The sequence below is a fragment of the Nocardiopsis halophila DSM 44494 genome, from assembly GCF_000341245.1.
GTDB lineage: Bacteria > Actinomycetota > Actinomycetes > Streptosporangiales > Streptosporangiaceae > Nocardiopsis_A > Nocardiopsis_A halophila.
Genome location: NZ_ANAD01000152.1, coordinates 1 through 57,671, shown reverse-complemented (window position 1 = coordinate 57,671; position 57,671 = coordinate 1). Strand labels below are relative to the sequence as shown.

The 57,671-nt window shown below is 73.4% G+C and carries 48 protein-coding genes and 1 pseudogene (1 of these 49 running past the window's edge); 31 read left to right on the top strand and 18 right to left on the bottom strand.

Features of this window, described 5'->3' with window-relative positions:
- Positions 1-245: the beginning of a DUF6114 domain-containing protein gene (locus D450_RS0117920; protein ID WP_017540035.1), read on the bottom strand. It extends 1,129 nt beyond the left edge of the window; 245 of the gene's 1,374 nt are visible here — the first part of the coding sequence; the start codon lies at positions 243-245; the stop codon falls past the left edge of the window.
- A gap of 3 nt (positions 246-248) precedes the next feature.
- Positions 249-914 (bottom strand): DUF6230 family protein, encoded by a 666-nt coding sequence (locus D450_RS0117915; protein ID WP_017540034.1) that lies wholly within the window; start codon positions 912-914, stop codon positions 249-251.
- A gap of 224 nt (positions 915-1,138) precedes the next feature.
- Between D450_RS0117915 and D450_RS0117910 the strand changes: the two genes are divergently transcribed.
- Positions 1,139-2,962 carry a GMC oxidoreductase gene (locus tag D450_RS0117910; RefSeq protein ID WP_017540033.1) on the top strand — a complete coding sequence of 608 codons (1,824 nt, stop codon included), beginning with the start codon at positions 1,139-1,141 and terminating at the stop codon, positions 2,960-2,962.
- 115 nt (positions 2,963-3,077) lie between these two features.
- On the top strand, positions 3,078-4,079 hold the full coding sequence (locus D450_RS0117905) for an alpha/beta fold hydrolase (RefSeq protein WP_017540032.1): 1,002 nt from the start codon (positions 3,078-3,080) through the stop codon (positions 4,077-4,079).
- A 430-nt stretch (positions 4,080-4,509) separates the two neighbouring features.
- Here D450_RS0117905 and D450_RS0117900 read toward each other — a convergent pair whose 3' ends face one another.
- A complete protein-coding gene (locus D450_RS0117900) occupies positions 4,510-5,271 on the bottom strand; it encodes a MerR family transcriptional regulator (protein ID WP_017540031.1) in 762 nt (253 codons plus the stop codon).
- Positions 5,272-5,374: 103 nt separating this feature from the next.
- On the opposite strand from D450_RS0117900, the gene D450_RS0117895 reads away from it, so the two are divergent.
- The 4 genes from D450_RS0117895 to D450_RS0117880 all read left to right on the top strand — a co-directional run bounded on the left by D450_RS0117895 (position 5,375) and on the right by D450_RS0117880 (position 9,251).
- A complete protein-coding gene (locus tag D450_RS0117895; protein WP_017540030.1) occupies positions 5,375-6,214 on the top strand; it encodes an SDR family NAD(P)-dependent oxidoreductase in 840 nt (279 codons plus the stop codon).
- 51 nt (positions 6,215-6,265) lie between these two features.
- On the top strand, positions 6,266-7,207 hold the full coding sequence (locus tag D450_RS0117890) for an AurF N-oxygenase family protein (RefSeq protein WP_017540029.1): 942 nt from the start codon (positions 6,266-6,268) through the stop codon (positions 7,205-7,207).
- A 110-nt stretch (positions 7,208-7,317) separates the two neighbouring features.
- Positions 7,318-8,931: a flavin-containing monooxygenase gene (locus tag D450_RS0117885; protein WP_017540028.1), complete on the top strand. Its 1,614-nt coding sequence runs from the start codon at positions 7,318-7,320 to the stop codon at positions 8,929-8,931.
- Positions 8,928-9,251, top strand: a complete 324-nt coding sequence (locus D450_RS0117880; RefSeq protein WP_017540027.1) for a DUF4873 domain-containing protein — start codon at positions 8,928-8,930, stop codon at positions 9,249-9,251. Before D450_RS0117885 ends, D450_RS0117880 begins: the two co-directional genes overlap by 4 nt.
- Before the next feature lie 151 nt (positions 9,252-9,402).
- On the opposite strand, the gene D450_RS0117875 is transcribed toward D450_RS0117880, so the two are convergent.
- Positions 9,403-10,524, bottom strand: coding sequence for an adenosine deaminase (locus D450_RS0117875; RefSeq protein ID WP_026124224.1), 1,122 nt, complete (start codon positions 10,522-10,524; stop codon positions 9,403-9,405).
- A 236-nt stretch (positions 10,525-10,760) separates the two neighbouring features.
- Between D450_RS0117875 and D450_RS0117870 the strand changes: the two genes are divergently transcribed.
- Positions 10,761-12,104, top strand: a complete 1,344-nt coding sequence (locus D450_RS0117870; protein WP_026128620.1) for a four-carbon acid sugar kinase family protein — start codon at positions 10,761-10,763, stop codon at positions 12,102-12,104.
- Between the two features lie 34 nt (positions 12,105-12,138).
- Here the strand turns inward: D450_RS0117870 and D450_RS0117865 are convergent, their stop codons facing one another.
- The gene (locus D450_RS0117865) at positions 12,139-13,410 is read right to left on the bottom strand and encodes an MFS transporter (protein WP_017540024.1); all 1,272 of its coding nucleotides are present in this window, start codon (positions 13,408-13,410) and stop codon (positions 12,139-12,141) included.
- A 194-nt stretch (positions 13,411-13,604) separates the two neighbouring features.
- On the opposite strand from D450_RS0117865, the gene D450_RS0117860 reads away from it, so the two are divergent.
- Positions 13,605-14,414: an ArsR/SmtB family transcription factor gene (locus tag D450_RS0117860; protein WP_017540023.1), complete on the top strand. Its 810-nt coding sequence runs from the start codon at positions 13,605-13,607 to the stop codon at positions 14,412-14,414.
- Positions 14,415-14,691: 277 nt separating this feature from the next.
- On the opposite strand, the gene D450_RS0117855 is transcribed toward D450_RS0117860, so the two are convergent.
- Positions 14,692-15,771, bottom strand: a complete 1,080-nt coding sequence (locus D450_RS0117855; protein WP_026124221.1) for a Gfo/Idh/MocA family oxidoreductase — start codon at positions 15,769-15,771, stop codon at positions 14,692-14,694.
- Between the two features lie 264 nt (positions 15,772-16,035).
- Between D450_RS0117855 and D450_RS0117850 the strand changes: the two genes are divergently transcribed.
- Both D450_RS0117850 and D450_RS0117845 read left to right on the top strand, forming a co-directional pair.
- Positions 16,036-16,356 (top strand): hypothetical protein, encoded by a 321-nt coding sequence (locus D450_RS0117850; RefSeq protein ID WP_239647308.1) that lies wholly within the window; start codon positions 16,036-16,038, stop codon positions 16,354-16,356.
- Positions 16,353-16,664, top strand: a complete 312-nt coding sequence (locus tag D450_RS0117845; protein WP_017540020.1) for a hypothetical protein — start codon at positions 16,353-16,355, stop codon at positions 16,662-16,664. The genes D450_RS0117850 and D450_RS0117845 overlap by 4 nt, the downstream gene beginning before the upstream one ends.
- A gap of 70 nt (positions 16,665-16,734) precedes the next feature.
- Here D450_RS0117845 and lon read toward each other — a convergent pair whose 3' ends face one another.
- Complete coding sequence (gene lon, locus D450_RS0117840; protein WP_017540019.1) at positions 16,735-19,152, bottom strand: endopeptidase La; 2,418 nt, start codon at positions 19,150-19,152, stop codon at positions 16,735-16,737.
- 380 nt (positions 19,153-19,532) lie between these two features.
- On the opposite strand from lon, the gene D450_RS0117835 reads away from it, so the two are divergent.
- The 3 genes and pseudogenes from D450_RS0117835 (at position 19,533) to D450_RS0117825 (ending at position 22,824) form a co-directional block, all read left to right on the top strand.
- Positions 19,533-20,933, top strand: coding sequence for an ABC transporter substrate-binding protein (locus D450_RS0117835; protein ID WP_017540018.1), 1,401 nt, complete (start codon positions 19,533-19,535; stop codon positions 20,931-20,933).
- Positions 20,934-20,949: 16 nt separating this feature from the next.
- Positions 20,950-21,904, top strand: a pseudogene (locus D450_RS30505) (carbohydrate ABC transporter permease).
- Positions 21,901-22,824: a carbohydrate ABC transporter permease gene (locus tag D450_RS0117825; protein ID WP_017540015.1), complete on the top strand. Its 924-nt coding sequence runs from the start codon at positions 21,901-21,903 to the stop codon at positions 22,822-22,824. Before D450_RS30505 ends, D450_RS0117825 begins: the two are co-directional and overlap by 4 nt.
- Before the next feature lie 197 nt (positions 22,825-23,021).
- Here D450_RS0117825 and D450_RS0117820 read toward each other — a convergent pair whose 3' ends face one another.
- Positions 23,022-23,714, bottom strand: coding sequence for a response regulator transcription factor (locus tag D450_RS0117820; protein ID WP_152520863.1), 693 nt, complete (start codon positions 23,712-23,714; stop codon positions 23,022-23,024).
- On the bottom strand, positions 23,711-25,042 hold the full coding sequence (locus D450_RS0117815) for a sensor histidine kinase (RefSeq protein ID WP_017540013.1): 1,332 nt from the start codon (positions 25,040-25,042) through the stop codon (positions 23,711-23,713). The genes D450_RS0117820 and D450_RS0117815 overlap by 4 nt, the downstream gene beginning before the upstream one ends.
- Before the next feature lie 137 nt (positions 25,043-25,179).
- Here D450_RS0117815 and D450_RS0117810 point away from each other — a divergent pair, with 137 nt between their 5' ends.
- The 4 genes from D450_RS0117810 (at position 25,180) to D450_RS0117795 (ending at position 27,497) form a co-directional block, all read left to right on the top strand.
- A complete protein-coding gene (locus D450_RS0117810) occupies positions 25,180-25,500 on the top strand; it encodes an SHOCT domain-containing protein (protein WP_017540012.1) in 321 nt (106 codons plus the stop codon).
- Complete coding sequence (locus D450_RS0117805; protein WP_017540011.1) at positions 25,497-26,033, top strand: hypothetical protein; 537 nt, start codon at positions 25,497-25,499, stop codon at positions 26,031-26,033. The genes D450_RS0117810 and D450_RS0117805 overlap by 4 nt, the downstream gene beginning before the upstream one ends.
- 343 nt (positions 26,034-26,376) lie before the next feature.
- Entirely contained in the window at positions 26,377-26,919 is a 543-nt protein-coding gene (locus D450_RS0117800; protein ID WP_017540010.1) for a sigma-70 family RNA polymerase sigma factor, read from the top strand.
- Positions 26,920-26,960: 41 nt separating this feature from the next.
- Positions 26,961-27,497 (top strand): hypothetical protein, encoded by a 537-nt coding sequence (locus D450_RS0117795; RefSeq protein ID WP_017540009.1) that lies wholly within the window; start codon positions 26,961-26,963, stop codon positions 27,495-27,497.
- Between the two features lie 153 nt (positions 27,498-27,650).
- Here the strand turns inward: D450_RS0117795 and D450_RS31885 are convergent, their stop codons facing one another.
- Positions 27,651-28,250, bottom strand: a complete 600-nt coding sequence (locus D450_RS31885) for a hypothetical protein (protein ID WP_017540008.1) — start codon at positions 28,248-28,250, stop codon at positions 27,651-27,653.
- 3,877 nt (positions 28,251-32,127) lie between these two features.
- Here D450_RS31885 and D450_RS0117775 point away from each other — a divergent pair.
- The 9 genes from D450_RS0117775 (at position 32,128) to D450_RS0117735 (ending at position 45,038) form a co-directional block, all read left to right on the top strand.
- The gene (locus D450_RS0117775) at positions 32,128-35,217 is read left to right on the top strand and encodes an RHS repeat domain-containing protein (RefSeq protein ID WP_017540006.1); all 3,090 of its coding nucleotides are present in this window, start codon (positions 32,128-32,130) and stop codon (positions 35,215-35,217) included.
- 103 nt (positions 35,218-35,320) lie between these two features.
- Positions 35,321-35,839 (top strand): hypothetical protein, encoded by a 519-nt coding sequence (locus D450_RS0117770; RefSeq protein ID WP_017540005.1) that lies wholly within the window; start codon positions 35,321-35,323, stop codon positions 35,837-35,839.
- A gap of 50 nt (positions 35,840-35,889) precedes the next feature.
- Positions 35,890-36,189: a hypothetical protein gene (locus D450_RS0117765; RefSeq protein ID WP_017540004.1), complete on the top strand. Its 300-nt coding sequence runs from the start codon at positions 35,890-35,892 to the stop codon at positions 36,187-36,189.
- Between the two features lie 46 nt (positions 36,190-36,235).
- On the top strand, positions 36,236-36,901 hold the full coding sequence (locus D450_RS0117760; protein ID WP_017540003.1) for a hypothetical protein: 666 nt from the start codon (positions 36,236-36,238) through the stop codon (positions 36,899-36,901).
- A gap of 155 nt (positions 36,902-37,056) precedes the next feature.
- Positions 37,057-38,175 carry a M48 family metalloprotease gene (locus D450_RS0117755; protein ID WP_017540002.1) on the top strand — a complete coding sequence of 373 codons (1,119 nt, stop codon included), beginning with the start codon at positions 37,057-37,059 and terminating at the stop codon, positions 38,173-38,175.
- A gap of 58 nt (positions 38,176-38,233) precedes the next feature.
- Positions 38,234-38,857 (top strand): hypothetical protein, encoded by a 624-nt coding sequence (locus D450_RS0117750; protein ID WP_017540001.1) that lies wholly within the window; start codon positions 38,234-38,236, stop codon positions 38,855-38,857.
- A 229-nt stretch (positions 38,858-39,086) separates the two neighbouring features.
- The gene (locus D450_RS0117745) at positions 39,087-39,857 is read left to right on the top strand and encodes a hypothetical protein (RefSeq protein WP_017540000.1); all 771 of its coding nucleotides are present in this window, start codon (positions 39,087-39,089) and stop codon (positions 39,855-39,857) included.
- A 215-nt stretch (positions 39,858-40,072) separates the two neighbouring features.
- The gene (locus D450_RS0117740) at positions 40,073-40,366 is read left to right on the top strand and encodes a WXG100 family type VII secretion target (RefSeq protein ID WP_017539999.1); all 294 of its coding nucleotides are present in this window, start codon (positions 40,073-40,075) and stop codon (positions 40,364-40,366) included.
- A 151-nt stretch (positions 40,367-40,517) separates the two neighbouring features.
- Entirely contained in the window at positions 40,518-45,038 is a 4,521-nt protein-coding gene (locus tag D450_RS0117735; protein ID WP_017539998.1) for an FtsK/SpoIIIE domain-containing protein, read from the top strand.
- A gap of 571 nt (positions 45,039-45,609) precedes the next feature.
- On the opposite strand, the gene D450_RS0117730 is transcribed toward D450_RS0117735, so the two are convergent.
- The 5 genes from D450_RS0117730 to D450_RS0117710 are packed head-to-tail and all read right to left on the bottom strand — an operon-like array spanning position 45,610 to position 50,527.
- Complete coding sequence (locus D450_RS0117730; protein WP_017539997.1) at positions 45,610-46,476, bottom strand: fructosamine kinase family protein; 867 nt, start codon at positions 46,474-46,476, stop codon at positions 45,610-45,612.
- Between the two features lie 8 nt (positions 46,477-46,484).
- Complete coding sequence (locus tag D450_RS0117725) at positions 46,485-47,009, bottom strand: low molecular weight protein-tyrosine-phosphatase (protein ID WP_017539996.1); 525 nt, start codon at positions 47,007-47,009, stop codon at positions 46,485-46,487.
- A gap of 19 nt (positions 47,010-47,028) precedes the next feature.
- Entirely contained in the window at positions 47,029-47,475 is a 447-nt protein-coding gene (locus tag D450_RS0117720) for a response regulator (protein ID WP_026124219.1), read from the bottom strand.
- A 5-nt stretch (positions 47,476-47,480) separates the two neighbouring features.
- Positions 47,481-49,319: a sensor histidine kinase gene (locus D450_RS0117715; RefSeq protein ID WP_017539994.1), complete on the bottom strand. Its 1,839-nt coding sequence runs from the start codon at positions 49,317-49,319 to the stop codon at positions 47,481-47,483.
- The gene (locus D450_RS0117710) at positions 49,316-50,527 is read right to left on the bottom strand and encodes a PP2C family protein-serine/threonine phosphatase (protein ID WP_394296669.1); all 1,212 of its coding nucleotides are present in this window, start codon (positions 50,525-50,527) and stop codon (positions 49,316-49,318) included. Before D450_RS0117710 ends, D450_RS0117715 begins: the two co-directional genes overlap by 4 nt.
- Before the next feature lie 396 nt (positions 50,528-50,923).
- Here D450_RS0117710 and D450_RS0117705 point away from each other — a divergent pair, with 396 nt between their 5' ends.
- From D450_RS0117705 to D450_RS0117695, 3 genes are all read left to right on the top strand, one after another.
- The gene (locus tag D450_RS0117705; RefSeq protein WP_017539992.1) at positions 50,924-51,577 is read left to right on the top strand and encodes a biliverdin-producing heme oxygenase; all 654 of its coding nucleotides are present in this window, start codon (positions 50,924-50,926) and stop codon (positions 51,575-51,577) included.
- Positions 51,578-51,928: 351 nt separating this feature from the next.
- The gene (locus D450_RS0117700; protein ID WP_017539991.1) at positions 51,929-52,615 is read left to right on the top strand and encodes a TetR/AcrR family transcriptional regulator; all 687 of its coding nucleotides are present in this window, start codon (positions 51,929-51,931) and stop codon (positions 52,613-52,615) included.
- Between the two features lie 106 nt (positions 52,616-52,721).
- On the top strand, positions 52,722-52,910 hold the full coding sequence (locus D450_RS0117695) for a hypothetical protein (RefSeq protein ID WP_017539990.1): 189 nt from the start codon (positions 52,722-52,724) through the stop codon (positions 52,908-52,910).
- A gap of 333 nt (positions 52,911-53,243) precedes the next feature.
- On the opposite strand, the gene D450_RS0117690 is transcribed toward D450_RS0117695, so the two are convergent.
- Positions 53,244-54,164, bottom strand: a complete 921-nt coding sequence (locus tag D450_RS0117690; protein WP_017539989.1) for a 3'-5' exonuclease — start codon at positions 54,162-54,164, stop codon at positions 53,244-53,246.
- Between the two features lie 167 nt (positions 54,165-54,331).
- Here D450_RS0117690 and D450_RS0117685 point away from each other — a divergent pair, with 167 nt between their 5' ends.
- Both D450_RS0117685 and D450_RS0117680 read left to right on the top strand, forming a co-directional pair.
- Positions 54,332-55,300, top strand: a complete 969-nt coding sequence (locus tag D450_RS0117685; RefSeq protein WP_017539988.1) for an asparaginase — start codon at positions 54,332-54,334, stop codon at positions 55,298-55,300.
- A 109-nt stretch (positions 55,301-55,409) separates the two neighbouring features.
- Entirely contained in the window at positions 55,410-56,621 is a 1,212-nt protein-coding gene (locus tag D450_RS0117680) for an NAD(P)/FAD-dependent oxidoreductase (protein WP_017539987.1), read from the top strand.
- Positions 56,622-56,702: 81 nt separating this feature from the next.
- On the opposite strand, the gene D450_RS0117675 is transcribed toward D450_RS0117680, so the two are convergent.
- Together D450_RS0117675 and pip are read right to left on the bottom strand one after the other, a co-directional pair.
- Positions 56,703-56,894, bottom strand: coding sequence for a ferredoxin (locus D450_RS0117675; RefSeq protein ID WP_017539986.1), 192 nt, complete (start codon positions 56,892-56,894; stop codon positions 56,703-56,705).
- 81 nt (positions 56,895-56,975) lie between these two features.
- Positions 56,976-57,671 (bottom strand): prolyl aminopeptidase (gene pip / locus D450_RS0117670; RefSeq protein WP_017539985.1); only part of this gene is annotated, 696 nt, incomplete at its 5' end.

Below are 57,671 nucleotides of genomic sequence, written 5' to 3'. Positions count from 1 at the left end.
ACCCAGGCGAGCACGCCCAGTGCCATCAGCAGGAGCCCGATGAGGTAGACCGAGATCCCGGCGATGCCGGCGTAGATCACCAGGTTCAGCGGCATCACCAGGGTCTGCGCCGCCGGGGCGACCATCATCTCCACTCCGGCGACGATCACCAGCAGCCCGCCCCAGAAGGGGCGGGTGCGGCGCCAGTCGCGGAAGGCGTGGAGGGCGCGGACCGCTCCGCGCCCGTTACCGGTGGTCGGGGGCATGGCCTAGTAGCACTCGTGTTCGCCGGGCTTGAGGGACAGCTTCAGGCCGGAGAGCTTCAGGCTACCGGCGTTGACCGCCCAGGACGTGATCTTCGGGTCCTGCACCGAGATCGTGTCGGACTGCAGGCCGAAGCCGCCGGCGGGTCCGGCGCCGCCCTCGGCCTTGTCCAGCGTGCTGGCGTCCCGCCCGATCTCGATGTTGGAGAAGGTCGCGTTGCCCTGCAGCTGCTCGACGTCCATGACCAGGTTGCTGCCCTCCACCGGGGTCTCCGCGCCGGCGCCGATCACCAGGGTCGCGGTGCCGATCGGCAGGTCGATCAGGGAGGACATGCACAGGTCCTTGAGTTCGGCCGTGTCGACGGTGCTCAGCCCGACGGGCCGGGCGCTGTCGTCGACCGAGGTGGCGACGTCGCCGTACTGGGTGAAGCCCTCGCCCTCCAGGGAGGCGGCGGACATCTTGAAGCTGTCGCCGGAGACCGCGAAGGAGGCGGCGAGCAGCCCCTGGGTCGTCATCATCCCCAGGATCGCGGCGGCGCCGAGGCCGGGCACGAGCGCCAGGGCGAAGCGGCGCCAGCGGGTGCCGCCGGAGGGGGCGGGCGCCGCGTCGCCGGCGGCGCCGTCGGCGGGGGTGGGCTCCTGGAGGGTGTCGTCGGTCGGGTGATCGGCCATGGGGTGACTCCTGCGTGCCGGGTCCGCAGCTCGGCGGACGGGCGGGGGGTGGGGGATCTTGCGCCGGCCACCGCCTCGCGTGTTACATGGACCACGCCTTACTCGGGGGTAGTGACGAACATTACAATAGCGAATGTCACATTTCCAAGTGCTCGATTCGCCGCACGGACGCAACGAATCCGTCACGACAGCGGTGGGTCCCCCCGACGAAGGAAAGGTGCCCCGTGGCTTCCGAAAGCGCCGACAGCACCGCGACCGCCCCTGCGCCCGCCGCCTCCGAACGCCGCTACGACGTGCTCGTCATCGGATCGGGCTTCGGCGGCGCGGTCAGCGCCCTGCGCCTCACCGAGAAGGGCTACCGCGTGGGGGTCCTGGAGGCCGGCCGCCGCTACACCTCCGAGACCCTGCCCACCGGCTCCTGGGACCTGAAGAACTTCCTCTGGGCGCCCTGGCTGGGAATGTACGGAATCCAGCGCATCCACGTGCTGCGCGACGTGATGATCCTGGCCGGCGCCGGTGTCGGCGGCGGATCGCTCAACTACGCCAACACCCTCTACGAGCCGCTCGACGACTTCTACGACGACCCGCAGTGGCGCGGCATCACCGACTGGCGCAGCGAGCTGGCCCCCTACTACGACCAGGCCAAGCGGATGCTGGGCGTGCGCACCAACCCCACCATGACCCCCTCGGACGTGCACCTGAAGGAGGTCGCCGAGGACATGGGGGTGGGCGGGAGCTTCCACCTGGCGCCCGTGGGCGTCTTCTTCGGCGACGGCCGCGACGCCGACGGCGCGGCCTGCGGCGCCCCCGGCGAGCGGGTGAAGGACCCCTACTTCGGCGGGGCGGGCCCCGAGCGCCGCGCCTGCACCGAGTGCGGCGAGTGCATGACCGGCTGCCGCCACGGCGCCAAGAACATGCTCACCGAGAACTACCTGTACTTCGCCGAGAAGGGCGGCGCCGCCATCCACCCGATGACCACCGTGGAGCGGGTGCGCGAGCTGCCCGGCGGCGGCTACGCCGTGGACACCCTCACCACCGGGGCCGGACGCAGACGCGCCAACGCCCGCACCTTCACCGCCGACCAGGTCGTGGTCGCCGCCGGCACCTGGGGCACGCAGAACCTGCTGCACCGCATGCGCGACTCCGGCCTGCTCCCCCGCCTCTCCTCCCGCCTGGGCACGCTGACCCGCACCAACTCCGAGTCCCTCGGCGGCGCCATGACCGCCGACATGGACCACCCCGAGGACTTCTCCCAGGGCGTGGCCATCACCTCCTCCATGCACCCCGACCCCCGCACCCACGTGGAGCCGGTCCGCTACGGCAAGGGCTCCAACGCCATGGGGATGCTCGCGACCATCCAGGTCCCCGGAGGGGGCCGGGTGCCCCGCTGGCTGCGGTTCCTGGGCCTGGCCGCGCGCCACCCCTACGTCTTCGCCCGCAGCCTGTCGGTGCGCCGCTTCAGCGAGCGCGCCATCATCGGCCTGGTCATGCAGTCCCTGGACAACTCCCTGACCACCTACACCCGGCGCGGCGCCTCCGGACGCACGGTGCTCAGCTCCCGCCAGGGCCACGGCGACCCCAACCCGACCTGGATCCCGCAGGGGCAGGAGGTGCTCTCCCGGCTCGCCGAGAAGATCGACGGCTTCCCCGGCGGCACCGTCGGCGAGGTGTTCAACATCCCGCTCACCGCGCACTTCCTCGGCGGCTGCCCGATCGGCGACTCCCCCGACAGCGGCGTGGTCGACCCCTACCACCGCCTCTACGGCCACCCCGGCGTGCACGTGGTCGACGGCTCGGCGGTCTCGGCCAACCTCGGCGTGAACCCCTCCCTGACCATCACGGCCCAGGCCGAGCGGGCCATGTCCTTCTGGCCGAACAAGGGCGAGGAGGACCCCCGCCCCGCCCCCGGCCAGGGCTACCGCACCGTGGCCCCGGTGCACCCGCACTCCCCCGCCGTGCCGCCGGGCGCCTTCGCCGAGCTGCGCTTCTCCCGCCCGCTTCCGATCACCCCGGTCCCTTCGGGGAAGGCCGCCGCATCCGGGGAATGATCCCCCACGGCCCGCTCCTGCTCACCGGTAGGAGGACGCGAGGAGCGGCACGTCCCCGTCCCCGGCCCTGCCCGCGCCCCGACCGCGGAAGCGGCCCGCACCCCCGAGGACCCGCATGACCCCACTGCGCCACGCGGCCGACCTGACCCGGACCCTGACCACCCCCGACGGGGCCGAGCTGCGGATGCGCATCCGCGGCCCGGCCCGGGCCGCGTGCACCGTGGTGCTCACCCACGGCCTGGGCCTGACCTGCGACACCTGGGCCCCGCACGCGACCCGGCTGGCCTCGGGGAGCGGCGGGCGGCTGCGCGTGGTCCGCTGGGACCTGCGCGGCCACGGCGGCTCCGGCCGCGGCACGGCGCGGTGGGGCCTGCGGCTGCTCGCCGACGACCTGGCCCGGGTGGTCGGCGCCTGCGCCGCGGACGGCCCGGTGGTGCTCGGCGGGCACTCGCTGGGCGCGATGGCCGCGGTCCGGCTGGCCGCCGACCGGCCCGAGCTGTTCGACGGGGCGACCAGGACGGCAGGGACGGCAGGGCCTGAGGGGGCGGACGGAAGGGACGGGACGGTCGCCGGCGTGCTGCTGGCCGCCGGTTCCGCGGCGGGACCGGGCACGGCGGCGCCCCGGTCCCGGCCCCGCGACCGCCTGGGCGGCGCCGCCCAGGCGGCGGGGGTGCGCCTGGCTCGGTCGGCCCCCCGGGCGGCCGACGGGCTGCGCCGCCTGCTCCCGCCCGGGCTGCCCGCCTTCCGGGCCGCCGTGCGCCGGGCGGGGTTCGGACGCAGGGGCGGCACACCGGAGCTGGCGCCGCAGGTGGCGCTGTGCGCGCAGCAGCTGCAATCGACCCCGGCGGACGTGCTGGCCGCGGGCCGGGAGGCGATCGCCGCGCACGACGTGCGGGGCCGGCTGGCGGCCCTGGAGCGGGTGCCGGTGGTGCTGCTGTCCGGGGAGCGCGACCGGCTGGTCGGGGAGCGCCACCGGCGGGCGCTCGCCCGTGAGCTGCCCGGAGCCGAGGAGGACGTCGTTCCCGGGGCCGGCCACATGGTCCCGGCCGAGGAGCCCGAGCGGGTCTGCGCCCACCTGGCGCGCCTGGCCGGAGTCGGGCTGGGGCCCGAGGGGTGAGCGCCCCGCCCCGCGTTCCGGGGCGCGGCGGGCGGAGGAGCGCCCATACGGCGCAGACGACGCAGACGACGCAGGCGGAGAGGAAGTTCCGGCGACTGTCCGGAAACGGCCCCGCACGTGCGGACGGGTCAGGACAATGGAGTCCCAGGCCGCCGACATGCCGGAGAAACAGGAGGCGACCGCCTTGAGGGGCGATCAGCGCGCTCTGGGCCGCGCGGGCGGGGCTCCCCGGGCGGACCGCCGCTCCGGCGGCGGTCGGGCCGCGCCACCGCCCCCGGCGCCCCCGGGCGCGCCCCCGCAGGTCCTGCGCGCACCCCCGGGACCGGGTCCCGTACCGGCCCGTCCCTGCGGGGCGCGCACGGGAGGGGAGGACGGGCGGCCGACGGGGCGCACGGCCCTGCGGTCGGCCGTGCCGCGCCCCGCCGGCGGCTCAGGCGGGCTTGGGCTCCTTGCCGCTGGAGATGTGCTCCAGCACGTCGGAGAAGTGCTCTCCGATCACCTCTTGGATGTGGCGGGCCATGGACCGGGCCAGCATGGCGTCCACGGCGGTCTCCGCCAGGGGCCGCAGGCGGCGCACCAGGTCGGCCGCCTGGGCGATGTCCTCGCCCTGCAGGAGGCCCTCGGGCGCGTGCTCGGTCAGGATGTGGTCGGCGATCTCGCGGACCAGCTCCTCGGAGGCCTCGTCGATGTGCCCGCTCAGCCGCTCGGCCACGTCGAGCACGCGCGAGACCGGCATGCCGGCCGCGGCCAGCTCGGCCCCGGCGTGCAGCAGCCGCGGGCTGGGCGCCCGGAACCGCTCCCCGTCCGGCTCCAGGAGGCCCATGGCCAGGGCGCGCTCGATGTTCTCGTCGGTGACGTCCCCCCGGAAGAGCTCGACCAGTTCGTCGAAGGTCAGGTGCGCGGGGATCTCGTCGGACCAGGGGTCCCCGACCGCCGACTCGAAGCCGAGCACGTCGTTCAGGTCCCCGCCCCGCTCCCAGACCGAGACCAGCTCGCTGATGTTGGCGAAGGTGTACCCCCGCCGGAGCAGCTGCGCGATCAGGCGCAGGCGGGCCAGGTGGGCCTCGGTGTAGATGCCCACCCTGCCCTCTCTGCGGGGCGGGGAGAGCAGGCCCCTGTCCTGGTACACCCGCACGTTCCGCACGGTGGTGTCGGCGAGGCGCGCCAGCTCGTCGATCCGGTATTCGGCCATGCCTCCACCCTAGGGAAATTCGGCCGCCCGCACGACTACTCCCTCTTGCACTGTGACAATGCTCGTTGTAACGTTCCGGCAAGACATGTGGAGGAGATCACATATGCCCCGATCCCCCCTGGGCGCCCTGAACGGCCGGCGCGTGCTGGTCACCGGAGCCTCCGGCGCCTTCGGCTCGGCGTCCCTGCAGGTGCTGCGGCACCTGGGCGCTGAAGCGGTCGGCCTGGACCGCAAGCCCGACGACGCCGGCCGGGTGCTCGCCTGCGACGTGACCGACGAGGACGCGGTCCGCCGCGCCGTCGGCGCCGCGACCGAGCGGCTGGGCGGGCTCGACCGGCTGATCCACTTCGCCGGGGTGGGCCCGGCCGTGGACCTGGGCGCCATGCCCGACCAGTGCGTGCGCGAGGCCCTGGAGGTCAACCTGCTGGGCACCTGGCGGGTCACCGCCGCGGCGCTGCCCGCGCTGCTGGCCGACCGCGGACGGGTGGTCGTCACCGCCTCGCTGCTGGCCGGGCTCCCGCTGCCCTTCGCCGGGGCCTACACGGTCTCCAAGCGCGCCGTCACCGCCTACGCCGACGCGCTCCGCGCCGAGTACGGCACGCACATCGGGGTCACCACCGTGCACCCCGGCTACGTCGACACCCCCATCCACGACGACTCCCGCGCCGCGGGGGTGTCGCTGGACGGACTGGTGCCCGCCGAGCGCCTGCGCGACACGGTGCTCGCGGTGCTGCGCGCGGCGGCCGCGCCCCGCCCCGCCCGCGACGTCGCCTCGACCGCGCTGGGCAGCGCCGCCCTGCGCCTCACCCGGCACGCCCCCGGACTGGTCGACCGGGTGGCCGCCGTCGAGATCGCCGACCTGGTCCGCGAGGGCCGGCTGGCGGGCGGGGAGATCGCCCGCGGCCTGCACGAGCGGCACGGCGTCCCGATGCCCCCGGGCTAGAACACCCCCTGGCCGCCCGGCCTTCCGCCCGCACCCCGAAGGAGAACCGCCATGACCGTGCAGGCCGATCCGAAACCGACCGTCACCGACCGCGAGGACATCGCCAAGCGGCTGCTGCGCTCCTCGGCCAAGGCCTCCTACGACCCGCTCGTGGAGATCGACTGGGACGCGCCGGTGGACAAGGACCGCTACGCCATCGCCCCGCACCGGGTCTCGCTCTACGGCACCGAGCTGTGGGACCGCCTCTCCGAGGACCAGCGCAAGGAGCTGAGCCGGCACGAGGTCGCCAGCATCGCCTCCATCGGGCTGTGGTTCGAGACGATCCTCATGCAGATGCTGATCCGGCACGCCTACGACCGCGACCCCACCACCAACCACGTCCAGTACGCCTACACCGAGATCGCCGACGAGTGCCGCCACTCGGTCATGTTCGCCAAGATGACCCAGAAGCTGGCGGGCCGCCACTACCGGCCGGACTTCATCACCCACAACCTGGGCCGGGTGTTCAAGGCGATCTCCAACGGCCCGCTCACCTTCGCCGGTGCGCTGTTCGTCGAGGAGATCCTCGACCAGCTGCAGCGCGAGGGCATGGTGGACGAGACGCTGGACCCGCTGGTGCAGGCGGTCTCCCGGATCCACGTGGTGGAGGAGGCGCGGCACATGCGCTACGCCCGTGAGGAGCTGATCCGGGACTGGGACAGCCACGGCGCGGTCGCCAAGGCCTACAGCCGCTTCGTGCTGGGCCTGGTCGTCTACTTCTCCGCGACCCGGCTGATCAGCCCCGAGGTGTACCGGTCCGTGGGGCTCGACCCCAAGGAGGCGGCCCGCGCGGCCCGGCGCAACCCCCACCACATCGACACCAAGACCTGGGCGGCGCGCAAGGTGGTCGCCACCTTCGACAAGGCCGGCCTGCTCGCCGGGCCCGCCAAGTACGTCTGGCGCCGCGCCGGGCTGCTGGGACGCAAGGGCGCCCCCGCCGCCGTGGCGGCCTGACGCCCCCTGGAGCCGCCGGCCCGCGTGCCTTTCGCGCCTGAGCCCGCGGGCCGGCTTCCCCTCTCCCCTCCCTCCCCAGCACCCCGCAGCGCCGAAGGGATTTCTACGACGTGACCGAGAACGAGACCACGGCGTCCCATTTCCGGGTGGCCGTCATCGGCTCCGGGTTCTCCGGGATCGGTATGGCCGCCCGCCTCAAGCGCGCCGGCCTCAAGAGCCTGGTCCTGCTGGAACGCGCCCACGACGTCGGCGGGACGTGGCGGGACAACACCTTCCCCGGCGCCGCCTGCGACGTCCCCTCCCACCTGTACTCGCTGTCCTTCCGGCTCAACCCGGGCTGGTCGCGCACCTTCTCCGGGCAGGAGGAGATCCACGCCTACCTGCGGCAGGTCGCCGAGGAGGAGGACGTCTACCGCCACGTGCGCTTCGGGCACAGCGTCTCCGGCGCCTACTGGGAGCCCGAGGCCAACCGGTGGCGGATCGAGTGCGAGGGGCGGCCCACCGTCACCGCGCAGTTCGTGATCAGCGCCTGCGGGGCCCTGGCCGACCCCTCGGTCCCCGACATCCCCGGGCTGTCCGACTTCACGGGCACCGTGTTCCACTCGGCCCGCTGGGACCACTCCCAGGACCTGACGGGGCGCAACGTCGCCGTCATCGGCACCGGGGCCTCCGCGATCCAGTTCGTCCCGCAGATCCAGCCGAAGGTGGGGCGGCTGGACCTGTACCAGCGGACGCCCCCGTGGGTCATCCCCAAGCACGACCGGAACGTGACCCGACTGGAGAAGTGGCTCTTCCACAACGTGCCGGGGGCCCAGCAGGTGTTCCGCAAGAACATCTACTGGGGGCGGGAGTCCTACGTCCTCGGGTTCGTGAAGTACCCGGCGCTCATGAAGGGCGTGGCGGCGCTGGCCAAGAGCCACCTGCGGCGCCAGGTCACCGACCCCGAGCTGCGCGAGAAGCTCGTCCCGGACTTCGTCCCCGGGTGCAAGCGCCTGCTGCTGTCCAACGACTACTACCCCTCGCTGGACCAGCCCAACGTCGACGTCATCACCGACGGGGTCGAGAAGGTCCGCGAGAAGTCGATCGTGGCGGCCGACGGCACCGAGCGCGAGGTCGACACCATCATCTTCGGCACCGGGTTCCACGTGACCGACATGCCGGCCGCCAAGATGGTGCACGACGCCGAGGGGCTCAGTATCTGGGACCGCTGGGGGGAGGACCTCGAGGCCCTCAAGGGCACCACGGTCTCCGGCTACCCCAACCTCTTCGTGCTGGCCGGGCCCAACACCGGCCCGGGGCACACCTCGCACGTGTTCTTCCTGGAAGCGCAGATGCGGTACGTGATGTCGGCCCTGCGCTTCGCCGCGCGCAACGGCGTGGACCGGCTGGACGCCCTGCCCGAGGCGCAGAAGCGGTACGCGTCGCGGATGCAGCACAAGACCCGCAACTCGGTGTGGGTCACCGGCGGGTGCGACAGCTGGTACCTCAACTCCAAGGGCCGCAACGTCACCCTGTGGCCCGGGTTCAGCTTCGAGTACGCGCTGCAGACCCTGCGCTTCGACCCGCACAACTACCGGATCCGCAAGGAGGCCCCGCGCCGGGTGCGCGGCGGTCCGGCCGCGGGTGCGGCCGGCCCCGCTGCGGACCGGACCACTCAGGACGCGGGCGCACCGCAGGCGCCGGGAACCCCGCGCGCGGCCGAGCCCGAGGAGGTGGGCGCATGAGCGGCATGGGCGACGACGAAGAGGAGTACAGCGGTCCGGTGACCCTGCTCTTCGACGGCCGGCCGGTCGAGGCCGAGGCCTTCATCGCCGGCCACTTCGACCCGCTCACCGGCTCCTACGCCTGGGTGGGCCGGGTGTCCCCGCACGAGGACGTCGCCGCCGAGTACGCGGCCGGCAACACCTCGGTGCTGGTGCGCACCCCGGACGGGCACGAGGGGGCGGGAAGGCTCACCGAGCGGAACGTCTGGGGAGGCCACCGCCTCCAGGGCAAGGGCACCCCGCCGTTCGCGGTCCCGGTGGTCGATCCGGCGGACGACTAGGGTCCGCCCCACGGTCACTCCCCGGTGGCGCGGGGAGGCAGCGGGCGCCGGGCGGGTGGAGTGAAACGAAGGGGACCGTTCACCCGCCCGGCCGCCCGGTACACCCGGCTCTCCGGGGCCCGGGCCGCGCCCGGAGCCGCGGCCGCGCCCCTCACCAGGGGTCCTCCTGGCGGAAGAACGCGGCGCCCGCCGTCTCGGCGCGCAGCCGCGCGAAGCCCGGCTTGATCACCCGGTCGATCAGCTCCAGCCGCTCGTCGTGCGGGATGAAGGCCGACTTCATGGCGTTGACCGTGAACCAGCGCAGGGTCTCGGTCCCGTAGCCGAACTGCTCGCTCAGCCGGGCGAACTCCTCGGTCATCGAGGTGCCGTGCAGCAGCCGGTTGTCGGTGTTGACGGTGACCCGGAACCGCAGTCGCCGCAGCACCTCCACCGGGTGCTCGGCCAGCGAGGGCACGGCGCCGGTGTTGACGTTGGCGGTCGGGCACAGCTCCAGCGGGATGCGCTTGTCCCGCACGTAGGCGGCCAGCCGCCCCAGCTTGGCGGTGCCGTCCTCGGCCACCGCCGCGTCGTCGATGATGCGCACGCCCTGGCCCAGGCGGTCGGCGCCGCACCACTGGATGGCCTCCCAGATGGAGGAGAGGCCGAACCCCTCGCCCGCGTGCAGGGTGAGGTTGAAGTTCTCGCGGCGGATGTGGTCGCAGGCGCCCAGGTGCCGGGTCGGCGGGTAGCCCGCCTCGGGGCCGGCGATGTCGAAGCCGACCACCCCGGCGTCCCGGTAGCGCACCGCGAGCTCGGCGATCTCCTGGGAGTCGGCGGCCTGGCGCAGCGCGGTCAGCAGCAGGCGGACCCGGATCTCCTGCCCGAACAGGCGGGCCTTGGCCTGGCCGACGCGCAGCCCCTCCAGCACCGCGTCCACCACCTGCTCGCGGGTGAGCCCGGCCCGGGTGTGCTGCTCGGGGGCGATCTTGACCTCGGCGTAGACCACGCCGTCGGCGGCCAGGTCCTGCGCGCACTCGGTCCCGGCGCGCACCAGCGCGGGGGCGGTCTGCAGCAGGTCCAGGACCGGGTCCAGGCGGGCCAGCAGCTCCTCCTGGGAGCCGTGCGCGGCCGAGAACCACTCCTGCAGGCGGTCGGGGTCGGTGGCGGGCAGGCCCGGGTGGCCGCTCTCGGCGGCCAGGTCGACCAGGGTGCCGGGGCGCAGGCCGCCGTCCAGGTGGTCGTGCAGGAGCACCTTGGGCATGCGCCGGATGGTGTCGCGTGCGAGTCGAGTCATCGTCCTCCTTGGTGAAGCGTGCGGGAAAACCTCAGGTCACGTGCTTAAATTGCCCGAGAGTCTAGACCACCCGCGGCCGCGGACCCCCCTCCGGCGGCTGTGAGACGCCTCTCCCCCGCTCTTCTACCCGCGATCGGGGCGGCACCGTGCATGCCCGGCGGATGAGAGATTTGACGGGGGAGGAACCGGGGCGGCGCGGGGCCGCCCGGCCCAGAGCGCGCAAGGGAGCGTCCACCGTGGCTCGCATACTCGTCGTGGCCGACGACCTCACCGGGGCCAACGCCACCGGGGCCCGCTTCGCGCGGACCGGGATGCGGGCGGCCACGGTGACCCCGGAGCAGGTGGCCGCGGTGGCCGGCGAGTACGACGTGGTCGTGGCCAACCTGGACAGCCGCCACCTGACGCCGCAGCAGGCCGCCGACCTGGTGGCCGACGTGGTGGAGGCGGTCTGGCCGGTGGACCTGGTGGTCAAGCGGGTGGACAGCACGCTGCGCGGGAACGTGGGCGCTGAGGTGGAGGCGGCCTGGCGGGCGGTGCGCGAGCGGGTCCCCGAGCGCCAGGCGGTGCGGGCCCTGGCGGTGCCCGCCTTCCCCGCCACCGGCCGGGTGACCGTGGACGGGGTACAGCTGCTGGACGGGGTGCCGCTGGAGGCCAGCGAGGTCGCCGCGGACCCGTTCTGCCCGATGGACACCGGCCTGGTCGCACGGATCCTGGCCCGCCAGACCGACCTGGCGGTGCGGCACGTCCCGGCCCGCCAGGTCACCCGGGAGCTGCTGATGGCCGAGCTCACCGCCGGGGACGAGCCGATCGTGCTGTGCGACGCCGCCGACGAGGGGCGGATCGAGGACATCGCCGAGGCGGCCGCCGAGGCGCGGCGCACCGAGGGCGTGGTGTGGGTGTCGGTCGACCCGGGGCCGGCGGGGGCGGCGCTGGGGTACGCGATGCGGCTGCGCGGCCGGGCCGGGGCCCCGGGGCCGCTGCTGGCGGTGGTCGGCAGCGCCACCGAGCTGACCCGGCGGCAGCTGGAGACGGTCGCCCGCACCGGGCCGGTGCGGTTCGTGGACGTGGACCCGCTGCGGCTGGCCGACCCCGGCGACGCCCACGCCGAGGAGTTCGCCGAAGAGCTGCAGGAGCGGCTGTCCGGGGCGGTGTTCCCGGAGTTCGTGGTGGTGCGGACGCTCGCCCCGCCGGAGGGGGCGCCGGGCGCGGGTACGGCGCTGCGGGCGCTTCCCGGCCTGCTGGCCGGGGCGGTGGCCGCGGTGGTGCGCGGGGTGGAGGCCGCCTCGGGGGCGCACGCGCTGCCGACCGGGCTGTATCTGACCGGGGGCGACCTGGCGGCGAGCCTGCTGGACGAGCTGGGCGTGCGCTCGTTCGCGGTGGCCGGGGAGGTGGTGCCCCTGGCGGTGCACGGCGTTCTCGGGGGCGGCCTGCTGGACGGGGTGCCCGCGGTCACCAAGGGCGGCCTGGTGGGGGACGCGACGACGGCGGTGGAGTGCTTCGGCCGCCTGCGCCGGGCGGCCCAGGCGCGGCTGCACCAGGTCAACGCCGAGGTCCCCGAGCACGTTCTGCCCAAGGCCTGAGGCGCCCAAGGCCTGAGGCGCTCCGGACCGGGCGTCAGCCGGTTCCGTGCGCCTCACCCGGCGCCCCGCCCCGCTCCGGGGGCGCGGCCTTCGGCCCGGCCCTGAGCCCGAGGCCGCTCACCAGGGCCAGAGCGCACAGCGCGACCACGTACCCCACCACCGCGCCCCACCCCCAGGTGTCGTAGACCAGACCGCCGAGCCACCCGAAGGCGCTGGAGCCCAGGTAGTAGGCCAGGGTGTACAGGGCGGCGGCCTGGGCGCGCGCGAAGCGGCGGGCGCGGTGGCCCACCCAGGCCGAGGCGGTGGTGTGGGCCGCGAAGAAGAAGAACGTGAGCACCAGCAGGCCGGCGGCGACCGCGGAGAACGCTGGCAGCCGGAGCAGGGCGGCGCCGGCGGCCATCAGCGCCACGCACACGAGCAGCACCGGGTGGCGGCCGAACCGCTCGACGGCCCGCCCCACCGCCGCCGAGCCGACCGTCCCGGCCAGGTAGGCCGCGAAGAGGAAGGCCACCAGGGTCTGGGACAGGCCGAAGGGGGCGTCCATCATGCGGAAGCCCAGGTAGTTGTAGACGGTGACGAAGGCGCCCATGAGCAGCAGGGCGTGCGCGTAGAGGGCGAGCAGGCCGGGGTCGGCGACGGCGCCGCCGAGCCGGCGCAGCAGCCCGCCGCCGTCCGGGGGCCCGCCCCTGGCGCGCGGGCGCGGGACGAACCCCCGGGCGGGCGGGACGGCGATGAGGAAGGCCGCCAGGGCGGCGAGCGCGAGCAGCGAGTCGGCGCCCACGCCCCAGCGCCAGCCGCCGAGGTCGGCGACGGCGCCGGCGACCAGGCGGCCGGACATGCCGCCCACGGTGTTGCCGGCGATGTAGATCCCGGCGGCGCGGGACAGGTGCGCCGGGGCGATCTCTTCGGCGAGGTAGGCCATGGCGACGGCGGGCACGCCGCCGAGGAAGGCGCCCTGCAGGGCGCGCAGGGCCAACAGGGACCAGATCTCGGGGGCGAAGGGGGCGGCCAGGCCCAGCACGGTGGAGACGGCCAGGGCGGTCGACATGGTCCCGACCCGTCCGAACCGGTCGGCGACGCCGCTCCACACCAGCACGCACGCGGCGAGGCCGGCGGTGGCGAAGGAGACCGAGAGCGCGACGGTGGACGCGGCGGCGGAGAAGTCGTCGGCCATCCCGGGAAGGACCGCCTGCACGGCGTAGAGCTGCGCGAACGTGGCGATGCCCGCGGCGGTCATCGCCACCGTGACCCGCCGGTACCCGGCACTGCCCGCCCGGTGCCCCAGGGTGTCCCGCCCGGCGGCCACTGATTCGTCCACTCATCCGACGTTAGACCGCGACCCCCTCCCCGGCCCACCCCGCCGGGGTCGGCCGGGAGGTATCTCACATCCGCTCACGCGGATTCACACGCCCGCCCGGCGGCGCCCGCCGTTGACANAGCCAGCCGATCGGCTGCCTAATTTAAGAGGCAGCCAAAAGGCTGCCTATCGGGAGAGCGGGGATGGACGAGGTATTCAAGGCCCTGGCCGACCACGGCCGCCGCACGCTGCTGGACAGCCTCAACGCCCGCAACGGGCAGACCCTGCGCGAACTGTGCTCGGAGCTGGACATGGCGCGCCAGTCGGTGAGCAAGCACCTGGCCGTACTGGAGGCGGCCGGCCTGGTCACCACCGCCCGGCGCGGCCGGGAGAAGCTGCACTACCTCGACGCCGGGCCGATCAACGCCATCGCCGAACGCTGGATCAGCCGCTACGACCGCGAGCGCGCACGCGCGCTCGCCGACCTGAAGCACGCCCTGGAGGACGCCGCCATGGACAGCACCGCGTTCGTCTACACCGCCTACATCAAGACCACGCCGGAGCGGCTCTGGCAGGCCCTGACCGACCCGGCCTTCACCCGCCGCTACTGGGGCCTGGAGTTCTCCACCGAGTGGTCCGCCGGATCGGCCATGGCCTGGGAGCAGCAGGGCGCGAAGATCGTCCACCCCGAACAGGTCGTCCTCGAATCCGAGCCCTACCGGCGGCTGTCCTACACCTGGCACACCTTCACCCCGGAATGGGCCGAGGCGGTCGGGATCGACGAGGACACCCGGGCCGCCCTGGCCGCCGAGCCCCGGTCGAAGGTCGCGTTCGAGATCGAGCCCGCCGGGGAGACGGTCAAGCTGACCGTCGTCCACGACGGCTTCGCGCCCGACAGCACCCTCCGCGGGATGATCCAGGAGGGCTGGCCCGGCGTCGTCTCCGGCCTGAAGACCCTGCTGGAGACCGGAGAGGCCCTCCCGACCCCCGAACCCGAGGGCCAGAGCGGGTGACCGCTGCTCCCCGGCCCGTGCGCACCGGCAGAGTCCGGAGCGCACGGGCCGCCGGGACGCCGGCCGCCCGTGCCCCCGGGGTCCTGTGGCCGCGCGTCCGCCGGAAAGGGCCGGCACACGCGGCGCCGCGATCCGGCACGACCTGACGCTCGGTGCCCCGCTCAAGCGGTCATCAGGCGCCTGCGACCGCCGACCGGTGCGGACACCTCCCCCGACGATCCGGGGGCCGAGGGCGGCGGGAGGGCGGCGGGCCGTCTTCCCGGGCGGGCCTCGCCGTCTACTCCCCCGGGCGGACGGAGCGGTGCTCGCGGGCGCTCTTGCGGGCGGCCTCGATGACCTCCAGGCCGTGAATGACCTCGTGCGGCTCGACCGGGACCGGGTCGCCCTCGCCCACGGCCTCACGGACGCCCTCGTAGAACGCGGGGTAGCAGCCGCGCTCGGAGGGGACGCGCCGGAGGTCGTCCCCGGCGCCGACCAGGCCCCAGGCCTCCTCCGGCTCGACGCCCCAGTCCTCGGCGGTCGGCTCCTCTCCCGCCGTCAGGCGCGCCTCCTGGGAGTCCATGCCCTCGATCGTGAACCCGGCCGCGTCGCCCAGCACCCGGAACCGGGGCCCGGGCCGCGCGGCCAGGGCGCCCATCCACAGGTGGGAGCGGACCCCGCCGCCGTGGGTGAGCGCGAGGAAGGCGTCGTCGTCGGCGACCACCCCGGGGCGGCGGGCGTCCAGCTCGGCGTAGACGTGCTCGACGGGGCCGAAGAGGTTCACGGCCTGGTCGATCAGGTGCGGCCCCAGGTCGAAGAGGGTCCCGGCGCCGTCGTCGGCGGCACCCCGCTCGCGCCAGGTCCCCTTGGCCTCCGGGCGCCACCGCTCGAACCGGGACTCGAACCGGTGCACCCGCCCGAGGGCGCCCTCGTCGATCAGCTTCCAGAGGGTCAGGAAGTCGGCGTCCCAGCGGCGGTTCTGGTAGACGGTCAGCACGTGGCCCAGCTCCTCGGCGAGCTCGGTGAGCCCGCGGGCGCGGGCGGCGTCGAGCGCGAAGGGCTTGTCGACCACGACCGACATGCCGGCCTTCAGCGCGGCCTCGGCGAGCGGGGCGTGCGTGTCGTTCGGGGTGGTCACCACCGCGATCTCGAACTCCGCGGCCCTGTTCCACAGCTCGTCCGCCGAGGCGATGACCTCGGTCCCGGGGTAGCGCCGGTGCACGGCCTCCTGGCGCTCGGGGTTCCCGGTGACCACGGCGGCGAGCCGCAGTCCGGGGGTGGCCTCGATGAGCGGCGCGTGGAACACCTCCCCGCCCTTGCCGTATCCGAGCAGTGCCACGTGCAGTTCCGGGCCGGAGTGGGCGTTCGCTGTGGTCATGGGGCCAATCTAAGGGAGAGGGAGGCCCCGCCCGTACGGACGCCCGCCCCCGGATGCGGCCGTCGACGCGCCGGGGCCGCTCCCGGGCCTCCATGCTCGGCGGGGAAGAGGACGCAGTGCTGTGGACAGGCTCCGTCCGGATTCCGCGAACGCCGGACACCCCGTGTGCCGGACCGCTAGTGACCTGCCGTCCTTGAAGAAGCGAGACGAAGGAGAGCGATGTCCGTACTGCTCGATCCGGACGATCGCGGTTACCGTGAAGACATGGACAAGCGCATCGGGTTCGGCAGCGTCTCCCCCTCCGGCCACGCACTCACCGTGCCGTCCGAGGTGTGGGCGGCATTGGAGCTCGACAACCCCGACGCGGTCGTCGAGTACATCGAGCGCGAGGGCGAGATCGTGCTCCGGCCCCGTGTCGCGGTCCACCCGGACGACGCCTGGTTCTGGAGCCCGGAAAGCCAGGCCGCCGAGCAGGAGGCCGAAGAGGACCTCGCGGCCGGCCGCTACACGACCTTCCAGAACGAGGAGGAGTTCCTCGCCCACCTCGAGAAAGTGGCGGAGCACGGCCCCGAGGAAACCGGGTGAAGTTCCGTACGTCGAGTACCTTCGAGCGCCAGTTCCTCCGCCTTCCGGAACAGCATGGGGCCCAGTTCCGCCGGGCCGTGCACGAGCACTTCCTCCCCGCCCTCAAGGCCGGCGCTCTGACGGGTGACCCGCCGTGGCCGGTCCGCCTCCGCATCCACCGACTCCGTCGGCGGGAAATCTATACGCTCACCTGGAGTTTCAGTGGGCCCGACGGCCGGGCCACCTTCCACCTCGAGAAGGACGAGGACGGGGATCCCCTCCTCGTCTGGCGCCGCATCGGCGACCATTCGATCTACAAGGACCCCTGACGGACGCCGAGGGGCCGCCGCCCTGCCCGGGCGGCGGCCCCGTTCTCGGCGGTCCGCCCCTGCGGCGTGGTCAGGCCGCCACCGAGTGGGCCTCCTCAGCGGTCGCGGCGGGCTCCAGGGCCAGGCGCAGCACCTCGCGGACGTCGGCCACGGGGTGGACGTCGAGCTCGGCGAGGACGTCGTCGGGGACCTCGTCCAGGTCGGGCTCGTTGCGCGCCGGGATGAGCACCGTGGTGATGCCCGCCCGGTGCGCCGCCAGCAGCTTCTGCTTGACCCCGCCGATGGGCAGCACCCGCCCGGTCAGCGAGACCTCGCCGGTCATGGCCACCTCGGAGCGCGCCGGACGGCCCGACAGCAGGGAGGCCAGCGCCGTGGTCATGGTCACGCCCGCGCTGGGGCCGTCCTTGGGGATGGACCCGGCCGGGACGTGGACGTGCACGCCGCGGTCCTTCAGGTCGCCCACCGGCAGCTCCAGCTCCGCGCCGCGCGAGCGCAGGTAGGACAGGGCGATCTGGGCCGACTCCTTCATCACGTCGCCGAGCTGCCCGGTCAGGGTGACCCCGCCCGCCCCGGACTCGGGGTCGGCCAGGGAGGCCTCGACGAAGAGAACGTCCCCGCCGGCGCCGGTGACGGCCAGCCCGGTGGCCACCCCCGGGACCGAGGTGCGCTCGGCCGACTCCGGGGTGTGCCGGGGCCGCCCGAGGTAGCCGGTCAGGTCGTCGGCGNGCCCCCCCGCCAGCCGCTCCCCCTCCAGGGCGTCCTGCGCGGCGATCTTGCGCAGCACGCGGGCGATGGACCGCTCCAGGCCGCGCACCCCCGCCTCGCGGGTGTACTCGGCCGCCAGCCGGCGCAGCGCCCCGTCCTCGAAGGCGACCTCGCCGCCGTCGAGCCCGGCCTTGTCCAGCTGCCGGGGCAGCAGGTGGTCCCGGGCGATGGAGACCTTCTCCCGCTCGGTGTAGCCGTCCAGCTCCACCAGTTCCATCCGGTCCAGCAGCGGCCCGGGGATGGTCTCCAGGGTGTTGGCGGTGGCCAGGAAGACCACGTCCGACAGGTCGAGGTCGACCTCCAGGTAGTGGTCGCGGAAGGTGTGGTTCTGCGCCGGGTCGAGCACCTCCAGCAGCGCGGAGGTGGGGTCGCCGCGGAAGTCGGCACCGACCTTGTCGATCTCGTCGAGCAGCACCACGGGGTTCATCGAGCCGGACTCGCGGATCGCCCGCACGATGCGGCCGGGCATGGCGCCCACGTAGGTGCGCCGGTGGCCGCGGATCTCGGCCTCGTCGCGCACGCCGCCCAGCGCCACCCGGGTGAAGGTGCGGCCCATGGCTCGGGCCACCGACTCGCCCAGCGAGGTCTTGCCGACGCCGGGCGGGCCGACCAGGGCCAGGACGGCGCCGCTGCGCCGGCCGCCGACCACGCCCATCCCGCGCTCCTCGCGGCGCTTGCGCACCGCCAGGTACTCGGTGATGCGCTCCTTGACGTCGTCGAGGCCGGTGTGGTCGTCGTCCAGGACGCCGCGCGCCCCGGCGATGTCGTAGGAGTCGTCGGTGCGCTCGTTCCACGGCATGTCGAGGACGGTGTCCAGCCAGGTGCGGATCCACCCGGACTCGGGCGAGGAGTCCCCGGCGCGCTCGAGCTTGTCGACCTCCTCCAGCGCGGCCTTGCGCACGTGGTCGGGCAGGTCGGCGGCCTCGACGCGCTCGCGGTAGTCGTCCTCCTCGCTGCCGGGCCGCCCGTCGAGCTCGTTGAGCTCCTTGCGGATGGCCTCCATCTGGCGCCGCAGCAGGAACTCGCGCTGCTGCTTGTCGACGCCCTCCTGGACGTCCTTGTCGATGGTCTCGGCCACGTCCAGCTCGGCCAGCGCCTCGCGGGTCCACTCGGTCAGCCGGCGCAGCCGCTCGGCGACGTCGTAGGTCTCCAGCAGCGCCAGCTTCTGCTCGGTGGTCAGGAAGGGGGAGTAGCCGCCGCGGTCGGCCAGCCGGGCCGGGTCGTCGGTCTGCTGGATGGTGTCGATGGCCTGCCAGGCGCCCCGCTTCTGCAGGTAGGAGGCGGCCAGGCCCTTGTACTCGCGGGCCAGCTCGGTCACCTTGCCGGGGTAGCCGCCCTCGGGCGCCTCGTCGGTGTGGACCTCGGCCGACACCCACAGTGCCGCGCCGGGGCCGGTGGTTCCGCTGCCGACGCGCGCGCGGCCGGTTCCGCGGAGCACGGCGGCGGGGTCGCCCTGGGGCGTGCGGCCCACCTGCTCGACGACGGCGACCGTGCCGGTCCCGGTGTGGGTTCCGTCGATGCGCGGAACGATCAGCACCCGCGGCTTGCTCTGGGAGCGGATACCGGGGACCTGGGCGCCGTCGTCGTGTCCGGCGCGCGCGGCGTCGATGGCGGCGCGGACCTCGGAATCGGAGATGTCCACCGGCACGACCATGCCGGGGAGCACGACGTCGTCGTCGAGGGGGAGCACCGGCAGGGTGACGCCGGTCTGCGCTTCAGTCATCGGACCCTCCTTGTTGAGTCACTATCACTCAATAAACAAGAGTCCGGTTTTCTTCCCGGGCGCGTGTTCGCCGTGAGCGATCACCCGAACGGCCGCGCGGAGAGCGGCGCACACCCCGGTGAACCGGCGGCACCCCCGCGCTCTTCCGTGAGGGGCGGCGCTATCCCCCCGCCCGCGCCACTCTCGGTATGCGGTCGACCGACCACAAAAGGATCATCCGACGAGTGTGACCCGCACCACTCCCCCGCACCCCGCTCGACCTGCACCGTAACTGAACCGTTGCGGACAGGAACCGGCCCCGCTCTGGACATCGGGGCCTACGGCGACTTGGATCAGGGGTCCCGGTCTATACCAGTTCCGGGCGTCCATGGAGGTGCTGCATGGCCCCGTCCCCGACCCCGACGACGACGTCCCCGCCCGCGCGCCGCCCGGCCCCGGCGGCCGCGCGCAGATCCGCCCGGGCGGCCGGAGCCGCCCTGCTGCCCCTGGCCCTGCTGGCCTCCGGCTGCGGCTACCTCGCCGGGGAGCAGGGCGGCGGCGCCGACCCCGGATCGGCCGCCTGCGAGCCCTACGCCCAGTGGCAGGACATCGGCGGAACCGTGGAGATGTACGGCCCCATCCGCGAGGAGGAGGGCGAGCGGCTCCGGCAGGCCTGGCAGGAGTTCAGCGACTGCACCGGGATCGAGATCGCCTACGAGGGCAGCGGCGACTTCGAGGCGCAGATCCAGGTCCGGGTGGACGGCGGCAACGCCCCCGACATCGCGATCTTCCCCCAGCCCGGCCTGCTCGCCCGGTTCGTGGACTCCGGCGACGCTCTGCCGCTGCCCGAGGGCGCCGCCGGCCTGGCCGAGGAGGGCTGGAGCGAGGACTGGCTGTCCTACGTCGAGCACGACGGCGAGCTGTACGGCACCCCGCAGGCCTCCAACGTCAAGTCGCTGGTGTGGTACTCGCCCGCGGTGTTCTCCGAGAACGGCTACGAGACCCCGCAGAGCTGGGACGAGATGATCGACCTGTCCGACGCCATGGCCGAGGACGGGATGAAGCCCTGGTGCGCCGGGATCGAGTCCGGCGAGGCCACCGGCTGGCCGGCCACCGACTGGCTGGAGAACGCGGTCCTGCGCGAGCACGGGCCCGAGGTCTACGACCAGTGGGTCGAGCACGAGATCCCCTTCGACGACGAGCGCATCGTCGACGCCCTCGAGAGGGTGGACGGCATCCTGCGCAACCCCGACTACGTCAACGGCGGCCACGGCGGCGTGAAGTCCATCGCCACCACCTCCCAGCAGGACGCCGGGCTGCCGGTGAACGACGGCGAGTGCGGCATGTACATGATGGGCTCCTTCTACGCCGCCAACTGGCCCGAGGACACCGACATCTCCGAGGACGGCGACATCTACGCCTTCAACCTGCCCGCCATCGACGAGCAGGTCGGCACCCCGATCGTCGGGGGCGGCGAGTTCGCCGCGGCCTTCGCCGACCGCCCCGAGGTGGTGGCCGTGCAGGAGTACCTGGCCACGGTGGAGTTCGCCGACAGCCGCGCCTCCCTGGGCCGCTGGTTCTCCGCGCACCGCGACGCCGACCTGGAGCTGCTGGAGAACCCCATCGACCGGCTCTCCGCCGAGCTGCTCCGCGACCCCGAGGTGGTCTTCCGCTGGGACGGCGGCGACAACATGCCCGCCGCGGTCGGCGCGGGCACCTTCTGGCGCGGCATGACCGACTGGATCAACGGCAAGGGCACCGAGGAGACGCTCACCTACATCGAGAAGTCCTGGGACGATTAGGAGAGCGGTCGGCGCGATGGGTTTCGACGTACTCTCCGAGCTGCCCAAGCTGCTCTGGCTGGTCATCGGGGTCGCGGGGTTCCTGGCCGTGTTCGGGGTCCTGCTGGTCGTGGTGGACCGCGGCCCCAAGACCCGCCGGGAGTGGTGGCAGGCGGCCTGCTTCCTCGGCCCGGCGGCCCTGCTCCTGCTGGTGGGGCTGGTCTACCCGGTGCTGCGCACCACCGTGCTGTCCTTCATGGACGGCCCCGGGCAGGCGTGGGTGGGGCTGCGCAACTACGTGTGGATGTTCACCCGCCCCGAGATCCTGGTGGTGCTGCGCAACACCCTGCTCTGGGTGCTCATCGCCCCGGCGCTGGCCACCGCCACCGGACTGGTGTACGCGGTGCTGGTGGACCGCACGCGCTATGAGTCGGTGGCCAAGTCGCTGCTGTTCATGCCGATGGCGATCTCCTTCGTCGGGGCGAGCATCATCTGGAAGTTCGTCTACGCCCACCGCCCGGCCGGCTCCGACCAGATCGGGCTGCTCAACCAGCTGTGGACCCTNGCCCCCCCAGCCGCTGAACACGCTGCTGCTGATCGTCGTCCTGATCTGGATCCAGGCCGGGTTCGCGATGGTGATCCTGTCCGCGGCGATCAAGGCGATCCCGACCGACATCGTCGAGGCCGCCCGCATCGACGGGGTCACCGCCCTCCAGCTGTTCTGGCGGGTCCCCCTGCCGATGATCTGGCCGACGGTGGCGGTCGTGCTCATCACCATCTCGGTGCAGACCCTGAAGGTGTTCGACATCGTCCGCACGGTCACCGGCGGCCAGTTCTCCACCTCCGTCATCGCCAACGAGATGTACAACCAGGCGTTCCGGTACGGGGAGCTGGGGCAGGGCTCGGCACTGGCGGTGTTCCTGTTCGTGCTGGTGGTCCCGCTCGTGCTGATCCAGATCCGCAGCACCCGGCGCACCAGGGAGGCACTGTGACCCCGCCCCGCACGACCTCGGCCTCCCGGGTGCGGCGCCGGCTGTCCGGCGCGGCCGGCAGCGCCGCGGCGATCGCCATCGCCGTGCTGTGGACGCTGCCCACCGCCGGGCTGCTCGTCTCCTCCTTCCGGCCCGAGGAGCAGATCAAGACCACCGGCTGGTGGACGTTCTTCGGCGACCCCGAGGTGACCCTGCGCAACTACGGCGACGTGCTCTTCGGCAGCGCCAGCGACGGACGGCTGGCCAGCCACTTCGTCAACTCCTTCGTGATCACGGTGCCCACGATGGTGTTCGTGGTGCTACTGGCCGCGCTGGCCGCCTACGCCCTGGCCTGGATGCGCTTCCCCGGCCGCGACTGGCTGTTCATCGGCGTGTTCGCGCTGCAGATCGTGCCGCTGCAGATGTCGCTGGTGCCGCTGCTGCGGCTGTTCTCCGAGGGCGTGGCGGTCGGCGGCGCCACCCTCGTACCGCCGCTGGACCTGCCCGGCGCCTTCCAGTTCACCAACGTGTGGATCGCCCACACCATGTTCGGCCTGCCGCTGGGCATCTTCCTGATGCACAACTTCATCTCCCGGCTGCCGTCGAGCATCATCGAGGCGGCCCGGGCCGACGGCGCCGGGCACGGCGTCGTCTTCCGGCGGATCGTGCTGCCGCTGACCGTCCCGGCCCTGGTGTCGCTGGCCATCTTCCAGTTCCTGTGGGTGTGGAACGACCTGCTGGTCGCGCTGATCTTCGCGGGCGGCAGCATCGACGTCGCCCCGCTGACGGTGCGCCTGGCCGAGCTGGCCGGGACCCGCGGGAACGAATGGCAGCGGCTGACCGCCGGGGCGTTCGTGTCGATGGTCGTCCCGCTGCTGGTCTTCTTCTCGCTCCAGCGCTACTTCGCCCGCGGCCTGCTGGCCGGAAGCATGAAGGGCTGAGGCCGGCCGGGACCGTGCCCTTGGAGGCGGCCGCCGCGGCGAGGCCCGGGCCCCGGACGGCCGTTCCTCCGGGGGCGATGGGCACCGGGGGGGGCGATGGGCACCGAGGGCCGGGACGGCCGGGAGCCGACCGGCACGGACGCCTGCGGGCACCGCGGAAGGGACCGCCGGAGCAGCGTCCGGCGGCGCCTCCCTCCTCAGCGCACCAGCCCCGACCGGTAGGCGATGACGACCAGCTGCGCCCGGTCGCGGGCGTGCAGCTTGACCATGGCCCGGCTGACGTGGGTGCGGGCGGTGGCCGGGCTGACGAACAGCCGCTCGGCGATCTCCCCGTTGCTCAGGCCCTCCCCCACCAGGGCGAGCACCTCCCGCTCCCGCTCGGTCAGGCCGCCCAGGTCGGGGCGCGGGCCGCCGCCGGCGGGGGCGCTGGAGGTGAAGGCGGAGATGACCCGGCGGGTCACCGAGGGCGAGAGCAGCGACCCCCCTTCGGCCGCCAGCCGGATCGCGCGCAGCAGCTCCTCGGGCGGGCTGTCCTTGATCAGGAAGCCCGCCGCACCGGCGCGCAGCGCCTCGAACACGTACTCGTCCAGTTCGAAGGTGGTCAGCACCACCACGCGGGTGCCGGACAGCTCCGGGTCGGAGGCGATCTCCTTCAGCGCCCGGATGCCGTCCACCTCCGGCATGCGCACGTCCATCAGCAGCACGTCGGGGCGGACCCCCCGGGCCAGGTCGACCGCCTCCCGCCCGTCGGCGGCCTCCCCGGCCACCTCCAGGCCGTCCTCCTCCTCGATGAGCACCCGGAGCCCCATGCGCACCAGCGCCTGGTCGTCGGCCAGGACCACCCGCACCGGGCCGCCCGCCGCCTCCGCGCCCCCTGCCGCGCCGCTCACCGGCCGCCCCGCGGGGCGCCCAGGGGGAGGCGGGCCCGGACGGCGAACCCGCCCGCGCTCCGAGGGCCGGCGTGCAGGTTGCCGCCGACGGCCCGCGCGCGCTCGCGCATCCCGGCGATCCCGCTGCCCTCACGGGGACCGGGACCGGCGACGCGCGGCCCGTCGTCCTCGATCTCCACCGCGACCTCCCCGTGCTCGTAGGCGATCCGTACCGACGCGGACGCCCCGGGGGCGTGCCGCGCCACGTTGGTCAGCGCCTCCTGCACGATCCGGTAGGCGGCGTGGTCCACCGCGGCCGGAGGCACCGAGGGCTCCCCCACAGTGTGCACCTCCACCCGCACCCCGGCCGACTCCATCCCGGCGGCGAGCTCGCCCACCCGGTCCAGTCCGGGCAGCGGGGCCCGCTCGGAACCCTCCGCGCCCTTCGCGCCCTGCGCGGCGTCCCCGTCCCGCCCGCCGCCGGCGGGGGCGCCCTCCCGGAACACCTCCAGGGTCCCGCGCAGCTCGTCCAGGGCGTCCTTGCTGGTGCGCCGGATCGCGTCCAGCGACTCGCGGACCCGGTCGGGGCGCTTCTCCAGCACGTGCATGGCCACCCCGGCCTGCATGCTGATCACCGAGAGGCTGTGCCCGACGACGTCGTGCACCTCCCGGGCGATGCGCAGCCGCTCCTCATAGGCCGAGCGGCGCAGCGCCTGCTCGTGCTCCCGGCGGCGGCTCTCACTCCGCCCGCGCACGGTCGCCCCCAGCGCGGCGGCCGCCAGCATCATCGCCAGGTACGGGATGAAGACCAGGTAGGTCCCGGTCTGCAGGAGGCCCAGGTAGGGCTCGTCCAGGTTCAGGGCGAGCAGCACCGGCAGCCCGAACGCGGTCCAGGGCAGCCATTCCCGGAGCGCCATGCGCGAGGCCATGGTGTACAGGTTGAGCAGCGTCCCGGCCAGCACCGCGCCGTGGAACCCGGTGGCGGCGACGAAGGCCGCGGTGGCCAGGGCGGAGACGGCGAAGGCCGAGCGCGGCCAGACCCGGCGCAGCACGACGCAGGCGGCGACCACCGCCACGCACGCCAGCGGCAGGGCGGGCAGGTCGAAACCGCCCTGCCACGGGGGGTCCCACCCGCGCCCCGGGCGGGGGCCGTCCGGTCCCGGCCCGTCCGGGGTGAACCCCTGCGGCGGCTCCGGACCGCGGCCGTGCCCCGGCGGGGGTCCGGAGGCCTTGGCGCCCAGCGCCACCGTCCCGGCGGCGCCCACCAGCAGGCCCAGCGGGGCGTCGAGGGCGAGCTTGCGGCCGGCGCCGGGGCCGAATGCGGCGCGGACGCGTTCGAGGAAGGGCATCACGCCTGCGACGTTAGCCCTCGGCCGCCCCGCCGGGCATCGGCCGCAGAGCGTAGAGCGCGTCGTTCCCGGTGCGTACCCGCGATGACGCGCCGCGGGCGACGAGCGCGACGCGCGCGCAGGCGCACCGTGGGGCCATGAACACGACCGCATTCACCGCGACCGCCGCGGCGGCGCACGGCCCGCCCTGGGCCGGCCCGCCGCCGTTCGCACCGTTCCTGGGAGCCGCCGTGCTGTGCCTGCTTCTCCTGCTGATCGCCCTCGGGGCCTTCCTGACGATGCGCGCCAAGGGCCACCGCCCGCCGTGGGCCGGCCACGCCCCCGAACCGCCCGAGACCGCCGCCCGCCGGGTGCTGGCCGAGCGGTTCGCCAAGGGCGACATCACGGTCGAGGAGTTCATGGAGCGCGCGAGCGCGCTCAACTGGGACCCCGGCCAGTCCCCGAAGGGACGGAGGTGACCGCCGGGACGGCCCCGGTCCGGCCGTCGGGCGCCCTGCGTGCCCGGCGGCTGCCGCCGGGGTGGCGCAAGGCGGCGCTCAGCGTGCACGTGGTCGCCTCGGTGGGCTGGCTCGGGGTGCACGGGAGCATGCTCGCGCTCGCGTGGGCGGCGGCCGCCGACCCGGGGGCGCGGGGGGCGGCCCTCGATGCGGCCGGGCTGCTGTCGGGGCTGCTCGTGCCGCCTCTGAGCCTGGTGGCACTGGTGAGCGGGCTGGTGCTGTCCCTGGGCACCCCGTGGGGGCTGCTGCGCCACTACTGGGTGACGGCCAAGCTGGTACTGACCCTGCTGCTGGTGGTCGGCTCCAACCTGAGCATCGGGCCGGCGGTCCGCACGCTGGCCGCCGGCCCGGAGGCGGCCGCCGGGGCCGAGCTCGTCTCGGCGCTGGGGGCGCTGTCGGTCTCCTTCACCGTGCTGCTGGCCACGGTGCTGCTGTCCACGGTCAAGCCCTTCGGCCGGATCGGTCGGCGCGCCCGGGAGGGGCGGCGCCGGTGACCGGGCGCCCGGCGGGGCGTCCCCCTCCCCGGATGATTCAGGATTCAACCAGCTCAGCGGGGATCGGCGGCACGGCGGTGGCCGAATCCGGCTACGCAGAGCGTGATCTCGATCACCCGGCGAAAGTGAAGCCGTATCGCCCACCCCTCGGGTAATCCCACTTATCCCAGCTCAGGACCATCGGCCCCACAGGACCCGTATCCGTCCCGCTTCCCCTCCGATACCGAACGCACATATCCGGACGTCCGGTTTCGCCCCCCGGGGTGTCTATCGTCGCTCTATCGGATCGCGGCCGCCGGCGTACGCCCGGCCCTCATCTCATGCCTTGTGGAGCCTTTCCGCTATGACCGCTCTCCGCGACGCCTCCGATGCGGACCCGGCGCGGTTCATCGAGATGTACACGGTGCATTTCGGCGACCTCGTCGCCTTCCTGACGGCCCGGACCGGCCTCGGGCGCCACGGCGCCGAGGACCTCGCCCAGGAGGTCATGCTGCGCGCCTGGCGGTTCCTTCCGCGTCTCGTGGGGGACACGGAGGAGCTGGGGCCGTGGCTGCGCACGGTGGCGCGGCGGGTCGCCATCGACGCCGACCGCGCGCGCCGCGCCCGCCCCGACGAGGTCTCCTACGGCACCGACCACGCGCCCGTGGAGGACGCCGCGATCGCCGAGGACGAGAGCGAGCGCGTCGTCGAACGCCTGGCCCTGCGGCGGCCGGTGCAGCGCCTGGCCGCCAAGCACCGCCGCGCGGTGGAGCTGGTCTACCTCCAGGACAAGGAGATGAAGACGGCGGCGCAGGAGCTGGGCGTCCCGGTGGGCACGGTCAAGTCACGGTGCCACTACGCCCTGCGCCTCCTCCGGGACGACCGCGAGCTCACACCGGCCTGCTGAACGGCACCGGTGGCGACGAACGGACGGGAGCGGAGCGGAGCATGAGCCGGACCACCACCGGGGACCACGTACAGGCTCTGATCGTCGCGGTGCTGATGTCGGGCATCGCCGTCGTCACCGCCCCTGGGATCCCCATGACCTGGCGGCACGCCAACGAGCACTTCGCTGCCGCATGGGGAGACGGCGGTGTACCGGGGACACTGGAGCTGACGGGCCGACCCGTGACCGAGGGGGAGCGGTTCGGAACCGAGCAGGTGGGGCCCTGCCAGGGCACGTTCACCACTGACGGCGGCGAAGTGTACGACGACGTCCTGGCCGGTGTCCCGGAGGCCGGTGGGTGCGCCGAGGGCACGCGCGTCGACGACGCCCGCCTCGTCCCGAGAGACCCGAGCGGGTGGCTGGGGGACGACACCGACGAGGCCCACAGCCACGGCGAGGGCCGTTGGCTGAGGAAGTACGCCTTCGCCGCCTTCGCGAGCCTGATCTGGCTCGTCCTCGCCTCTCCCCTGCTGTTCGTCGTCCTCGTCACCGCCGCCCGGATCGTGAGGGCCCTCTTCGCTCCTGTCCGCAGAGGATGACCACCGCTCGGGCCGGGCGGCGAGGGGCAGGAGCCCGGCCCCTCGCACCGCACCGGGACGCTCCCGCCGGCCCCGCCGTCGTGGACGCCCTGCTCCCCCGGCATCGCACGCAGGCCGGAGACCGGGGAGGTCGGTCCCCGGCCACCCCGCCTCTCAGGCGGCCGCCGGGTGGCGCAAGGCCACCCGCAGCCCGATCGCCCCGGTGTCCAGGTAGCCGTCCTCCCCTGCGGACCACTGCCAGCGCGCGGCGCGCGACGAGCCCAGCGCCACCACGAGCGTGTTCGGGGGCAGGCGGCGCAGCGCGTCCTCCTCGTCGGGGTCAAGAGGGCGGTAGAACAGCAGCGCGTGGCGGCGGTCGGGGTCGCGCGGGCCGGTGATCGGGTCGCCGCCGGGCACCCCGGCGGCCCCGGGATCCTCGGCCCCGGCCGGGTCGGCCGGCGGGAGCACCTCCTCCAGGCGCCGCCCCTCCTCGACCTCGGTGACCCGCAGCCCGCGCTCGCGCAGGCCGTCCCCGATCACGTCGACGGCGTCCTCGGCCACCAGGCGGTGCCCCTGGATCGCGAGCAGGCCGTCGAGCCAGGTGAAGTCGACGAACACCTGCTCGCCGCCCTCCTCGTCGGGGCGCAGGCCCAGCCCCACCAGGGTGCCCAGGGTCGAGGAGAGGCCGGTGGCGGTCTGCGTCATGGTGTTGAACTTGACCGCCTGGGTGGCCGACTTGCTCTTGACGTACTGCCAGGTGGTCGCGTCGAGCACCTTCNGTGGCCCGCCCCCCCCGCCGTGACCGTCTCCCCGGAGGTCAGCACGGCCACCGGGCGGGCCGGGACCTCGGCGGGGGCGTTGACCAGCTCCACCAGCGCCAGCCCGGCGCGGCGCGAGGCGCCGCGGTCGGCCTCGATCCGGTCGGTCACCTCGTCGCGCAGGCGGCGCCGCCGGCGGGTGCGGACGAACCGCGGCGGCCGGGGTCGGCGCCAGGGCAGGGCGGCGATCTTCTTGAAGGGCCAGGCCACGGCGGTGAGGATCGGCTTCCAGAACAGGGCGAAGACGGTGAGCAGGATCAGCACGCCCAGGCCCCCGGCGAGCATCAGGGGGTCGAGGTCGCCCATACGGTCCCGCAGGCCCTTGGGCTCTTCCTCGGCCGTCGGCGACGGGGAGGGCGAGGGGGACTCGGCCAGGATGGGCGCGGCCGACGGCGGGATCGGCGGGGAAGGCGGGGGGACGCCCTGGGCGGCGGCCCGGTCCGCGGCGATGATGCACAGCGGGTCGGTGCCGGTCTGCACGCCCTCGCCCTCGGCGTCGTAGGGCAGGACCAAGTGCCACTCGGGGCGGATGGCGCCGGTGTTGTCGAGGGCCCAGCCGTCGGGCTGGGTGCGGCCCTGGTTGAGCTGGTCGATGTCGGAGCTGCGCCGCTCGTCGCCGAGCAGGTCCTCGGCCAGCCCGAACAGGCCGCGGGTCTCGTCGGCCGGGACGGTGTAGTACTTGACCTCCCGGCACTGGCTGTAGTCGGGCGCGGCGGGCTGCGGCTGCTGGACCGGCGGCTCGGGTTCGGGCTCCGGTTCGGGCTCGGGGGCCTGCGAGGGCTCGGGCTCGGGTTCCTCCTCGGGGGGCGGCACCTCGCCGCTGGCCGACGGCTGCGGCTGGGCCAGCGCCGGGGGCGCCGCGGCCACCGGCACGGCGGCCCCCGCGAGCACGGCGCCGACCAGCGCGGCGGCGCCGACTCCCGCCTGCAGTGCCGTCCGCGTCCCGCTCACTCGCCGCTCCCGAATTGCCCGGATTCCTGGTCATCGCCCCGACGGGGCCCAGGACAGGGTACGGAAGCGCAGCGCCCCGGGTTCACTCCGGTCACCGGCCCCGCGGTGCCGGATACCCCACCCCGCCCGCACGGAACGCGGGGCCCCCGCCACACGTCGAAAACCGCCGCACGGACGGGAACCGGGCGTGAACCGGGGTGAACCCGGCGCCGCCCGCGTCCGTACATCCGCAGTGAACCCCCGCCCGAGGAGCGGAGCGCGGCCGGCCCAGCGGCCGCCCCGATCCGACCAGGACAAGGAGAGCCAGGCGACGTGAGCAGGCAGGAGCGGAATGACCTGGACTGGTCCGTCCTCGACAGGACGAGCGACCCGGTTCCGTGGACCACAACGGACCCCGACAACCTTCAGGACCACTTCGCCAAGCTCGCCACCGCCTGCAGTACGGCCGCCGACGACATCCGGGACCTCAAGAACGACGACGCCGGCGAGGGCGAGGCCATGGACGCCCTCCGGGATCTCATCGGGAAGCTTCCCGACTACCTCGAAGACGCGGAGGAGTCGTACCGCAAGGCCTCCGAGGCCTACCAGATCTGGTCGGAGGGCCTGAAGACCGCGCGCACCGACAGCGCAGCGGTGCGGGAGGACGCCGCCTCCGCCTACAACGGCATGTCCGAGGAGGAGCGGGACGAGGACTGGGACGACAAGAAGGAGCACTTCCTCGGGCGCCTCGAATCCGTCGAGTCCGCCATGGAGCAGGCCGCCGAGGACGCGCGGGACAAGCTCTCGGACGCCACCCGCAACGGGTGGGAGAAGCTGTGGGACGGCTGGAACGCGGTCGTCGAGTGGATCGAGGAGAACCCGATCATCTACGCGGTCGCGATGGTGGTCCTGGGCATCGTCGCGATCTTCGTCCCGGTCGTCGGCGTCATCATCGGTCTCGCGGCCCTCCTGGTGAGCATCACCTCCCTGTCCCGGAAGGACAAGCTGGGCTTCAACCTGGAGACCTTCGCCACTCTCGGGATGGACCTGCTGTCCGTCATCCCGGGTGTGCGCGTGCTCGCGTCGGCGGGAAAGCTCGGCAAACCGCTCGCGAGCGCGGCAGGCAACCTCACGGCCCGGATGGGCACGGTCCGCAGCGCGATCTCCGGCCAGATGAGGAGCGTCGTGAACCGGTCCGGTGCGGGGCGGTTCATGAGCAACACGCTGACCTCGATCTCGACGGGAACCTTCCGCAACAGCCCGCGACTCAGCCTGGCCGCGGACGTCGGCATCAGCGCCACGCGCGACGCCGCGTTCAGCGGTGCGTCGGACATCGCCCTCCAGGCCGCCGTCAACATCTCCGACGGCGACGCCGCGTTCGGCGACATCGACATGACGAGCGTCGTCTTCAGCACCGCCAGCGGCGCGCCCGGAGGCGCCATCCAGGCCGGCCACGACCACAACGCCTTCAGCGCCGCCATCGGCAACGGCGACCTGACCGGAACGCCGTCGACCTCGGGCGACCTCGGGGGCGTCACCAGCGATTTCTCCGGCGACGGCGGCGGGAGCATCAGCACCGGCGACGGCACTTCGACGAGTATCAGCGGCCCGCCGGGCGACGCCTCGCCCGACCTCCCCTCCGGCGGCTCCGGAGACGGCCCGACCGGCTCCTCCGGGAGCACGTCCGTGGACACGTCCTCCAGTTCCTCGGCGCCGGACTTCTCCTCTCCGGCCCCCGACGTGTCGGCGCCGGACGCCCCCTCACCCGACGTGTCCATGGCCGAGGTGTCGACGCCGGACACCACGTCTCCGGAGGCCTCGTCTTCTCCGGACGTACCGGCCCCCGATGTCTCGGCCCCCGATGTCTCCTCGGCCGAGGTGTCACCCCCGGACGTCTCCTCTCCCGACGTCGACGCCCCCTCCTCCACCAGCGCCGACTCCCCGGACGGGCAGACCCAGCCCCCTCTCTCCAACGACTCCTTCCCCGACTCCCCCGCCCGGGACTCCGCCGACCACTCGGCGAGCACGGACCTGGGCGACGGTTCGAACGTGTCCACCCACTTCGACTCGGACGGGAACATCACCGGGACCGACCGCACGTCCGTCGCCTCCGACGGCAGCGGCGGATACCAGGTCTCCGCGGACCACACCTCGGACACCACCACGGTGCACACGGAGACCCGCGGCGACACGAGCATCAACGCGCCCAACGAGGTGACCTCGACCACGGTCACCGAGACGGGGGCGACCACCCGCACCGGGCACGGGGACATCACCCTCGACACCTCCCCCTCGGACGGGCCCGTCGTCCAGTACACCCACGCCCCGGGCTCGGAGGGCGGCTTCAGCGCCGACCTGTCCCAGCAGGGGCAGACCGTCGTGNGGCCCCCCCCCCCCCCCCGGCCGCGACCGGGGACGGTTTCACGGTCGGCCACGGGGACGGCACGTCCGTCGACGTCAGCGCGGACGGCGGCTCCGTCTCGCTGAACGGGGGCGAGGCGCAGCCGACCGTCGGCAGGGACGCCTCGGACGGCTCGGTCGCGGTCGACGCCGGGGAGGCACCGGTCAGCGCCGCCCCCAAGCCCGGAGGCGGAAGCGAGATCGGCGGCGGGAACGGTCCCAAGGTCGACGTCCCCGCCGACGCGGACGCCCCGGTCACCGTCACCGGCGACGCCGACCAGACCACCGTCCTGCAGGCCGGCGGCGGGGCCACGGCGGCTCTGGGCGCGGCGGGCGCCGCCCACGCGACGTCCGTCCAGACGCCGGGCGGGGCCACCGCATCCGTCGGGCAGGGCGGTCACCGGATCCAGTCGCCCAACGGCACGACGCACAACTTCAACGCCGACAGCGGCGGCCTCACCGTCTCCAACGACAACGGCTCGGCGTCGGTGAACGAGGGGGGCGTGCGCGTCCAGCAGGACGCGTCCCTGCCCGGGCACACGACCGACCTGCAGATCCGCACCACGCCCGACGGCCCCCAGGGCAACGGTGTGGCCGCGGGGACCAGGATCGACCCGACCGGCGACGGAGGCACGACCTACACCAACACCCGGTACGACGCGGACCACCGACCGGTGCACACCAGCACCGCCACCGGCAACCCGGACGGCAGCGTCTCTGCAGGCGAGACCACGGCCTCGCCCGACGGCACCATCGCCCACCCCGACTTCACGCTGAACCCGGACGGGACGCTCAGCGTCCCCGACGGCCAGGGCGGAACGCACGAATACGGGGCGGACGGCACGCCGCAGCGGACCGTGCACCCCGACGGGTCGGTCAGCGTCCCCGACGGGCAGGGCGGCGCCCTGCACTACGACGCCAACGGGTCCCCGACGCCGGAGACCCACCCCGCCCCGCCGCCGCTGGGCGCCGGACCGGACGGCTCTGCGGTGTTCACGGCCCCGGACGGCACGTTGGTGCGCCCCGGGGACGGGGCGATGTCCCCCGACGGCTGGATCCTGCGGCCGACCGGCGACGGAGTGTCCCTGACCGCACCGCCCAACCGGTCGGGCGACACGCTGACCGTCACCCACGGTGCGGACGGCTCCCTCGCCTTGGACTCGGGCGGCTTCCACGCCGAGGGCACCCCGGACGGGACCAGCGCGAGCACCCCGGACGGGCTGCACGTCGGCCAGAACGACAACGGGCGGCACGCCGGCGACGACCACTACATCAGCACCGTCTCCCCCGACGGGCACGCCGCCACGCACGACGCGGCCGACCCGCACGGGCGGCCGGTGGCCGAGCACGCCGACGGGCAGGGCACCACGCACCTGCCGGACGGCACCTCGGTGCACGACGACGGCGGCCCGGGCCGGGTGGAGGTTCCGCCGGGACAGCGCGCCTCCTTCGCCGACGGGGAGACGTCGATCTCCGTCGCCGAGAGCGGGACCACCACGGTGCGCGGCGGCCCTCCGAACCAGGACGGCGTGCCGCACGCCGGAGGCGACCCGTGGTCGGTGTCGGGGGGCCGGGACGGCACGGTCAACGGCCACACCCCGAACAGCGACATCACCTCCCATCCGGACGGCCGGGTGGAGTTCTCCAACGGCGGCTTCTCCGGCACGGTCGACGGCGACGGCACGACCGTCACGGACGGGACGGACGGCATGGAGTACCGGCCCACGCCGGACGGTGTGGAGGTGTCCTCCGGCGCAGACGGCGCGTCCGTCCACATCGGCCGGGACGGGAGCAGCATCTCCCAGCCGGGTGAGGATGCGCCGCACAACGTGGTCTACGACGGGGACGGGCGGCCGGCCACCGTAGAGGTGCGCCCAAACGGGCCCACCTCGCTCGACCTGCACGCGGACGGACACGTCGACGTCAACGGGCCGCAGGGGGGCACCCCGCGGGGTGAGACCACCCGGATCGAGGGGGGTTCCTTCGAGACCACGGGCGACAGGAGCCAGGTGGTCGCGGACGGGAACACCACCCGGATCGAGAACACGCCGGTCGTCGGGAACGGCAGCTCCATCACGCACGGGGGCGAGGGCGACGGGCTCGTCGGTGTCGACCACAACGGCTACCAGCACTCGTTCAACGGGGACGGGCCGGTCAGCCAGGGCCCCTCGGAGGGGGGACCGCGCAATGGGCCCACCCGTCCGAGCCTGGAGCGCGACGGTACGGTCTCGACCGTGGAGCAGACCTACGCGCTCCCCGGCGGCCAGAAGGAGATCCCCGGGCCCGCCATGGAGCGCAACACCGAGTCGGGCGTCACCGAAGTGCGCCACGACGGGTTCTCCGCGACGCAGAGCGATGGAAGCAACGGCGGACGGGACGTCACGGTCCGCACCAGCGAGGACGGCCCGGTCGTGACCCGCCGGGACGACGGCAGCACCACGGTCGAGGGCGACAGCCTGCGAGTCGACCGGGCGCCGGAGGCGGCTGACGAGTCGGGCCGCCGGGACCCGTCCAGGCGCAACCTGACCATCGACACGACCGGCGATGGTTCCGGCCCCAGTGTCACCCGCGACGCCGACGGGAACATCACCGTCTCCGAAGGCGGCGAGCCAATCCTCACCCAGGACCGCGGCCACGGCCCTGACGGCCCCAGGAACGGCGGGAGCGACAACGTCCAGGTCCAGCAGGTCGGCGACCGGACCGTCATCGAGCACACCTCGCCGGAGACCGGTCGGCAGACCGTCATCGAGATCCGTCCCGACGGCAGGATCGATGTGAACAGCGGGAGCGACCACATCTCGGTGAACCAGAACGGCACCCCGACGAGCACGTTCTCCGATGGCTCCGACCACACGACCAAGGTCGAGGAGAAGAACGACCAAAAGGTCGAGATCACGGACCGCACGACCGTCAACGGGTCCGCACAGCACACACAGGTGCAGGTGGACCGCACCAACTCCGTCTCTGCTCTGGACATCAAGCCGAAGAAGACCACCGACGCCAATGTGGCCGAAAGCTGGCGGATGGGAATCGACGCTGATGGTCAGGCGACGACCGTCAACAACCGGCCGATCGACGACGCTCCGGTCACACTCACTCCTGATGGCAATCTGCAGCAGGGGGTCGCCCGACAGTCCGAGCACACGAGCTGGAACCAGGACTGGGGGGCGATCGCTCGCGGCGCCAGGCTGGAAGCCATCAAGGCCATATTCAACGCCGGATCCGACGTCGGAATGAAATACGTGTACAGCCTCATGAACGATGACTACGACTTCGAGGCGTCCAACGTTTACACCGCCGTCGCTCAGGTCGCGACCGCTGCTCCTCGCGGCATGGCCGAATCAGCCCATGAGAACAGCCCGCACCTCCCCGGGAGCCCCCTGGGCCAGGTAGCGGCCGGCCAATTCAATGAAATCGGCCACCAGCAGATGCGAAACAATCTCTCCGAAGCCTTCCAGGAGCAGTTCGGGATCACCGACGACCCGGCAGAGGGTGGCGTCAAGACGGACGCCGAGAACGCAGAAGAAAATGGATACTCCGTGTACGTGGACGGCGAGGAGGGGGCAATCGCCCCCGAGAACATGAAGGGCTGACCACTTGCCGAGGAACCTTATATCCAATTCATGCATCATCGCATGGCTCGCTCTGATGGGGCTCTGGGGCGCCGGGCCGCTCATGGAGGATCCCCCGACGTTGATGTACACGACCACTCCCGACGGGGGCCTCTCCCCACGCCCCTTCCCCTTCACAGTGACCTTGATCCTGCTGGTCGGCCTTGCCGTGGCGGCCCTCTTCACAGCCGACCCGAAGGTTTTCAAGCTGCGATCCCGATCCTCCATCACCTACCAGGCGGATGTGGACATCTATCAGGCGTCTCGCCGCGAGTGGCGAATTCGAGAAAAACTTGACCACGCACACTCCCTCGGATATCTGAGCGAGGGAAGATACCGCAAGCACCACGCATTTGCCGACACCCTCATGAAGAACCTCGACAGAGACGTCGAAATTCTCTCCAATAAAAAAGTGCTGCACATGCAGCAACTTAGAAACTTCTACTACGCAAAGATCATGGATCCGGTCGAAAAACTCGACTCCATGGACAGGAAGGTTGACAGATTTCTCACAAGAAAGGGCATCGACCCTAAGGGGCCGGAACACCCCTGGAACCGCGAGAAGCGTTCCCAAGAGGCGGGCGGCGCGTCGGCCGAAGGATAGGATGAACCCGCCTCTGAACAGCCTGACAACCAGACCGAGAAGGACTGCGCATGGCCAAGAAGATCGTCGTCGAGATGGACGTCCTCGACGGCATCAAGAGCCGGCTCGACACGGTTAAGGACGCCTTCCAGGACGACCAGCGTGAAGAGGCCGAGGGGTGGTCCCGGGACATCGGGCCGGCGACGATCGAGAGCGCCTCCGGGGACTACATGGGCGAGAGCAAGGACATGTTCGACCGCATGTCGAAGTTCATCAAGGACCTCGGCGAGGGCATCGACCAGGTCAAGGAGTCCTTCGTCAAGACCGACGACGAGCTCGGCAAGAGCCTGGAGGGCGAGGAGGGCGGCTGATCCCCCTCCCGCCGCGCAGACGATCCGACGTTCCGAGAGAGCACCCATGCCCTACCAGTTCGCCGAGCCGCTGCTCCCCGATGAGGCGCAGATCGGTTTCGACATCCGCATCCCCGAAGACTGGAACCAGTACGACCTGTCCTCCGACGGCATCGCAGGGCTCCGGAAGGCTCTTCTCGACGCCGCCGCCTCGGATCCCCGACAGGCGCAGACGGTCGACGAGCTCTTCCAGAACGTGGCACAGATCGCCCACGACGCCCGTTCCTCCGGCCTCTTGAACGCCGCCGGCACCTTCGAGCGGTACGAGGACGGCTTCTTCATGGCGACCGTCTGCGTCCTGGCCTTCAAGGAGCCGCCCGGCCAGGACCTCGACCCGATCAAGCTGCTGGACCACGTCCACCCGCCCAGCGCGACCGAGGCCGAGGGGACGTGGCTGCGCAAGTCGCTCGTCGAGCTCCCCGAGTCCGGTGCCGACCTGTGCGCACGCATGTTCGGGGTGGCCGACTACCGGCTCGACGAGGAGCAGGGCCAGGGCATCCGTTCGGTCCTGATGCACACGGCCTTCCGGGTGCCGGGCCTCAAGACCCGCGTGCTCGTCAGCTGCTCCAGCCCGAACGTCGAGCACCAGAGCGAGATCCTGGAACTGTTCGACGCGATCACCAGCACCGCCTGGTTCTGGAAGCGCCTCCCGGACACCGGCGTACCCCGGTGAAGCCGGACGGTCACCCCGCGCTACCGTGAGCGTCGTCCCCGGAGTCGGCCGGATTCCCGTATTCGGTGCCCTGCCCCGAGGGGACCGGACGGGGAGCCGTGACCGGCGACTCGGCCGACCGCCTGACCAGGACGGGAGATGGAAGGAAACGACCAGTGAAGAGGCCGCCCACGGCACCGCACCGGCTCATCCTGCGCGCGTGGCTCGCGGTCCTCGTCGTCACGGTGGTCTACGCCGTGCTCTTCTGCCTCCTCGTGGCGGCACTCGGTCTGCCCTGGTGGGTCGGTCTGCTCCCGGTCACGGCCGCGCTCGTGACCGCCGAATGGGCCGACAGGCTCCTGCTGCGCCTGACGATCGCCGACCTGAATCCGAAGGTGATCGGGGAGGATGACGATCCCCGGCTCCACGCCGTGGCGGACCGATTGTCGGCACTGACCGGTCGGCCCAAACCCGAGCTGTTCTCACTCGACTCCCGCGAGCCCAACGCCTTCTCCCTGTCCCATCGCCCCGGCGGACGCGGTCCGGCCGTCCACCTGACCTCGGCCCTTCTGGAACGGCTCGACAACGACCGGCTCGAAGCGGTGCTGGCCCACGAATACGCCCACATCGCCCACCGGGACCAGCGGGCGCTGGTCTATGCCCACAGCATGACGTGCTGGGCCCTCGGCCTCCCGCACCTGCTGGTCATGGCGATGATGAACCTCGACCGGCCCCTCTGCCGCTGGGCCCACATGTGCGGATGGCGGTGGACGCCTGTCCAGGAGGGGGTGCGCGGGCTCAACGAGCTCGTCTTCCGCTACCCGGTCCCGACCGTTCCCCGCGTCGTCGCAGTGCCGGCGGTCGTCCCCCTCGGCATCGCCCGCGGCCTCGTCCTCGTCTGGGGGCTCGGCCCGGCGATCGCCCTCTTCTGGACGGTCACCTTCGTGGGGACGTTCGTGTCGTACCCGGGGCTGATCGCCTGCTCCCTCCTCACCCGGCACCGCGAGCTCGCGGCCGACACGGCGGCGGCGCAGACAACGGGTTCCCCATCCGCCCTGGCCTCGGCCCTGTCCTCGCTCTCTGAAGGGGTGCACTCCATTCCCGACAAGGACCTGCGGGAATCCCGTCCCCGGGCGGGCGAGTCGTTCCTCTCCTTCAGCAAACCGCCGGAGAACAGGACCGAACGCATCGTCGGCTACTTCTTCCTGGCTCCCCTGTTGGAAACACACCCGAGCATCCCCGTCAGACTCGCCCGCTTGGCACACCTTTCCCGGTCGGCCGCGGAATCGCGCTGACGCAGACCGCCTCCCCCCTTCACCGAGAGAACGAGAAGAGGAGCGAGATCCTCCCGACATGACGAACGACAACCCCGCGAAGAAGACGTTCCGCGAGGAGATGAAGGCCGCCGCGGAGGCCACCCCCCAGTGGGACCACTTCCACAAGCGCGCCAAGATCAACATGGTCGCGATGGGGGCGCTCGGGGTCTTCGCCACCTTCCTCCTAGGCACCATGTTCTCCGACGGGTACGAGCACTGGAGCTCGTTGATCTGGACCGCGGTCGCGGCCGTCCCGGTCGCCTTCGTGCTCGGCTTCCTCGGCTACCGGGTCTCCGCGGTGGTCGTACTCCTGGACAAGCCCAAGCGGGTGTTCCGGGTCTCCAACGGCTTCAACAACACGGTCAACATCCCTCTCGGCGCCATCGCCTACATGGGGAAGGCGGACTTCACGATGAAACACATGTTCCGCCTCACCCGAATGCGACTGCTCAATGAGACGGGTCCGGGCATCGAGATCATCGGCCGCGACGGCAAGTACATCACCATCCGGACCGATCGGGCCGACGAGATCATCCAGGCCGGACTCGGGTGCGGCCTCGACCCGAACGCCCTCCGCATCCCCTTCCCCGAGAACGCCGTCAGCGAGAAGTGGCGGGATACCGAACGCGAACAGCGCCCCACCGCCCAGCGGCCGAGCTGAACCGGCCCCGCCCCGGCTCTGGCACCGCGCGCGTCAGGCCCGCCGCCGGGCTTCGCGGAAACGCGGCCGGCACCTGCGCAGCGCCAACGATCGCTGGAATGACCTCAGGGCACGGCGGGACGGCTCCTGTGGTGCGACGACTGGTGCGAACAGTGTCCGCCCTCGGCGAGGGGCAGGAGGAGTACCGCGAACGGTGCCGCCGCGAGCTTGAACGGGAACACGACCAGGGATGAAGTACAAGCGTCCGACCCCGCGAGGCGGCGTCTACACCCGCCCCCACCAAGAGCTCGTGATGAACGAACTCCCTTTCATCGAAGCCCAAGTGAAGAGGGTGCCGCGGCCCGCCCGAGGCATCATCTGCTGGACGGCGGTGCTCCTCCCCCTGGTCGGCATGGTGTCCGTCGCGGCTCCCGAACACCTCCTCCCCGCCTTCCTCACGGAAACAGACCCTGCCACCGGAGATCCCCAAGCGCGCACACTCTACGTACTCGCGGGCATCCTCGTCTTCCTCCTGTGGGCGATCACCATGGAAATATTCGCCGCTCCGATCGCGGGACGCATCACCCCGGCCACCAAGGCCGCCAAGGCCGCACGCGAAGAGGAAGTGGGGCGAAAACACGCACCGCGAATACTGGAAAAATTCCAAACCGCAAGGTCGATGGGCTACTCGCATAAATCCCCTCGCATCCCGAGAAAATCCGGGAACATCAGAGGGAGGCCCGACAGGAACGAGCGAGCAGAGTTCTTCCTCAGGTTCGCAGAACACAGAGCAGCGGGGAACCGGGCGAAAGTGCAGAACCGTGACAACATTCACCTCGCCCGCGCAGCGTACACAATGCTCGAAGACGACATAGTCCGGCTGAGCATCATCGAGGAACAGGTCGACGACCACCTTCGGAGCCGGGGAGTCGACCCGGCATCCGCACACCACACGTGGAACCGCCCCCCGATGAGCAGAGGAGACCGACAGGCCTCGCGCGGCGAGAAGCAACGACCGTGAGCACGGTCATCCTCAACGGCCCGCCCTCCGCGGTCCCTCTTGAGGCCGGGCTCACGCCGCCGGTGGGACGACCGCGGAACCGGGGCCGCAGGTGCTCCGTCCCAGCTTCGGGTGCAGGTGAACCCGTACGACCGCGCATCCGTACTCTGCAGCGGGCGGTCCGGTACGGGATGCCGGGCGTCCGCCCCCAACCGGAAACCGGAAGGACCATCACCATGCCCAAGTTCGAGGTCGACTCCGACCGCACCGAAGAGACCTCCGGCTCTCTGGCGGCCGACTTCGCCGACTTCCAGGAGCGCCTTGCCGACATCAAGGGCAAGGTCGAGGGCCTCATCTCGGACGGGTACGCCACCCCCGCCGCCCGGGAGAAGTTCCAGCCCTTCTTCGAGGAGTTCCACTCCGGCTTCACCCAGGTCAACGACGGTCTGGAGGGGATCTCCAAGTACGTCAAGCAGGTCGGTGACACCTTCTCCGACACCGACCAGAAGCTGGGCGAGGGCCTGGGCTAACCTCGATAGCCGGGCCCAGGCGGACGGGGCCGGCCCACCTCCCCCTGGGTCCGCGCCCCGTCCGGCCCGTGCCCGGTCCGGCGCGTGCCGCGGCCCCCGCGCGGACGCGCCCCTCGCACCTCCGTGACACCGACCGGAAGCACCTACGCCCGTGCGCCTGCTGCTGACCACCACGCCCCACATCGCCCGCCGTGAGCCTCCGCCCGGCGCCGCGCACCTCGCCCGGACCCCCCGCCCGGCCCCGCACCAGGGCCCGGAGCCGGGCATGCCCCACGGGATGCAGCAGAACCCGCACGCCGTGCACCCGCCCCACGCGGTGCCCGTGCCGCGCGTCGACGTGCTCGTCGACGCCGACGGCGGTGCCGGCGTGGCCCAGCTCGCCGAGTCCCTGGACCCGCTGGTGCGGATCGAGCCGCGCGAGCCCGGCCGCGGCGTCGACCTCTACCTGGGCGCCCAGCGCATCGACCCCGGCCTCACCCTCTCCGAGGCAGGCCTGCACGACGGCGCCGTGGTCACCGTGGGCGGCCCCGGCCCCGCGGTCGAGGAGCCCCCGGGGGTCGCCGAGATCCGTGTGGTCTCCGGCGAACGGGCGGGCCTGGTCTTCCGCGTCGACCCGGGCGACTACACCGTCGGCGACCCCGGCGACGGCGGCCCCACCGACGTCCCGGTCGACACCGACGGCCACTGGACCCGCGTGCGCGTCGCCCCCGACGCCGCCGTCACCGTGCTGGAGACCGGGGGCGGCGACCGCGCCACGCTGGAGGGCGAGGAGATCGCACCCGGCTCCCCCTGGCCCGGCGGCCACCAGCTGCTGCTGGGCGACACCCTGTTCGAGGTCTGGCCCAACACCCGCCCCGACGCCGCCGTGAACGGCTCGGACGACGGCGCCGCCATCGACTACAGCCGGCCCCCGCGCCTGCACCCCGCCCCGGCCAAGACCAAGTTCCGCCTGCCCTCCCCGCCCGAGCCCCCGGACCGCCCGCTGGCCCAGCTCGCCGTCATGATCATGATGCCGCTGGTGCTGGCGGTGGGCGGCGCCCTGGTGATGGGCCGCCCCCAGTACCTGGCGATCGGCCTGATCTCGCCGATCTCCGTGGTCTTCATGCAGCTGCTGCAGCGCCGCACCGGCAAGGCCAAGTACGACCGGCAGATGAAGGAGTTCGAGGAGAAGACCGAGCGCATCAAGAACGACGCGCACGAGGCCCTCATCGCCGAGCAGCGGCGGCTGCGCGACACCGCCCCCGACCCGGCCTCGGTGCTGCTGCTGGCCACCGGCCCCCGGTCCCGGCTGTGGGAGCGCCGCCCGGTCGACGAGGACTTCACCCTGCTGCGGGTGGGCACCGGCACGGTTCCCTCCCAGGTGGTGCTGAACGACCCCACCCGGGACCAGCACCGCCAGGACATCACCTGGAACCTGCACGACGTGCCGGTCACCGTCTCGGTCCGGGACAACGGGGTGGTGGGCTGCGCCGGGCACGGCGAGCGCTTCGACGCCCTGGAGCGGTGGATGGTGGCCCAGCTCGCCGCCCTGCACAGCCCCGCCGAGCTGCAGCTGTACCTGCTGTCGCTGCGCCGGGACCACGAGCGCTGGGCCTGGACCCGGTTCCTGCCGCACCTGCGCAGCGAGACCCCCAATTCCTACGCCCGCACCGGCACCGACGCCGAGACCTGTGCGCGCCGCGTCTCCGAGCTGCTCGCCGAGGTGGAGGCGCGGCGCGGCGCCCCCCGCGGGGCGGCCGACGACGCCGCGCAGATCGTGGTGGTGCTGGACGGCGCCCGACGGCTCCGCTCCCTGCCCGGGGTGGTGCAGCTCCTGCGCGAGGGGCCCGCGCTGGGGGTGCACGTGCTGTGCCTGGAGACCGACGAGCGGATGCTGCCCGAGGAGTGCCAGGCGGTGGTCAGCCTGACCCCCGACGGCCTGGAGCTGCGCCGCACCACGTTCGACGACGTCGAGGACATCCGCCCCGACGGCCCCTCGGCCCCGTGGGCCGAGCGGCTGGGCCGCGCGCTGGCCCCGCTGCGCGACTCCAGCCTCTCCGACGACGGCGCCGCCCTGCCGCGCAGCGCCCGGCTGCTCGACGTGATCGGGCTGGACCCGCCCAACGGCGAGGCGATCGCCGCCCACTGGGCCAGCAACGGCCGCAGCACCATCGCCACCCTCGGCGCCGGCCTGGACGGCCCGTTCTCGGTGGACGTGCGCCGGGACGGCCCGCACGCCCTGATCGCCGGGACCACCGGTTCGGGCAAGTCCGAACTGCTGCAGACCCTGGTCGCCTCGCTGGCCGCGGTGAACCGCCCCGAGTCGATGTCGTTCGTGCTGGTCGACTACAAGGGCGGCAGCGCGTTCAAGGACTGCGTGGACCTGCCGCACACCGTCGGCATGGTCACCGACCTGGACACCCACCTGGTGGGCCGGGCCCTGGTCTCGCTCGGCGCCGAGCTGCACCGGCGCGAGCACCTGCTGGCCCGGGTGGGCGCCAAGGACATCGAGGACTACCTGGAGTACCTGGACCGGGACCCGAGCCTGCCGCAGATGCCGCGGCTGATGATCGTCATCGACGAGTTCGCCTCGCTGGCGCGCGAGCTGCCCGACTTCGTCAAGGGCCTGGTCAACATCGCCCAGCGGGGCCGCTCCCTGGGCATCCACATGGTGCTGGCCACCCAGCGCCCGGCCGGCGTGGTCACCTCCGACATCCGCGCCAACACCAACCTGCGCATCGCGCTGCGGATGACCGACGCCGGGGAGAGCCGGGACGTGATCGACGCCGCCGAGTCGGCGCAGATCGGCATCGACACCCCCGGGCGCGCCTACGCCCGGCTGGGCGCGGCCTCGCTGCTGCCGTTCCAGTCCGGCCGGGTGGGCGGCCGGCGCGTGGTCGCCTCCGCCGACGCCCCCGCCCCGGCCGCCTACCCGGTGCGCTGGGGCGACCTGGCGCTGCCGCCGCCGGCCGCCGGACCGCAGCAGGGCGACCAGGGCGACGTGGAGGTCACCGACCTGACGGTGCTGGTGGGCGCCGTCCGGCAGGCGGCCGAGCAGATCGGCGCCGAGCGCCAGCCCAGCCCGTGGCTGGCGGCGCTGCCCGAGCGGCTCACCCTGGCCGACCTGAACCAGGCGGCGCCGCTGCCGCAGGCCGCCCCGGGCCGGGTGCAGCCGGTGCCGGTGGCGATGATGGACCTTCCCGCCGAGCAGGCCCAGCGGCCGTTCTCGCTGGACCTGGAGAGCATGGGCCACCTGCACGTGATCGGATCGGGGCGCAGCGGCCGCTCGCAGGCGCTGCGCACCATCGCCGGGGCGCTCGCGCTCTGCCACCACCCCTCCGACGTGCACATGTACGGCATCGACTGCGGCAACGGCGCCCTGCTGCCGCTGGAGGGCCTGCCGCACTGCGGGTCGGTGGCCGGGCGCACCCAGCAGGAGCGGGTGGTGCGGCTGCTGGGGCTGCTGGGCCGGGAGCTGGAGGAGCGCCAGAAGCGCCTGGCGGCCGAGGGCTGCGCCGACCTGCGGGAGCTGCGCGCCACGCTCGGCGACGGGGAGCGCCCGGCGCACATCGTGCTGTTCATCGACCGCTGGGAGGCCTTCGAGCAGGCCTTCGGCGAGTACAACTACGGCGCGCTGCTGGAGGACGCCCTCACCCTGATGCGCGACGGCGCCGGGGTGGGCATCCACCTGGTCGTCACCGGCGACAAGTCGCTGACCCGCAACAAGTACGCCGCCACCACCGAGCACCGGCTGGTGCTGCGCTGCAACGACCGCGGCGACTACAGCTCGGCTGGGCTCAGCGCCCGCGACCTGCCCGAGACGATCCCCGACGGGCGGGCCTACATCGGCGGCCAGGGCACCGAGCTGCAGTTCGCGCTGCTGTGCGAGGACCCCCAGGGCGCGGCCCAGGCCCAGGAGCTGGCCAACATCGCGGCGTTCACCACCCAGCGCACCCCGCAGGGGACGGCCCCGATGCCGTTCCGCGTGGACGTGCTGCCGGACACGCTCACCTTCGCCGGGACCGAGCGCTACCTGAAGCACCCGCCGCGGCCCCTGTGGGCGCTGGTGGGCGTGGGCGGCAACGAGCTCACCGCCCTGGGTGCCGACCTGGACGAGACCCCCACGTTCCTGGTCAGCGGCCCGCCGAAGTCGGGGCGCTCGTCGATGCTGCTGTCGATGGCCCAGTCGCTGCTGATCGGCGGCACCGAGCTGCTGCTGGTGACGCCGCGCGCGTCCGCGCTGAGCGCGCTGCGCGGCCACCCGGGGGTGCCGGCGGTCCTGGACAAGGCCGACCCCAAGCTGGCCGACCTGCACCAGGCGCTGGGCCGGTTCGAGGGCGATACCGCGGTGGTGATGGTCGACGACGCGGAGCTGCTGCTGCACAACGACTGCGGCAAGGAGTTCACCCGGATCGCCCGCGGCATGGTCGGCAAGGGCTGGGCCATCGTCGCGGCCGGCACCAACGAGGCGCTGCAGGGCGGTTTCAGCGCCTGGCACGTGCACCTCAAGCGGAACCGGATGGGCGCCCTGCTCTCGCCGCAGGCCCCGATCGACGGCGAGGTGCTGGGCCTGCGCCTGCCCAAGGGCGTGCCCGGCTCCCGCCTCACCCCCGGCACCGCCTACCTGCACCTGGGCGACGGCCAGATCCGCCAGGTGAAGGTCCCGCTGCCGCACGGCGTGTCCCCGTCCTGAGCCCTGCCGTCCGAGCCCTGCCTGCCGGGGCCGTGCACGGTGGTCCGCCCCTGTCGTGGAGGGGGCCGCCGGGGCTCGGTCGGGCCCCTCACGGGCGGATGCGTTCCGCGGGGCCGCGGCCGGGCCGGCCACGCGCAGGGCACGGTCGTACCGCTCGGTCGGCCGCGTGCCCTGGAGCAGCGCCATCGGGGCAGCGCGGTCTCCGTCCGCCCCGGTCGGCGCGGTCGTCGCGGATCGGGGCCGGGCCTGTCCGGCCTTCAACGGCCTTTCCTGAGCTCCGGCCGCCGGCGGGCGTTCCTCGGCGCCCGGGAGTTCCGCCCGTCCGGCGGACGCGGCCGTCCGAGCCACGTCCACTCGGACCCCCGTCGCCCTTTCCGGCGCCCCCCGACGGCGCTTCCGCCGGGTCCGTGGAGCCGCCGTCCTGCGGCCGGCCCGGACGCGGGCGGGACCGGCACCTAGAAGCGGTGTTTCCACCGCCTTTGAGGCGCGCCGGGGCGCCGACCGGCGGTGGGCGCGGTTTCGGCGGTCCTGAAGGGCGGAGTCCGCGCGAGTCCGGTGCGGCGCCGCGGCCTCAGCCCTTCAGGGCCGCGCGGGCCGCCTCCATGGTGGTCGTGCGGTAGGCCGCGCCGAACAGGCTGACGTGCACCAGCAGCGGGTACAGCTGGTGGAGCGGGATCCGGCCGCGCCAGCCGGCCGCCATGGGCGCCGCCTCGTTGTAGGCGTCCCGCACCCGGTCCAGGTGGGGCAGGCCGAACAGCGCCAGCATCGCCAGGTCGCCCTCGCGGTGCCCGCCGTGCGCCGAGGGGTCCACCACCGCGGCCCCGTCGTCCTGCCAGATGACGTTGCCGCTCCACAGGTCGCCGTGCACCCGGGCGGGCGGCTCGGGCTCCCCCGCCAGGTCCTCCACCTGGTCGATGACCTTCTCCACGGTGCGCACGTCGGCCGGGGTGAGCGCCCCGCGGTCGGCGGCGCGGCGCAGGAACGGCTCCAGGCGGCGGCGGGCGTAGAACTCCGGCCAGGTGGCGTCGCGGGTGTTGTCCAGCGGAAGCGGGCCGATGTAGCCGTCCCGGTCGGCGCCGAACCCCTCGGCCCCGGCCAGGTGCATGGAGGCGAGCTGGTGGCCGAACCGCTCGGCGGCCTCCGGCGACGCCGGGCGCTCGTCGATCCAGCGCAGGGCCAGGGTGCGCGCGTCCCAGCCCTCGACCTGGCCGGCGGGCGAGCCGAAGGCCCGCCCCAGCCAGGCGAGCCCCAGCGCCTCGGACTCCAGCAGCCCGGGGAAGTCCCCGGCCTCCTGCTCCGAGAGGGCCTTGACGAAGAGCCGGGTGCCGTCGGCGGCCTCGACCCGGTAGATCTCCCAGGCGTGCGAACGGCCCAGCGGCACCGCGCGGACGGTCTCGCGGCCGGTCAGGTCCCGCACGCGGGCGGTGAGCGTGTCCACGCCGCCCCCTAGCGCGGCCCGGCGTCGCCCAGCAGGGCCGCCAGCTCGCCGGTGAGCCCCTTGGCCGCGGACTCGACCATGGTCAGGACCGCGGTGAAGCCGTCCTCGCCGCCGTAGTAGGGGTCGGGGACCTCCGGGTGGGGGCCGGTCCCCGGCGCGAAGGAGCGGAACAGCGCCAGCCGGGAGCGGGCCTGCTCGTCGGGGGCCGCCCGGTGCAGATCGTCCAGGTTGTCGGTGTCCATGGCCAGCACCAGGTCGAACTCGTCGAACCGGCGCGGGTCGAAGCGCCGGGCGACGTGGTCGGTGGGGTAGCCGTGCACCCGCAGCGTGGCGGCGGCGCGCTCGTCCATCCCCGACCCGATGTGCCAGCTTCCGGTGCCCGCGCTCTCCACGTCGACCTTCCCGGCGATGCCCGCGCGGTCCAGGTCGGCGGTGAGCACCTTCTCGGCCATCGGAGAGCGGCAGATGTTGCCGAGGCACACCACGCTGATGCGGTAGGGCCCGGCGCTGCGGCGCGGTTCGGGCAAGCTCATGGCACCACCGTATTGCAGATCAGCCCTTAGGCAGCCGCACCACGGTGACGAAGAAGTCATCGATCTGCCGGACCACCTGGATGAACTGTTCGAAGTCCACCGGTTTGGCCACATAGGCGTTGGCGTGCAGCCGGTAGCTGCGCAGGATGTCCTCCTCGGCCTCGGAGGTGGTCAGCACGACGATCGGGATGTGCGCGAGCGACTCGTCGCCCTTGACCTCCTCCAGCACCTCGCGGCCGTCCTTGCGGGGCAGGTTGAGGTCGAGCAGGATCAGGTGCGGGCGGGGAGCGTCGGCGTACTCGCCCTCGCGGCGCAGGAAGCGCAGCGCCTCGACACCGTCGGAGACGACGTGCAGGCGGTTGCCGACCTTGTGCTCCTCGAACGCCTCCTTGGTCATGAGGACGTCGCCGGGGTCGTCTTCGACCAGCAGCACCTCTATGGGTTGCACCAAAGTGACCTCGCTCATCGTCTTCAGACCTCGTCCCCGTCGCGGCGGTCGCCGGCCGGAGAGGGCGCGCCCTCCGCGGCCGGTCCGCCACCGTCACCGTCCTCGGATCCGCCGCCGCGGGACGGCGGGCCGTCGGGCCCGTCGCCGGCGGGCGGCTCCCCGCCGCCCGCCCGGATGCGGGAAGCGCGCCCGTCGGGGCGGTCCTCCTCCTCGGAGGCCTGCGTCCCGGGATCCTCCGGGGCGGCCTCCGCCTCCGCGGCCTGCGCGGGGTCCTCCGCGTCCTGCGGGTCCCCGTCCTGCCCGGCGCCGGCCGCGGGCCCGTCCTGGGCCCGGCTCTGCTCCGGCACCGCGGGCAGGGACCAGCATATGCGGGTGCCCGGCTCCTCGTCGCCGGTGGCCAGCCAGATCCGGCCGCCGTGGAACTCGATGATCTTCTTGCACATCGCCAGGCCGATCCCGGTGCCCCCGTACTTGTCACGGGTGTGCAGCCGCTGGAAGATCACGAAGATCCGCTCGGCGTACTGCGGGTCGATCCCGATGCCGTTGTCGGCGCAGCAGAAGACCCACTCGTCGCCCTCGCGGCGGACGCTGACGTCCACCCGGGCGTCGTTCTCGCCGCGGAACTTCACCGCGTTGCCCACCAGGTTGAAGAAGACCTGGGTGAGCAGGGTGCGGTCGCCCTCCACGGTGGGCAGGTCCTGGCCGGTGACCACCGCTCCGGCCTCGTCCAGCCGGGTCTCCAGGCTGTTGAGGGCGTCCTCCAGGGCCTGGTTCAGGTCGACCGGCGCGAAGTTCTTGGTGCGGCCCACCCGGGAGAAGGCCAGCAGGTCGTTGATGAGGGTCTGCATCCGCTTGGCGCCCTCGACCGCGAAGTCGATGTAGGAGTCGGCCCGCTCGTCCAGCTGCCCCTTGTAGCGGCGCTGCAGCAGCTGGCAGAAACTGGCCACCTTGCGCAGCGGCTCCTGCAGGTCGTGGGAGGCGACGTAGGCGAACTGCTCCAGCTCCATGTTGGACCGGCGCAGCTCATCGGCCTGGTGCTCCAGCAGCTCGGACTGCTCCTGCAGCTTGCGCCGGGCGGCGCCCACCTCGTGCAGGTCGCTGACGATGCGCTCGCGCATGGCGTCGACGTCCCGCCCCACCCTGGTGATCTCGGGCGGGCCGTGCAGCTCGATGCGGTGCGCGTAGTACCCCTCGGAGACCTGTTGCAGGTGTCCGGCCAGCTCGTCGAGCGGGCGCAGCACCCAGTGCTGCAGCATCACCCACAGGAACACCGCGAGCATGACCACGACGAAGCCGACCAGCACCAGCAGCGCCACCACCTGCTGGGTGGCGTAGCTCAGCCCGGTGCGGGCCTGGGAGATCTCGTCGTCGATGCGCTCCTCGGCGGTCTCGGCGGCCTCCCGCAGCTGGCCGAACCGCTCGCGCCCCAAGCTGAAGGCCTCGGTGTCGACCTCCTCCCCGGCGCGCACCTTGGCCAGGGTGGGCTCGGCGAAGTCGCGGTCCCAGGCCTCGCCGGCGGCCAGGACGTCGTTGACCGCGGCCTGGATCTCCTCGTTGTCCCCGGCCACGGACTCCAGGGTGGCCTCGTTCTCGCGGACCGTGTTGCGCCCCTGCTGGTACGGGCTCAGGAAGTCCTCGTTCCCGGTGAGCGCGTAGCCGCGCAGCCCGTTGTCCATGTTCAGGTAGGCCGACATCACCTGCTGCACCGCGGCCTGGGCCGGGGACAGCTCGTCCACCTGCCGGTCCAGCGAGTCGCGGGCGGTGAACGCGGCGAAGGTGATGAACGACACGGCCGCGACGAGGAGCGCGGCGACGAAGGCGAGGAGGACGGTGACCCGCCTCCTCAGTGTCCAGGGTCTCAACGGGTGCTCCCATGGGTGACCAGCAGCATGGCCACGTCGTCCTGCAGCGGCCCGCCGTTGTGCCGCTCGGCCTCGTCGACGACCCGCTCGGGCACGTCGACCACCGAGGTCCCGGCCTCCAGGACACCGGAGAGGATGCGGCGCAGGCCCGCCACCTCCAAGCGGCCGGGAGGACCGCCGTCGTAGGCGTCGACCAGGCCGTCGGTGTAGAGCATCAGCGTGGCGCCGCGCGGGAGCGCGAACTGCTCGACCTCGGTCTCGGACTCGGGGAAGACCCCCAGCGGCGGGTGCGGGGAGGCCTCGACCTCGGCGACCTTGCCGTCGGTGATGACCAGCGGCGGCGGGTGGCCGAACAGCCGGATGCGGGCGCTCTCGTCCCCGGTGTCCAGGCTGACCTGGCACAGGGTGGCGTACATCTCCTCCTGGGTGCGCTCGCTGATGAGGATCTGCTCCAGCGAGGGCAGTAGGCGGTCCTCGTCGACCCCGCCCATGACCAGGGCGCGCCAGGCGATGCGCAGCTGCACGCCCAGCGCGGCCTCGTCGGGGCCGTGGCCGCTGACGTCGCCGACGATGACGTGCGTGGTCCCGTCCTTCTCCACGGCGTCGTAGAAGTCGCCGCCGACCAGCGCGCGCTTGCGGCCGGGCCGGTAGAAGGTGCGGTGCGACAGGGGCGAGGCGTCCAGCAGCACCTGGGGGAGCAGGCCCCGCTCCAGGCGCATGTTCTCGCGGGCGTAGAGCTCGGCCTCGCGGAGCTGGCGGGCGTTCTCGTCGGCGCGCTGGCGCTCGACCGAGTAGCGCAGGCTGCGCGCCAGCAGGGAGCCGTCGACCTGGCCCTTGACCAGGTAGTCCTGGGCGCCGGCGGCGACCGCGGCCACGCCCTCGTGCTCGTCGTCCAGGCCGGTGAGCACCACCACGGCGGCCGAGCGGGCGGTGTCCAGCACCGTGCGCAGCAGCGGCATGCCGTCGGCGTCGGGCAGGTTGAGGTCGAGCAGCACGCACCCGCGGAAGCGGGGCAGCTCGCGGCGCGCCTCGGCGTAGGTGCGCACCCAGGTGATGCGGCAGTCCAGGTCGGTTTCGGCGAGGAGCTCCTCGACGAGGAAGGCGTCCTGGGCGTCGTCCTCGACCAGCAGGACGTCGACCGAGGCGACCGGGGACGCCGAGGCGGAGGCGTCGGCGTCGGCCGGCCTCGCGGGTTCGGATCGCGTCACGGTCACTGCCCCAAGTCCTGATTCACTGGCATTCTCAGCCGCCCCTCGTCGCGGCAGACAAACGATAGTGTCCCCGCCTCGCAGGCCGCCACTGCACGTGCTAACGCACGGTCTGCCGCGTCTCGTTCCCCTCTTCCGCGGCCGACTCTTCCGGTTCCTCCCGTTTCGCCAGGTCTGCTCCCCCGTCCCGGGCAAGGATACCGGCCACCGCCCCGCCGCCGCCCCGCTCCGGCCGCACCCGCTGACCGGGGCCCCTGAGAATCCGCCGAGAGTTATACGACAGTGCGTCATAACGGTCTTGACACCCGTCGTCATCGTGCTGACATGATGTCAGAAAGCCGGGCGGATCCACCGCCCGCGACCGGCGCCGGGCGGCGCCGGGAGGGAGGGGGACCAGTGGAGGACGGGCGCTTCTCCGAGCGGCTCAAGGCCGCCACCTGGCAGGCGCACGGCGAGGCCGAGCAGCACGGGTTCACCCGGGCCCTGCTCGACGGCGCGCTTCCGGTGGACGGCTACGCCGCGATGACCGCCCAGCACTACTTCGCCTACACCGCCCTGGAGGAGGTCGGCCGCGCGCTGGCCGACGACCCGGTGGCCGGGCCGTTCGTCGACCCCGCCCTGTTCCGGGTGGAGGCCCTGGAACGCGACCTCGCCCTGCTCTACGGCCCCGGCTGGGCCCAGGAGATCGCGCCCACCCCGCCCACCGCCACCTACACGGCCCGCATCCGGCAGATGGCCGACCACCCGGCCGGCTATGTGGCGCACCACTACACCCGCTACATGGGCGACGTCTCCGGCGGCCAGTTCATCCGCAAGGTCGCGGCGACGGCCTACGGCCTGGCGGACGGCGCCGGGACCGCGTTCTACGACTTCTCCGCTCTGGGCAGCCTGCCGAGGTTCAAGGACGCCTACCGGGCCCGGCTCGACGCCCTGGACCTGGACGAGACCGCGCGCCGGTCGGTGATCCGCGAAACGGGCCTGGCCTACCAGCTCAACACCGAGGTCCTCGCCGACCTCGGCCGCCGCCACGCGCCCGGCCTGGCGGCCTGAGCGCCCCGCGCGAAGGCGCACGCGGTGGCGGCCCCCGCCCCAGCACCCCGGGGTGGCGACGGTGAGGACGGCTCCGCCGCCACCCCGGTCCTCCGGTGCACCCCCGGAGCCGCCGGGAGCCGCCGCGGGCCCCGGCCCCGCGGACGCCCCGGCGGCCGCAGCCCGGACCTCTCCGCGCACCGCCGTTCGGCGCACCCGCCGTCGTGCCCGATCCGGGACGGGACCGGGCGGGAACGGCCCCTCCCGCACCGTCGGCGCCGTCGGCCCCGCCCACGCTCCCCGGGCGCCGTGCCCTCCCGTCCCGCTCCGCTTCACCGACTCCCCCGCGCCGGAGCGTGCGACCATGGGGGCATGCCCAAGATCTCCGCGCCGACCATCGCCGCACACCGGGCCCAGACGCGCGGGCGCATCCTGGACGCGGTCGCCGAGCTGACCCGGACCGAGGGCATCGACGACATCTCCATGACCGAGGTCGCGGCGCGGGCGGGCATCACCCGGACGGCCCTGTACAACTACTTCCCGGACAAGGCGGCCCTGCTCCTGGCCTTCGCCGAGGAGGCCACCGCCGGCTTCCTGGAGCGGTACCGGTCCGAGCTGCACAGCGTCCCGGCGCCCACCGACCGGCTCTCGGTGTTCGTCCGCTTCCAGCTGGAGGCGATCGCCGAGCACCCCCACCCGCCGGCCGCCGAGCTCGGCGCCAGCCTCGGCCCGGACGCCTACCAGCGCCTCGCCGACCACGTCGAGCCCATGCAGCAGCTGCTGGAGGAGGTCCTGCGGCACGGGACCGCCGAAGGGGCCTTCGCCGAGCAGCCGGTGACCGCGACGGCCCGGCTGGTCCTGGCCATGATCGGGGCCCAGCGGGTGCCCATCCTGCGCGGGGAGACCTCGGTGGAGGAGGCGCACGCCCTGGTGACCTCCTTCACCCTGCGCGCGCTCGGCGCCCCCGCCGAAGCGGCCGCGCACGGAGCCGCCGCGCACGGAGCGGACGCACACGGCGCGGACGCGGGGCGGAACGGAGCGGTTCGGGACCGGCCATAACCGGCCGCATCCCCTCTGCCCCCTCCCGCAGAGGCCTTCCCGTGGGGAACAATCGGGCGCGCACACCCTCAGCCCCTCCCCTCAGTCGTAGAAGGCCTGACCCGACGTGTCCCTCGCCCTCCTCTTCGTCGGCGCCGTGCTGATCGCCGTCGCCGTCAGCAACCGAGTCGTCCGCTTCTTCCCGGCCGTGGCCGTGCTCCCCGCACGCCTCACCGAGGCCGGCCGCGCCACCCTGACCACGGTGGGCGGAAGCGCGCTGATCATCGCCTTCTTCCTGGCGCTCTCGGGGATCTGACCCCGCACGGGTCCGATGGGCCGTGTCCGCCGGAGCGGTGCCTTCCGTTCTCCCGGAATCCGCCGGAACGGAAGGGGATCCGCGTCCGTCCGGGACGGCAGGCACGCCGCGCCGGGGGAGGGGCCGCTCCGGCCGCCGGGCGCACCCGACGACCCGCCCGGTGCCCCGTGGCGCGGCACCACCGGGGCCTCCAGAGCCGGAAGGAAACCCCTTCACCTGCGACGACGGCGCGGGCGGCGCGGGCGGCGCGGGCGTCGTCCGACCCGCCGTGCCGTCGCCCCGCGGGGGCCGGCGCCGGCCGTCCCGCCCTCCGCGCGGACCCCGGCCCGCCGTTCAGCGCAGGGTGCGCATGAGGGTGCGGGCCGCGCCGGCGGCCGCGGCCGCGCCGGCCAGTGCCGCGGCGCCCGCGATGGCCTCGCGGCGCAGACCGCGCTCACGGGCGGCCTTCAGAGCGGCCTCCCGGTCGGAACCGGTGAACGCCCCGCCGCACAGCTCCGTCGGCAGCTCCTGAGGGCGCCACCTCCGGGGCCACACCGTGGCCATGGGGAGCGGCCCCTTCGCCGGGGTGCGGCTCTTGAGGCGGACCGGCCCGCCGTTGGTCCGGGACTCGACTTCCAGCTCCCGCGGCGCGGGGCCGGTGTAGTACAGCTCTCCGGGCGCCGTGGCCAGCATCTCGGCCAGGATGCGGGCGCACGCACGCGCGTCGCCCAGGGCGGTGTGCTGCCCCGAGGGCCAGTGCCCGTTCAGCGCCAGGCTCGCCCGCGGCAGCGAGTACCGGTCCAGGTCGAGCTGGGAGCGCAGCGCACGCAGGGTGCACAGCCCCGGGACGCCTTCGGGCAAGCCCTCCGGGACCAGCTCACCGGTGAGGAAGGCCGCCTCGAAGTCCAGGTTGTGCCCGACCACCACGGCGTCCGAGAACAGCCCCGCCAGCTCCCGGGCCAGTGCGCCCGCCCGAGGCGCCCCCGCCACGTCGCCGTCGGCGATGCCGTGGAACTCGCGCCCGGCGATCGGGGCGCCCGGGTCGACCAGAGTGCTGAACTCGCGCAGCACGGTGCCGTCGCCGCGCATCCGCACCACCGCGACCTCGCACACCCGCGCCCCCTGCGCCGGGTCCAGCCCGGTGGTCTCCACGTCGAGGACGGCGTACTCCAGGCCGCGCGCCGGCAGGGCGGCCCCGCCCCGCACACGGGTCAGGGCCCCGTGCGCGATCGCCCCGCGCGTGTGCGGGCGCCCGCCCCTCAACCACTCCAGCACTGCCACTGCGGCACGTCCTCCCCCGTACGACCGGTTCCGGCGCGGGCCCCGGTCGGCCGGGCCGCGCCGTTGCCCGACCTTACGGCACGCCTGCGACGGGTGCGGGAAGAGAGCCGCGCCGCATAACGTTGAGCCGTCTGTCCGGCTTTGTCGTGAATGGAGGCCCGGTGTCCCACCCGTCGTCCCCGCTGCCCGAATACGTGCCGCTCGCCGAGGTCGTGCGCTCCGGCTTCCGCGAAGGCGTGCACTACGGCGCCGTCGTCGGCATCGCCCCGGACGGCGGGACCGGGTACGCGCGCGGACCGGTGGGCGCGCCGATGTTCCCGCGCTCGGCAGCCAAGCCCTTCCAGGCGCTGGCCGTGCTGCGCGCCGGGGCCGACCTGTCCGGGGCGGAGCTGGCCGTGGCCGCCGGCAGCCACAGCGGCCAGGACATCCACGCCGACATCGTCCGCAAGATGCTGGCCGACGCCGGGCTCTCCCCCGACGACCTGCGCTGCCCGGTCGACTGGCCGATGGGGCGGCGCTTCCGCGACGCCCTGCTGCGCTCCGGCGGCGAGCCGAGCCGCCTGCTGATGAACTGCTCGGGCAAGCACGCCGCGATGCTCACCGCGTGCACCGCGCGGGGCTGGAGCACCGCCGACTACCTCGACCCCGTCCACCCGCTCCAGGTCCTGGTCCGCGAGACCATCGAGGACATGTGCGGCGAGCCGGTCGCGCACACCGCCGTCGACGGCTGCGGCGCCCCGCAGATGGCCGTCTCGCTGGAGGGCCTGGCGCGCGGCGTGCGGGCCATGGCGCTGGCCCCGGAGGGCACCCCCGAGGCGGCCGTGGTCGCCGCCATGCGCGCCCACCCCGAGTACGTGGCCGGCGAGGGCCGGGCCGACACCCGCCTCATGCACGGCCTGCCCGGCCTGGTCTCCAAGATCGGCGCCGAAGGCGTCATCGTGCTGGCCGACCGGGAGGGGCGCGCGGTCGCCGTCAAGGTGTCCGACGGCGATGCCGAGACCCGCGCCCGCACCATGGTCGCGCTGACCGCGCTGCGCGAGCTGGGCGCCGACGTCTCCCCCGTTTCGGACATGCTCAGTTCCGACATCCTCGGCGGCGGCGAGCCGGTCGGTGCGATCCGCCCCCTGTAGCCGCGGCCCGTCCGGGCCCCAGGCCGCCGGGGCGCCGCCGGGCCGGCTCCGGCGGGTGCCCCTAGCCTGGACGGGGATCCCCACTACCCCCTGATCCGAGAGCGGAGCCATGGACAACGTCGTCATCGCAGGCGCGGGGATGGCCGGCCTGCACGCCGCCGAATCCCTGCGCGAGGCCGGCTTCGAGGGCCGCGTCACGCTGATCGGGGCCGAGGAGCACCGGCCCTACTCGCGGCCGCCCCTGTCCAAGGAGGTGCTGACCGGCACCTCCTCGCCCAAGGGGATCGCCCTGCGCGACGATGCGGCGTTCGACGCCCTCCGGCTCGACCTGCGCCTGGGCCGCGGCGCCGCCCGGCTGCTGCCCGGTGAGCGGGCGGTGGAGCTGGACGACGGGTCGCGGGTGCGCGCCGACGGCGTGGTGGTCGCGACCGGCGCGCGGGCGCGCCGCCCCGGCACCGGCCTGGCCGGCGTGCACGTGCTGCGCACCCGGGAGGACGCCGAGGAGGTCCGGGCCGACCTGGAGCGGCACGACCGCGTCGCCGTGGTCGGGGCCGGGTTCGTCGGGGCCGAGGTCGCGGCGAGCGCCCGGGCGCTCGGCCGGGAGGTGGTGCTGGTCGAGGCCGCGCCCACCCCGCTCACCCGGGCCGTCGACCCGCGCGTCGGGCGGGTCCTGACCGACCTGCACCGCGACAACGGTGTGGACCTGCGCTTGGGCGTCGGGGTGAGCGGGTTCGAGGGCGAGGGCGGGCGCGTGCGCCGGATCCGCCTGGCCGACGGCTCGGCGGTGGAGGCCCCGGTCGTGGTCTGCGGCCTGGGGGTCGACCTCAACACCGAGTGGCTGGAGGGGTCCGGGGTCGCCCTCGCCGACGGCGCCGGGGGCGTGCTGTGCGATGCGCGCGGGCGCACCTCACTGCCGAACGTGTACGCCGCCGGGGACCTGGCGAACTTCCCGCACCCGCGCTACGGAGGCCGGATGCGGCTGGAGCACTGGACCAACGCCGGGGAGCAGGCCGCGGTGGCCGCGCGCAACCTGCTGGCCGGAGAGGGGGCCGCGGAGGAGTACACGCCGGTCCCCTACTTCTGGTCGGACCAGTACAAGCGGAAGATCCAGCTGCTGGGGCAGGCCGCCCCGGCGGACCGTGTGGAGTTCGTGCACGGGTCGCCCGAGGAGCGCAAGTTCGTGGCGTTCTTCGGGCGCGAGGGCATGCTCATCGGAGTGCTGGGGCTGAAGTCCACGCCCAAGACGATGCGCTACCGCCCCCTGCTGGCCGAGCCGACCTCCTGGGAGGACGCGCTGGCCGCCGCGGGCGTCGGCCGGTAGGGCGCCGCCCGTCCCCGCACCGCTCGTCCCGCTCCGGTCGCGGCCCCCGGGCGCCGCGACCGGACGGCGGCCGTCGGCGCCCTAGTCCTCCAGGCTCAGCGCCTGCTTAGGGCACATCCGGACGGCCTCCTCCAGCTCGGGCCGGAGCTCTTCGGGCGGCTCCTCCTGCAGGATGTAGAGGTTGTCGTCGTCGCGGACCTCGAACACCTCGGGCAGGATCCCCATGCAGACGGCGTTGCTCTCGCAGAGGTCGTAGTCGACCTTGACCTTCATCGTGAGCCTCCTTGCGCGGATTGTGGCCCCGAGCCTAGTCCGCGCCCCCGGGGCCGCGCCGCCGCGGCCCCGGGACCGGCGTCACGACGCGGCGAAGCGGTCGGTCGCCTCGATCAGCCGGTGCAGGATACCCGGCTCGCTGAAGGCGTGGCCCGCGTCGTCGACGACGTGGAAGTCCGCTTCCGGCCACGCCCGGTGCAGGTCGAAGGCGGTCCGCGCCGGGGTGCACACGTCGTAGCGCCCCTGCACGATCACGCCGGGGATGCCGCGCAGCCGGTCGGCGCGCTCGATGAGCTGTCCCGGGGTGAAGAACCCCTTGTTGGTGAAGTAGTGGTTCTCGATGCGGGCGAACGCCAGGGCGTAGTCCTCCTCGGCGTGCTGGGCCCGCACCGCCTCGTCGGGCAGCAGCGTGACCGTGGACCCCTCCCACACGCTCCAGGCGCGCGCGGCCTCCACGCGCACCTTGCGGTCCGGGTGGTTGAGCCTCCTGGCGTAGGCGGCGATCAGGTCGCCGCGCTCCTCCTCGGGGATGGGGGCCAGGTAGTTCTCCCACACATCGGGGAAGAGGTGGCTCGCGCCGTTCTGGTAGAACCACTGCAGCTCGTCGTCGCGCAGCGTGAAGATACCGCGCAGGACCAGCTCGCTGACGCGCTCGGGGTGCTCCTCGGCGTAGGCCAGGGCCAGCGCGCTGCCCCAGGACCCGCCGAAGACCAGCCAGCTGTCCACGCCGGCCATCTCGCGCAGCCGCTCGATGTCGGCCACCAGGTTCCACGTGGG

Coding starts and splice junctions, on each gene's coding strand:
- D450_RS0117915 (WP_017540034.1), bottom strand. CDS start 914: ATGGCCGATCACCCGACCGACGACACCCTCCAGGAGCCCACCCCCGCC.
- D450_RS0117905 (WP_017540032.1), top strand. CDS start 3,078: ATGACCCCACTGCGCCACGCGGCCGACCTGACCCGGACCCTGACCACC.
- D450_RS0117900 (WP_017540031.1), bottom strand. CDS start 5,271: ATGGCCGAATACCGGATCGACGAGCTGGCGCGCCTCGCCGACACCACC.
- D450_RS0117895 (WP_017540030.1), top strand. CDS start 5,375: ATGCCCCGATCCCCCCTGGGCGCCCTGAACGGCCGGCGCGTGCTGGTC.
- D450_RS0117890 (WP_017540029.1), top strand. CDS start 6,266: ATGACCGTGCAGGCCGATCCGAAACCGACCGTCACCGACCGCGAGGAC.
- D450_RS0117880 (WP_017540027.1), top strand. CDS start 8,928: ATGAGCGGCATGGGCGACGACGAAGAGGAGTACAGCGGTCCGGTGACC.
- D450_RS0117875 (WP_026124224.1), bottom strand. CDS start 10,524: ATGACTCGACTCGCACGCGACACCATCCGGCGCATGCCCAAGGTGCTC.
- D450_RS0117860 (WP_017540023.1), top strand. CDS start 13,605: ATGGACGAGGTATTCAAGGCCCTGGCCGACCACGGCCGCCGCACGCTG.
- D450_RS0117855 (WP_026124221.1), bottom strand. CDS start 15,771: ATGACCACAGCGAACGCCCACTCCGGCCCGGAACTGCACGTGGCACTG.
- D450_RS0117850 (WP_239647308.1), top strand. CDS start 16,036: ATGGACAAGCGCATCGGGTTCGGCAGCGTCTCCCCCTCCGGCCACGCA.
- D450_RS0117835 (WP_017540018.1), top strand. CDS start 19,533: ATGGCCCCGTCCCCGACCCCGACGACGACGTCCCCGCCCGCGCGCCGC.
- D450_RS0117815 (WP_017540013.1), bottom strand. CDS start 25,042: ATGCCCTTCCTCGAACGCGTCCGCGCCGCATTCGGCCCCGGCGCCGGC.
- D450_RS0117810 (WP_017540012.1), top strand. CDS start 25,180: ATGAACACGACCGCATTCACCGCGACCGCCGCGGCGGCGCACGGCCCG.
- D450_RS0117800 (WP_017540010.1), top strand. CDS start 26,377: ATGACCGCTCTCCGCGACGCCTCCGATGCGGACCCGGCGCGGTTCATC.
- D450_RS0117795 (WP_017540009.1), top strand. CDS start 26,961: ATGAGCCGGACCACCACCGGGGACCACGTACAGGCTCTGATCGTCGCG.
- D450_RS0117770 (WP_017540005.1), top strand. CDS start 35,321: ATGTACACGACCACTCCCGACGGGGGCCTCTCCCCACGCCCCTTCCCC.
- D450_RS0117765 (WP_017540004.1), top strand. CDS start 35,890: ATGGCCAAGAAGATCGTCGTCGAGATGGACGTCCTCGACGGCATCAAG.
- D450_RS0117760 (WP_017540003.1), top strand. CDS start 36,236: ATGCCCTACCAGTTCGCCGAGCCGCTGCTCCCCGATGAGGCGCAGATC.
- D450_RS0117750 (WP_017540001.1), top strand. CDS start 38,234: ATGACGAACGACAACCCCGCGAAGAAGACGTTCCGCGAGGAGATGAAG.
- D450_RS0117745 (WP_017540000.1), top strand. CDS start 39,087: ATGAAGTACAAGCGTCCGACCCCGCGAGGCGGCGTCTACACCCGCCCC.
- D450_RS0117740 (WP_017539999.1), top strand. CDS start 40,073: ATGCCCAAGTTCGAGGTCGACTCCGACCGCACCGAAGAGACCTCCGGC.
- D450_RS0117725 (WP_017539996.1), bottom strand. CDS start 47,009: ATGAGCTTGCCCGAACCGCGCCGCAGCGCCGGGCCCTACCGCATCAGC.
- D450_RS0117720 (WP_026124219.1), bottom strand. CDS start 47,475: ATGAGCGAGGTCACTTTGGTGCAACCCATAGAGGTGCTGCTGGTCGAA.
- D450_RS0117700 (WP_017539991.1), top strand. CDS start 51,929: ATGCCCAAGATCTCCGCGCCGACCATCGCCGCACACCGGGCCCAGACG.
- D450_RS0117680 (WP_017539987.1), top strand. CDS start 55,410: ATGGACAACGTCGTCATCGCAGGCGCGGGGATGGCCGGCCTGCACGCC.
- D450_RS0117675 (WP_017539986.1), bottom strand. CDS start 56,894: ATGAAGGTCAAGGTCGACTACGACCTCTGCGAGAGCAACGCCGTCTGC.